This is a genomic window from Nocardioides sp. (assembly GCF_036267815.1).
GTDB lineage: Bacteria > Actinomycetota > Actinomycetes > Propionibacteriales > Nocardioidaceae > Nocardioides.
Genome location: NZ_DATAVI010000065.1, coordinates 56,123 through 113,793, shown reverse-complemented (window position 1 = coordinate 113,793; position 57,671 = coordinate 56,123). Strand labels below are relative to the sequence as shown.

Genomic DNA, 57,671 nt, shown 5'->3' with positions numbered 1-57,671 from the left:
GCGACCTGGGCGCCTGGACGGTGCGGCTCGCCGAGGGCCGCGTCGCCGGCACCTACACCGCCGCCGCCCCGGCCACGACGTTCGGCGCGCTGCTCGAGGAGACCGTCGGCGCGGTCGACAGCGACGCGCGGCTGGTCCAGGTCGACGGCGACTGGCTGGTGGAGCAGGGGGTGACCGGGCTCCAGCTCCCGCTCTGGACCGAGGGTGCCCCGGAGTTCTCGCTGGCCATGGGCACAGCCCGGGCCCGGGCGGCGGGGCTCACCTGCCGGCCGTTCGCCGAGACGGTGCGCGACACCCTGGCCTGGGCGCAGGCCAACCCCGACGACTCGACCAACGCCCAGTGGGGCATGGAGCCCGAGCGGGAGCGCGAGCTGCTCACCGCCTGGGCCGCCCAGTCCTGAGCCGGACGTGAGCCAGCCCGCATGAGCCTCGCGCACCGCCTCGACGGCATCCCGCCGACCATCTTCACCACCATGTCGGCGCTCGCCCTGCGCACCGGCGCGGTCAACCTGGGACAGGGCTTCCCCGACGCCGACGGTCCGGCGTCGGTCATAGCCGCCGCCGCGTCGGCGTTGCGCGACGGCGCCAACCAGTACGCCCCGGGGCCCGGGATCCCCGCCCTGCGGCAGGCGGTCGCACGGCACCAGCATCGCCACTACGGCATCGAGCTCGATCCCGACCGCCAGGTCGTGGTGACGACGGGCTGCACCGAGGGCATCGCGGCGGCGCTCCTGGGCCTGATGGACCCCGGCGACGAGGTCGTCGTCCTCGAGCCCTACTACGACTCCTACGTCGCGATGATCCAGATGGCAGGCGGCGTACGCCGTCCGGTCACTCTGCGCGCACCGGACTTCCGCCTGGACGTCGACGCGCTGGGAGCCGCCGTCGGGCCGCGCACCCGGTTCGTGCTGCTGAACTCACCGCACAACCCGACCGGCACGGTCCTGACGCGCGCCGAGCTGGAGGCCGTGGCCGAGGTGGCGATCGAGCACGACCTCGTGGTGATCACCGACGAGGTCTACGAGCACCTCACCTTCACCGACGCCGCCCCGCACGTGCCGATCGCGACGCTGCCCGGCATGGCCGAGCGCACCCTCACCCTCTCCAGCGCCGGCAAGTCCTACAGCGTCACCGGCTGGAAGGTCGGCTGGGCCACCGGACCGGCCGAGCTGGTTGCCGCGGTGCTGGCCGCCAAGCAGTGGCTGACCTTCACCTCCGGTGCTCCGCTGCAACCGGCCATCGCCCTCGCCCTCGACGACGAGCCGGACTGGCCACGCGCGATGGCGCGCGACCTCCAGGCGCGGCGCGACCTGCTGTGCGACGGGCTCGCTGCCCTGGGTCTGGACGTACGCCGCCCCGAGGGCACCTACTTCGCCCTCACCGACATCTCCTCGTTGGGCTGGAAGGACGGCATGGAGTTCTGCCTGGCCCTGCCCGAGCGGGCCGGGGTCGTCGCGATCCCCACCCAGCCGTTCCACGACGGCGACGCCGGCGACCAGCTGGTGCGCTGGGCGTTCTGCAAGGAGGCGGGCGTGATCGAGGAGGCACTCTCGCGGCTGGCCACCGCGCGGCTCAGCGCCTGAGCAGCCAGGCCCGCACCTCGGGGCGTACGAGGCAGGCGATGGTCGCGACGCAGGCGCCGAGCATGACGATGGCGACCGGCGACCCGAAGGACCCGATCACGAACAGCATGGTCGCGCCCGACGCGCAGACGACCAGGGCGTACCACGCCCATCGCCGACGCAGGAACACCAGCACCGCGAAGGCGGCCGCGGCCAGGGCCGCCACGAGCACGACCGCCGACAGGGAGATCAGCATCGCCAGAACGGCGTGTCTGCTCAGGCCCTGCTCGGCGAACTGCGGGTTCTTCCGGTAGAGGTCGTCCAGCATCGACTGGGAGTTGTGGCTCAGCACCACCAGCGACAGCACGAGCCCGGTCGCGGCGATGCCGGTGCAGACCCACGTCAGTGCGCAGGCCCAGAGCAGCGCGCGCGGTCGCGCACCCGTCGGCCGGCGTACGTCGTACGCCGAGGTCGACGGCGGCGACCAGCCGGGCGGCGGGCCGTAGGGCAGCCCGGACGACGTCGGTGGCGCCGCGGTCGTCTGCGTGGGACCGGTCTGCGGGGGCGTCCCGAACGGGACGGACGACGACGGCGGCACGCGCTGGTCGGGCTCGCTCCAGGTGCGCAGATGCGGTGGCGGCGGACCGGCGGGCCGCGGGGCGGGAGGCGAGTCGCCGAACCACACCCGGTTGGGTCCCAGCCACATGGTCATCACCGCCGCGGCGACCGCCGTGCACCAGAAGGTCGCCGCCGCCGACCCGACGATGCCGTCGCTGACCAGGCCGGTCACGAACAACGGGACCGCCAGGACGCTGAGCGCGACCCGGGCACTGCGGCTGCGCCGGCTGGCGTGCCACGCCTGCACGCCCATCGCCACCGCACACGCGGCGCAGACCATCGAGAGGACCTTCACCGTCGTGGTCAGACCGGCGAGGCCGACACCGTCGTCGCGCAGCTTCGACCGGCCCAGGAACGACTGGAGGGCCTGACGGGTCGCCATCGCGTGCAGGTCGGCGATCCGGTCCCACATCAGCAGGACGGCGAAGACCGAGCCGAGCAGGACCACCGCACATGCCACCGTCACCTGCGGAGGCCGCGGCGGTGCCTTCTGCTCGCTCACGGCACCCATTGCATCATGCGGGCGAAGGGCCGTGCCCATCGTCGGCGCCGTGCGGACGCCGGTGCAGGATGGGGTCATGAGCTACGAGGCAGCGCCGACCCGCTATGACGACACCGTCTACCGCCGCACCGGTCACAGCGGGCTGAAGCTGCCGCCGCTCTCGCTCGGTCTGTGGCAGAACTTCGGCGACGACCGGCCCGAGGAGACGCAACGCGCCATCCTGCGCAGGGCCTTCGACCGCGGCGTGACGCACCTCGACCTGGCCAACAACTACGGGCCGCCCTACGGGCGAGCCGAGGAGAACTTCGGCCGCTGGATGCGCGAGGACCTCGCGCCGTACCGCGACGAGCTGGTGATCTCCACCAAGGCGGGCTACGACATGTGGCCGGGCCCCTACGGTCAGGGCGGCGGCTCGAGGAAGTACCTGCTCGCCTCGCTGGACCAGTCGCTGGCGCGGATGGGGCTGGAGTACGTCGACATCTTCTACAGCCACGTCTTCGACCCCGAGAGCCCGCTGGAGGAGACGATGGGCGCTCTCGACACCGCGGTGCGGTCGGGCCGGGCGGTCTACGCCGGGATCTCGTCGTACTCCGCGGCGAAGACGAACGAGGCGGCCACCATCGCCCGCCAGCTCGGCACTCCGCTGCTGATCCACCAGCCGTCGTACTCCATGCTCAACCGGTGGATCGAGGGCGGCCTTCTCGACGAGCTCGAGGAGCAGGGCATGGGGTGCATCGTCTTCACGGCGCTGGCCCAAGGGCTGCTCACCGACCGCTACCTGCACGGCGTCCCCGACGACTCGCGGGCCGCGCGTGAGGACACGACGCTCACCGGGCTCGACGAGAGCGTGCTGGAGCGGGTGCGCGCGCTGGACGAGATCGCGCGCGGGCGTGGGCAGAAGCTGGCCCAGCTCGCCCTCCAGTGGGCGCTGCGCGATCCCCGCGTCACCTCGGCCGTGATCGGGGCCTCCAGCGTGGCGCAGCTCGACACCAACCTCGACGCCCTGGACTTCCCCACCCTCGCCGACGACGAGCTGGCCGAGATCGACCGCTACGCCGTCGAGTCGGGCGTCAACCTCTGGGCCGACTCCACCGACGGCTAGCCCGTCTCGTCGAGCTGCGCCTTCCGACCCGGTGGCCGACGCCACGGAGTCCGGCGGGTGTGTGCGCGGCGGCGGGCACGGCCCAGGCCTGCGGATCACTGCAGGCTGAGCTCGCCGTCCACGGCGTCGACCCGCACCCTCCCGCCGTCGGTGACCTCACCGCCGATGAGCAGGCGGGCGAGGCGGTCGCCGATCGCGCTCTGGATGAGCCGGCGCAGCGGGCGCGCGCCGTACGCCGGGTCGTAGCCGGTCTCGGCCAGCCACGCGCGGGCGGCGTCGCTGACGTCGATCGTGATCCGGCGCGCGGCCAGCCGCCGCTCCAGCAGCGAGAGCTGGAGGTCGACGATGCGGGCCAGCTCGTCTCGGGTCAGGGCGTCGAACACCACGATCTCGTCGAGGCGGTTGAGGAACTCCGGCTTGAACGACGCGCGCACCATCGACATCACCGACTGCCGCTTGGCGTCGGGGGCCAGGGTCGGGTCGACCAGGAACTGCGAGCCGAGGTTGGAGGTCAAGATGAGCAGCGTGTTGCGGAAGTCGACGGTCCGACCCTGGCCGTCGGTCAGCCGGCCGTCGTCGAGCACCTGGAGCAAGATGTCGAAGACCTCGGGGTGGGCCTTCTCGACCTCGTCGAGGAGCACCACGGAGTACGGCCGTCGCCGGACGGCCTCGGTCAGCTGCCCGCCCTCGTCGTAGCCGACGTAGCCCGGAGGCGCGCCGACGAGCCGCGCGACGGAGTGCTTCTCGGAGTACTCGCTCATGTCGATGCGGACGATCGCCCGCTCGTCGTCGAAGAGGAAGTCGGCCAGCGACTTGGCCAGCTCGGTCTTGCCGGTGCCGGTCGGACCCAGGAACAGGAAGGAGCCGGTGGGCCGGTTGGGGTCGGAGATCCCCGCCCGCGAGCGACGTACGGCGTCGCTGACCGCCCGGACGGCGTCGCGCTGGCCGATCAGGCGACGTCCGATCACGTCCTCCATCTCCAGCAGCTTCGCGGTCTCGCCCTGGAGCAGCCTGCCGGTCGGGATGCCGGTCCACGCCTCGACGACCTCCGCGATCTGCTCGGCCCCGACCTCCTCGCCCACCATCGGCTCGACGTCGGCGGCCTCGACCTTCTCGATGGTCTCGAGCTTCTTCTCCAGCTCGGGGATCGACTCGTAGCGGATCTTCGACGCGCCTTCGAGGTTGCCCTCGCGCAGCATCTTGTCGGCCTCGATCCGCAGCTGGTCGAGCGCGCGCCGCAGCTCGCCCTCGCCCTCCAGCGACGCCTTCTCCCGCTCCCACCGCGCCTCGAGCCCGCGCAGCTCCTCGTCGGCGTCGGCGAGGTCGGCGCGCAGCCGCTCGAGCCGGTCCTTCGAGGCCGGGTCGGTCTCCTTCTCGAGGGCGAACTCCTCCATCTTCAGCCGGTCGACGGTGCGCCGGAGCTGGTCGATCTCCTCGGGTGAGGACTCGATCTCCATCCGCAGCCGGGACGCCGACTCGTCGATCAGGTCGATCGCCTTGTCGGGCAGCTGCCGCCCGGTGATGTAGCGGTCGCTGAGGGTTGCGGCCGCGACGAGCGCGGCGTCGGTGATCCGGACGCCGTGGTGGGCCTCGTACTTCTCCTGGATGCCGCGCAGGATCTGGATGGTGTCCTCGACCGAGGGCTCACCGACGAACACCTGCTGGAAGCGGCGCTCCAGCGCGGGGTCCTTCTCGATCCGCTCGCGGTACTCGTCGAGTGTCGTCGCCCCGATCATCCGCAGCTCGCCGCGGGCCAGCATCGGCTTGAGCATGTTGCCGGCGTCCATGGCGGAGTCCCCGCCCGCGCCCGCGCCGACCACGGTGTGCAGCTCGTCGATGAAGGTGACCACCTGGCCGCCGGAGTCCTTGATCTCCTCCAGCACGGCCTTGAGCCGCTCCTCGAACTCACCGCGGTACTTCGCCCCCGCGACCATCGCCGCGAGGTCCAGCGAGAGCAGGCGGCGGCCCTTCAGCGAGTCGGGCACGTCGCCGGCCACGATCCGCTGGGCAAGGCCCTCGACGACCGCCGTCTTGCCGACCCCGGGCTCGCCGATGAGCACCGGGTTGTTCTTGGTACGACGTGACAGGACCTGGATGACGCGACGAATCTCGGAGTCGCGGCCGATGACGGGGTCGAGCTTGCCGTCCTGGGCCGCCCGGGTCAGGTCGACGGAGAACTTCTCCAGGCTCTCGTACGTCGACTCCGCCTCGGGGCTGGTCACGCGGCGGTTGCCACGCAGCGCGGTCAGGCCCTCTCGGAGCCCGTCGGCGGTCAGGCCGACGTCGAAGAGGAGCTTCTGGGCGAGTGACTCCACCGTGGCGAGGCTGACCAGGAGGTGCTCGGTGGCGACGTAGTCGTCCTTCATCGAGGCCGCGAGGTCGAGCGCGCCGGCGAGCACCCGGGTCAGCGCCGGCGACGCGGCCGGCTGCTGGACGGTGGCGCCACTGGCCTTGGGCAGGCCCTGGAGCGCGCCCTCGACCTGGGCGGCCAGCGACGCGGCGTCGGCACCGGTCCTGCCCACCAGCTGGCGCGCCGTACCGTCGGCGTCGCGCAGCAGTGCCGCGAGCAGGTGGATCGGCTCGGTCTGGGTGTTGCCCGCCGTGGTCGCGGCGAGCTGGGCGGTCTCGATCGCCTCACGACTGCGGGTCGTGAACTTCTCGGCCCCGAACTGGCTCATCTGGCTCCTTGGACGCGTGCTGGTGAGAGCCACTGTGGCCCTCACCCGGCACAACGAGCGAGGAGTTGAGTCGATTCCCCTCAACTCTGAGAACTTGCTCTGCCCCCATCGTGCCGTGCGCCTCGAGGGAGACGTGGTGAAGCCGGCATGGCCGACGACCAGCGGGCCGGCTTCACATGTGGGACAGGATCGTCGCGCTGTCGCGGCTGCCGTCGGAGCCGACGTAGTGCAGGGTCCTGGCCTGCTGGCAGATGCCGGAGTCGAGACAGATCTGCGGGTCCATCCTCAGGCCGTCGGCCAGCGAGACCACGATCCACTCGTTGCCGGGTCCGACCTCGGCCCACGCCTTGGCGCCGTCCCAGTCCTGGTAGGCGAACGACGTGCTGGCGGTCTCGGCGGCGCCGTCGCCGGCCGTCACGCCCAGGGAGTGCAGGGCGAGCGAGCCGTCGACCGTCTGGTGACTGGCCCGGATCTGGGTCCCGCTCGTGGGGCCGCCCGGCGCGGAGATCTCGAGGTCCCACTCCGGGTCGGCGGCCGAGGAGTCCTTGGCGACCTCGAAGACCGGGTCCTGCGCGGTGACGGCGGGCAGGTAGACCTCGGGGGCCGTTCGCTCGATGCTCTGTCCCGCGGGGTAGGTCCAGCAGGTGCTGGCGCGCAGGACCTGGGCGGGGTCCGTGCCCGGGGCGACCGCGATCCCGAGCAGCCGACCTGCCGCCGGCGTGGGGCAGGCGTTGAGGAGCTCACCGCAGTACCACACCTGCGCGTCGTCGCCGTTGCCGTGGGTGAGGGTCTTCAGCTGGGGGTTGGCGTCGCACACGCTGCCCGCGTCGTACTGGCCGTCGCTCCACTCCGGGTCCACACCGGCAGCGGCGGAGTCGCGGGCGTCGAGGAAGACGTACGCCGGCTGGTCGGCTCCCGAGCCCTGGTAGATCGAGGTGCCATCGGCGGCGTCGGCACCGGCGTGGCCGGCGAAGGTGAAGACCGCGGCGCCGACCGCGACAAGGGCGGCGGCCGGGCCGATGCGTCGGATGGTGGTGAACATCGTGGCTCCTGGGGGATCGCGTGGGGGTTCGCCAGGGTGGGCGACACGGAGATGCTCGCGCGGTCCGCAGGAATGTTCTGTCACTCACCTGACAGAACGCATCACCCCGCGGCGGTCAGTCGCGGGAGCGGCGCCAGACGACGACGGAGGACGGCGTCTGCGGCTGGCGGAGCACCGGCAGCCTGCTGCGGTCGGTACGGCGCGTGGTCGCCGAGGCGGCGGCGTGGAGCGCGTCGCGGGCGGCGGCGAGCTCGGCCTGGAGCTCGTCGTTGCGCGCCCGGAGGGCGGCGACCTGGTGCTCGAGCTCGAGGATGCGGCGTACCCCCTCGATGCCGACGCCGCCTGCGGTCAGGTTGGCGATCTCGCGGAGCAGCTCGATGTCGCGGTAGCTGTAGCGGCGGCCACCACCGCCGGTGCGACCCGGCATGATCAGCCCCATCCGCTCATAGGAGCGCAGGGTCTGCGGGTGGAGACCGGACAGCTCGGCGGCGACGCTGATGACGTAGACCGCCGCGTCCGGGCCCGGCAGCCGCGGCTCGCGGGAGGTCACGACTCGGCCTGGTCGAAGAGGTTGGCGCGCAGGGTCGCGTCCACGCCCGCGGCGCGGTAGGCCGCGACCGCCTCCCGGGCGGCGTCGTTGAGCCTGGCCGGCACCTGGATCTGGACGGTCGCGAGCAGGTCGCCCTTGGTCCCGTCCTTCTTCGGCGCCCCGCGGCCGCGCACCCGGAAGGTGCGCCCGTTGGGGGTGCCGGCGGGGATCTTGAGGGTGACCGGGGCGCCGCCGAGGGTCGGGATCGTGACGTCGGCTCCCAGCACGACCTCGTCGAACGACACCGGGACGTCGAGGGTGAGGTTGTCGCCCTTGCGCCCGAACAACCGGTCGGGGGTCACCTTCACGGTGACGAACAGGTCACCGCCGGGGCCGCCGTTCTCGCCGGCCCCGCCCTTGCCGCGCAGGCGGATGCGCTGGCCGTCCTTCACGCCCGCCGGGATGCGGGCCTGGATCGTGCGCGCCGAGGTGCCACGCCCGGAGCCGTGACAGGTCGGGCACGCCTCGTCGTAGATCAGCTGGCGCCCACCGCAGCGCGGGCACGTCTGGTTGATCGAGAAGCCGCCGCCGGCGGAGTCCACGATGAACCCCGCCCCCTCGCACTCGGGGCAGATCCTGGGCTGGGTGCCCGGCTTGCCGCCGGTGCCGCGACAGTCGGGGCACGCCGAGTCCGACGTCAGCCGGAGGCTGATCGTGACGCCGCCCAGGGCGTCGGAGAAGCCGATCGTGGCGGTGCTCTCGACGTCGGCGCCCCGCGCCGGCCGGGGGCGTGCGCGGGTGGTGCCGCCGCCGGAGCGGCCGTTGCCGAACAGGTCGCCGAAGAGGTCGCCGAACCCGCCCGCGCGGTCGCGCAGCAGGTCGCCGAGGTCGAAGCCGGCGCCGCCGCCGGGCGAGCCGCCGGGGAAGCCGCCGCCCATGCCGCGACCGCCGTAGAGACGCCGCACCTCGTCGTACTTCGGACGCTTCTCCTCGTCACCGACGACGTCGTAGGCCTCGGCCACGGCCTTGAACTTCTCGTGCTTGGCGGTGTCGCCGGGGTTGGAGTCGGGGTGGTTGGCCCGCGCGAGCTTGCGGTAGGCCTTCTTGATGTCGGCCTGGCTGGCCTGCTTGTCGACGCCGAGCTCGGCGTAGTAGTCCTTGGTGGCCCAGTCGGCCCGGACTCCGTCGGTGGTGCTCACGGGTTCACCCCCTCTCCGTCAGTGTGCCCGTCGTGGTGCCCGTCGTGGTGCCGGTCGTGGACGGCTTCGTCAGTCGCCTGGTCCGGGGTCGACGACCAGCACCTGCGCCGCGCGCACGACGCGGTCGCCGATCCGGTAGCCGGCCTTCGCCACGATCTTGCAGGTCGTGACCTTCACGTCGGGATCCTCCCCGATGTGGCTCAGTGCCTCGTGGAGGCGCGGGTCGAACGGGTCGCCCGGCTCGCCGTACTTCACGAGTCCGGCGCCCGCCACCACGCGGCCGAGCTGGTCGGCCACGGCCTGGAAGCCCTCGTCGAGCTCGCTTCCCAGCGATCGAGCGGACTCGCGCGCCCGGTCGATCGTGTCGAGCACGTCGACGATGGGCGCGAGCGCGGCGTACGTCGCGTTCTCCCGCACCAGCTCGCGGTCACGGTCGACGCGGCGCTTGTAGTTGACGTACTCGGCCTGGAGACGCTGGAGGTCGGCCGTGCGCTCGGCGAGCGCGCGCTCCAGCCGGACCTCGTCGGTCGGGCCCGCGTCGACCCCGGGATCCACCACGTCACCGGCGTCACCGGCGTCATCGAGGTCGGCGAGATCGCTCGGCTCGAGCGGGGCCCCCTCCTCGATGAACTGGTCGACGCCGCTGATGTCGTCGATCATCCGCGCCAGGTCGTCCGGCGCCGCGGCCACGGGCTCCTCCTCGGACGAGGTGGTCGTAGGGGGAGCCGCGTCCTGCGGCTCCCCCGTCGGCCGATCGGTCATGGGGTCTCGCCCTCGCCGGACTGGGCCTCGCCGGTCTGGGCCTCGCCGGTCTGGGGCTCGGACTCGTCGACGATCTCGGCGTCGACGACGTCGTCGTCCCCGCCGCCGGTCGACGTGTCCGCGCCACCGGCCGCGGCCTGGTCGGCATCGGCGGCGGCGTACATCGCCGCGCCCATCTTCTGGCTCGACTCACCCAGCTTGGTCACGCCCGCCCGGATCTCGTCCGAGTCCGCGTCGTCGTTGGCCAGCGTCGCCTTGAGCGCGTCGAGGTCGGCCTGGACCTCGGTCTTGACCTCGTCCGGGATCTTCTCGGCGTTGTCGCCCAGGAACTTCTCGGTGGAGTAGACCAGGGACTCGGCCTGGTTGCGCGTCTCGACGGCGTCGCGACGAGCGGCATCCTCGGCGGCGTACTGCTCGGCCTCCTTGACCATCCGGTCGATCTCGTCCTTGCCCAGGGCGCTTCCTCCGGAGATGGTCATCGACTGCTCGCGGCCCGACGCCTGGTCCTTGGCGGACACGTGGACGATGCCGTTGGCGTCGATGTCGAAGGTGACCTCGATCTTCGGCACGTTGCGTGGCGCCGGCGGCAGTCCGGTCAGCTCGAAGTTGCCCAGGCCCTGGTTCTGCGCCCACATCTGGCGCTCGCCCTGGGCGACCTTGATCTCCACGCTCGGCTGGTTGTCGTCGGCGGTGGTGAAGATCTCCGAGCGCTTCGCCGGGATCGTCGTGTTGCGCTCGATCAGGGTCGTGAACACCCCGCCCTTGGTCTCGATGCCGAGGCTGAGTGGCGTCACGTCGAGCAGCAGGACGTCCTTGACCTCGCCCTTGAGGACGCCGGCCTGGAGCGCGGCGCCGACCGCGACGACCTCGTCGGGGTTGACGCCCTTGTTGGGCTCCTTGCCGCCGAGCAGCTCCTTGACGACCTCGGTCACCGCCGGCATCCGGGTGGAGCCCCCGACCAGCACGACGTGGTCGATCTTGGCCACGTCGACGCCGCCGTCCTTGAGCACCGACTGGAACGGCGCCTTCGTGCGGTCGAGGAGGTCGGAGGTCAGCTTCTGGAACTCCGAGCGGGTCAGCCGCTCCTCGAAGTGCAGCGGGCCCGACTCGCCGTGGGTGATGTAGGGCAGGTGGATCGTGGTCTCGCTCGAGGCCGAGAGCTCGATCTTGGCCTTCTCGGCGGCCTCCTGGAGGCGCTGCATCGCGATCTTGTCCTGCGCGAGGTCGACGCCGTTGTTGTCCTTGAACTTCTTGACCATCCACTCGACGACCCGGCCGTCCCAGTCGTCGCCACCGAGGTGGTTGTCGCCGGAGGTGGCCTTCACCTCGATGGTGGAGAAGCCGTCGTCGTCCTTGCCGACCTCCAGCAGGGACACGTCGAACGTGCCGCCACCGAGGTCGAAGACCAGGATCGTCTGGTCGCTGTCGCCCTTGTCGAGCCCGTAGGCCAGCGCGGCCGCGGTGGGCTCGTTGACGATCCGCGAGACGGTCAGCCCGGCGATCTCGCCGGCCTCCTTGGTCGCCTGGCGCTGCGCGTCGGAGAAGTACGCCGGGACGGTGATCACGGCGTCGGTCACGGTCTCGCCGAGGTAGGACTCGGCGTCCCGCTTGAGCTTCTGGAGCACGAACGCGCTGATCTGCTGCGGCGTGAACTCCTTGTCGTCGACCTTCACCTTCCAGTCGGTGCCCATGTGGCGCTTGACCGAGCGGATGGTGCGGTCGACGTTGGTGACGGCCTGGCGCTTCGCGACCTCGCCGACGAGAACCTCGCCGGACTTCGCGAACGCGACCACCGAGGGGGTGGTGCGAGCACCCTCCGCGTTGGCGATGACGGTGGGTTCGCCACCCTCGAGGACGGCGACGACGCTGTTCGTCGTACCGAGGTCGATGCCGACGGCACGGGCCATGTCTGGATACCTCCGAGTACTCCGGCCGGGCGACCCGGCCACTGGTCTGTGGTGGCTCCATCCTTGCGGGTGGGCACCCTGCTGACAAAATTCCTGAGTCGACTGCGCTCAAGTCTGTCACAGGCCTCAACGGCCGCCGGACGTCGGCTTGTTCCCGCTCGCGGGCACTATTTTCCGGCTCCGGCGCTAGCGTCGGGCCGTGGAGCGACACCGGGTGCTGGTCTCGGCACACCGCTGCGGGTACGCCGAGCTGGGCGCGGTCGGCGGCCACGAGGACCCGGTGGCGGGCATCGCCCACTCCGCGGCCGTGGGCGCCGACTACTGCGAGTTCGACGTGCGCCGGTGTGCCGACGGCACGTTCGTGGTCTCCCACGATGCCGACGGCGGGACCGGGGACCCCTCGGTCGTCATCTCCCGGATGACCTGGCCGCAGCTGCAGGAGAAGGCGCAGGACACGGTCCCGATCGACACCCTCCTCGACGCGCTGGTGGCCCAGCGGATGGGGGCGCACGTCGACATGAAGTTCCGGACGCCGGCCCGGGTCCGGGAGAAGGGTGGCGCTTGGGAGGTCGACCTGGCCGAGGCCATCGTCGACCGTGTCGACCCCGCCCGGGTGGTCTTCACCGCCGGCGTCCGCGAGACGACCACGTCACTGCGCACCTGGGCCGATGCCCACGCCCCCGGGCTGGTGGTGGCCCTGAGCATCGGCGGCAGCGTGCGCGGCATGACCTGGCGCGACGCCGTACGCCGCCGCTGGGGCGAGCTCTTCCCCCGGCAGCGGTTCGCCCTCTCGGGCGCGGACGCGGTCGCGGCGCAGTTCGCCCTGGCCATGATCCGGCTGGCACGGTGGACCACCCGCAAGGGAGTCCCGCTGCTGGTCTGGACCGTCGACTCGCCGCGGCTCCAGAGGCGCTTCATGCACGACCGGCGGATCTGGATGGTCACCACGAACAACCCGGCCCGGGCGGTCGCAGTGCGCGACCGCCCGGGCCGGTGAGACAGGACGTGCCTGGCGTTACTTGATCGTGGTCCGGACCAGAGCCAGGTTGTTCGACAGCCTCGGGTCCGGCGTCTTCAACGACGCGGCCCCCGTCGTCAGCAGCTTGGTCCCCTTGCTCGAGAACCTCACCGTGACCGTGTTCGACACCGAGCCGTTCACCGCCAGGTCCGGCGTGGACGTCCACACCACCAGCTGACCGAACTTGGTATAGCGGCCACTGGCCGAGACCAACGTCGTCCCCGACGGCAGCAAGAGCGTGGACCCCACCCGAGCCGCCACACCAGGACCGGCATCCCTGGCCGTCACCGTGTACGTGTAGGCGGTACCGGTCCTGCCCGAGGCCGGACCCGTGAGCTTCGCCTGCACATCTGCCGTCCTTGCCGGCGGCGGGGTCGGCGCGATCGTGCCGATCCTGATCTGGGCGACGTCACGCCCGAGGGCGACGGTCGAGATGGGGCTCAGCGTGGTCGGGTCGACACTGGACACAGCGCCTGACGCGCTGTCGTTGGCGTAGGCGTAGACCCGTCCGTCCGGCCCGACCGCGACCCCGTCGAAGAACTTGTCGTCGAGCCCGAGCTGTGAGGGGACGGCCTTGTTCAGGAGGGCGCCGGTCGTGCTGTCGAAGACCGAGAGCACGTCGTAGGTCGTGACATAGAGCTTGCTGCCGTCCGGCGAGGCCGCCAGCTTGAGGTTGCCGGCGCCGTCGGCACTGCCGTCGGTGACATCGTCGACGGTCCTGACCACGGTGTCCGTCGAGGTGTCGATCGCGGCCAGGCCGTTGTCCTCGCCACCCACCCAGAGCAGGTTGGAGCTCGGGACCAGCGCCAGGGCATAGGCATCGAGCAGTGACACGGGGATGGTGGTGCTCACCTGGTCGGTCGCGGCATCCACCACATCGACCAGGCTGTGACCGTCCGAGTCCCCCTCGTTCGCGACGTAGACGTGCGTCGCAGTGGCCACGACCGCCTCCGGGACACCAGGGATCTGCACCGTGTCGACCACGGCGTCGGTCGACGTGTCGACCACGTAGAGCAGACCGCTCTCGTCGACGAGGTAGAGCTTGCTGCCGTCGGGCGAGAGCGTCGCGTCGACCGGCCTGGCTTGAGCCGGGAGCTGGATCGTGGCGACGACGGACTCCTGCGCGGCATCGACGACATCGACGGTCCCGGAGTACTCGGCGACGTAGGCACGTTGGCCGTTCGGCGAGATCGCGACCGACGACGCGGTGTCCGAGATGGGCACGCTCGCCGCCGTCGACAGGGTCGCGGTGTCGATGACCGACACCACGTTGGCGTCCTGGTCGGGCGCGAAGATGTAGGTGCCGGCGCCGACGGCGTTCGCCGGCGACGCGGGCAGCGCGAGTGCCGCTGCCGCCAGGCCGAGGGCGACGACGCCGACCGTGCGTCGTACGCCCCGCCCCCGAGTGATGGATGTGATGGATGTGCTGGACAGGCTCACTGAAGTTCCCCGCTTTCGGATGTGAAGGTGGCGTTCGAGACGAGCGCCGATGGTGGTGTCCGCCGTCGACCGGGAGCGGATTGGGCGTCCACCCGGGTCGACCCGAGAAGCAGAGAATGGGAACGTACGGCCGGCCGGCCGCGTCCGTCTGTTCGTCTTCTGACAGAACGCGGAACTCGTCGCAAAGCCCTCCGAGGCCGCGGGCGCGCGCTCTCAGCTGATCCTGGTCGAGACCACGGCGAGGTTGTTGCGCAGGTTGGGGTCGGGCGTGTTGAGCGAGCCCGCCACGGCGAGGAGGCTCTCGGTGCCCCGGCTGGAGAGCCGCACCTTCGCGGAGTACGTCCGCGAGGCGCCCGCCGCCAGGCTCGGCACGCTCCTCCAGATCACGAGATCCCGGTATCTGGTGAAGGCGCCGCTCGCCGAGACCAGGGTGGCACCGCGCGGCAGGGCCAGGCTGGCCAGGACTCGCGAGGCCCTACCGGGTCCGGCGTTGCGCACCGTCTCGGTGTAGGCGTACGTCGTCCGCGCGGAGCCGCGCGACGGTCCGCTGATCCGGACCTGGACGTCGGCCTTCTTCGCCGGCGGCGGCGGCGGCGCGATGGTGCCGATCGTCACCGAGTTGAGGATGCCCGACAGCGTCGTCGTCGAGACCTGCTGGAACGTCACCGGGTCGAAGACGTCGAGGGATCCGGTGTTGTTGGTGCCGTCGGCGTCGTAGATCCGGCCATCCGGCCCCACGGTCACGTCGGCGAACCTGGCGGTGCCGGTGTCGATGGTGGTCAGGACCGTGCTGGAGGCGCTGTCGAGCACCAGGATCCCGTTGTCGACGGAGGCATAGACGCGGCCTCCGTCCGGCGAGACGGCCAGCTGGTAGGCGCCCGGGGCAGCCACCGTGGTGATCAGGCTGTTCGTCGAGGTGTCGAACACCGACACGACGTCACCCACGTTGTCGGCGACGTAGAGGCGGCCTGCCGCCGGGACCAGCGCCAGGCCGGTCGGCTCCCCGCCGGCGTCGAAGGTGCTGGTGACGGTGTTCGACGCGGGGTCGACCACCGAGACGGTGTCGTCGCCGGAGTTCGCGACGTAGACCTGGGTGGACGTGGCGACCACGGACGTGGGATCGCTGCCCACCGTGATGGTCGCGGTGACCTGGTCGGTGGCCGTGTCGAGGACGAACAGCTCCCCTTGACCGAGGTCGACGACGTAGAGACGGGTGCCGTCGGGCGAGAGGGCGACATCGACAGCCTCGGAGATCGACCCGTTGCCCGGCAGGGCGATCGTGTCGACCACGGCCTCCTGGGTCGCGTCGATCACCTGCACCCCGGAGTCCTCCGCGACGTAGGCCTTGAGCCCGTCGGCCGAGACGGCCACAGCCGACGGGTAGCTGGCGACGGGCACGTTGGCGACCGTGGAGCCGGTCGCGGTGTCGACGACGAACACCGAGTCCTGGCCGGTGGCCGAGTTCGTGACATAGGCATACGTGCCGGCCCCGAGGGCCTGAGCGGACGGCGCCGGGAGCCAGAGCAGACCGGTCAGGATCCCGGCGATGGCGAGCGGAGCGGCGGCCGGGCGGCGAAAGGTACGGCGTGCTGATGACAAGGCGATCTCTCCCCGGGTGCTTGGGCTGCTCGTGTGCCGCCCGAGCAGCAGAACACGCGCAACGTACTTCGCGGGACTTTGCTTGTCTGTTCGCTTGCTGACACAAGCCCGAAGTTCGCCTGGCGTTAGCGTGGCGTCCATGCCGAGCGACGAGGAGATCACCCGTCACCACGACGCGCCTCCGGGTCGGAGCCCCTGGGTCGGCGAGCCGGCGCCACCGTACGAGATCGAGGTCGTCGACTACGACGCGGGCTGGCCGGCCGACTTCGCCTCCGTCGCGGCGCGGATCGAGGCCGCGCTCGCAGACGTCGTGCTGGAGCTGAACCACGTCGGCTCGACCTCGGTCCCCGGCCTGCCCGCGAAGCCGGTCATCGACGTCGACCTGGTCGTGGCCGACCCGGGTGACGAGGCGTCGTACATCCCCGCGCTGGAGGCGGCCGGCTTCGTGCACACGGTCCGCGAGCCCTGGTGGCACGGTCACCGGATGCTCAAGCACGCCGACCCGATGACCCACCTGCACGTCTTCGGCCCGGACTGCCCCGAGATCGTCCGGCACCAGCTGTTCCGCCAGTGGCTGCTGGACCATCCCGACGACCTCGCGCTGTATGCCGACACCAAGCGCGGGGCGGCGGCCGTGGTCAACGCCCGTGCCGGAGGCGGGACGGTCATGGACTACAACGCGGTCAAGGAGCCGGTCGTGCGTGCGATCTACGACCGGATGTTCCGGGCGCACGGACTGCTCGCGTGACGAGCTGATGGCCCGCCCCAGGAGGGACGGGCCATCAGTGCTGGCTCCTCGGTGCTACTTCACCTTCGTCGTCGCCAGCGCCAGGTTGTTGACGAGCTTCGGGTCGGGAGTGGAGAGCGACCCCGCGACGCCGGTCAGCACCTTGGTTCCCTTGCCGGTGAACTTCAGGGTGACCGTGTACGTCGACGACGCGCTCGCCGCCATGCTCGGCACCGTCCTCCACACGACCAGCCGGCCGATCGGGGTGTCGATCTTGGTGTAGCTCCCGCTGGCCGAGACCAGCGAGGCCCCCGGCGGGACGAGGAACGTCGCTCCCACCTTGGACGCGACGCCGGGACCGGCGTTCTTCACGGTCTCGGTGTAGGTGTACGCCTTGCCGGTGGATCCCGACGTAGGACCGGTGATCTTGGTCTGGACGTCCGCCTTGCCGGCGGGCGCCGGGGCGATCGTGCCCGTGCTGAGGTCCACCATCGACGCGAGCGTGGTGGAGGTCGTGCTCGCGGTGAGCGTGGTCGGGGCCACACCGACCACGAGCGAGCCGCCGCTGATGTTCACGCCCAGCTCGATGGCGCCGGTCGAGGCCACGCTCATGTCGACCACGCCGCCGGCACCGGCTCCGACCTGCCCGGCGTCGGCGCTCAGGATGAGCGTGCCAGACACGCTGTCCAGCGCGTAGATGCCGTTGTGGAGCGTCGCGACGTAGGTCCGACTGCCGTCCGGGGAGACCGCGAGGGCGGTGATGCCGGAGATGTCGGTCTGCGTGCGGAGCATGGTGTTGGTCGACAGGTCGAGGACCATGAGGTTGCTGTCGTCGTATCCCGCGGCGTACATCAGGTTGGTTCCCGGGACCACGGCGAAGGTCGCCACGGCGTCCGGGGTCGCGATGGTGGAGGTGACCGCGTTCGTCGCCACGTCGACGACGCTGATGTTGTCGGTGCTGCCGTCGGTGCCGAAGTCCGCGACGTACAGATGCGTCGCCGTGGCCGCGATCGCGTCCGGGTACTGACCGGTCGCGATCGTCGCCGACACGCTGCCGGTGGCCGTGTCGAGCACGAACACCCGGCTGTCGTAGTAGTCCGCGACGTACAGCTTGCTCCCGTCAGGCGACAGCGCCTCGGCGTCCGGCGCGGAGCCGTCCGGCAGGGCCACCGTGTCGACGACGGCCTCCTGGGCCGTGTCGATGACCGCCACGGTGCCGGCGGAGTAGTCGATCGAGTAGGCACGAAGACCGTTCGGCGACACGACGGTCTGGGCGGCGTTCGCGGTCGTGATGCTCGCGGCCACCGTGCCGGTCGCGGTGTCGACCACGCTGACGCCCGAGGCACTGGTCGCGTAGGCGTAGGTGCCGGCGCCGACGGCGTTCGCCGGTGACGGAAGGGCGAGCGCCCCGAGGGCGACGCCGAGAAGGGCCGGGATGCCCAGTACCGCGGAACGCGTCCGCCTCCGGGCGCGCGCGTCTTCTGGTCGGTTCATGCGTGTGTGTCCCCTTGTGTGGTGGCCGGAGGAGCGGTTCCGAGGCCTCCGGCGCTGGTCCTTCGAACGTAGGCGCGGGCCTGGCAGCTGTCTGTTCGCAATCTGACAGAAGAGCGGAGCTCGATGACCGGTCCGGTCGTGAGCGCACTAGCGTGAGAGCGTGCCGAGCCCGGAGTCCATCAGGCCGGGGCTGGCCGCGGATCTCGCCGATGCCTCGGCGATCTACGACGAGCAGGTGCGCACGGGCCACGCGACGTTCGACGTCGAGCCGGCCCCGGCCTCCACGTGGCGCAAGCTCCTCGGTCGCACCGAGCCCGGGGACCACTTCCTGGTGGCCGACGACGACGGGGACGTGGTCGGGTTCGCCTACTCCTCGGCGTACCGGCCGCGGCCCGCCTACCGCTTCACCCGGGAGTCGACCGTCTACCTCGCCGAGCGAGCACGCGGGCGCGGGCTCGGGCGAGTGCTGTACGACGAGCTGCTCGACCGGGTCCGGGCCGACGGGATCCACGTCGTGCTCGCCGTGGTCGCCCTTCCCAACCCGGCGAGCGTGGCGCTGCACGAGGCCTGCGGCTTCGAGCACGCAGGCACCCTGCGCGAGGCCGGGCGCAAGTTCGACCGATGGATCGACACGGCGTTCTACCAGCTCCTCCTCTGACCGACGCCTCCGATACTTCGCGCTGGCGGCGTGGGGGCGAGATGCTCGGACGGGTTCGCGGCGTTGGGGTGCGTGCATCGCCAGGCGGCGTCGCGGAGGGCTACCGGGGTATCGCCAGCGACGCCAAGGCGGCGAGGCGCGCGCGACGCTAGCGTCGGGGCATGCACGAGCGGCAGCACGAGGTCGAGGCTCGGCTCCGGCGCACGCTCGACGAGCGGCTGCGTCCGGCGATCCACCCCACCGTGGCCGCGTTGACCGTCGAGGTGTGGCGTGTCCCGCCGGCCGACGACGGCCTGGTCGGCGATCCGGTCGGGTACGACGTGGCGAGAGCCGCGCCGTACGAGCCGGCCCAGGTCGGGCTGGCCTGGGGGCCGCCGTGGAGCACGACGTGGTTCCGCGTCAGCGGCGAGGTGCCGGCGGGGCTCGACGACGCCGAGGCGGTGCTGGACCTGGGGTTCACCCAGGCCCAGCCGGGCTTCCAGGCCGAGGGCCTGGTCCACGACCCGGAGGGCCGGGTCGTGAAGGGGCTCAACCCGCTCAACGACTGGGTCCCGGTCCCGAACAGCCCGCCCGGGGGGCACGTCGAGTGGTACGTCGAGGCAGCGGCCAACCCGACCGTGCTCACCGGCTTCCGCCCCACGCTGCTGGGCGACCGCGCGACGTCCGGCGACGTTCCCCTCTACCGCCTGGCGCGCGCTGACCTGTGCCGGAGGGAGACCGCGGTGGCCGACCTCGTCGCGGACCTCGAGGTCGCCGACGGCGTACGACGCTCGCTCCCCGACGACCACCGTGCCCGCGAGCTGCTCGACGCCGTCGAGCGGGCTCTCGATGCGCTCGACCTCGCCGACGTGACCGGTACCGCGGCTCGCGCGCGGGCCGAGCTGGCCGGCGTGCTCGGCTCCCGGGCTGCACCCGGCGGCCACGTCGTCTCGGCGGTCGGCCACGCGCACATCGACTCGGCGTGGCTGTGGCCCCTGCGCGAGACGGTTCGCAAGGTGGCGCGCACGGTCGCCAACGTCGTCCAGCTCATGGACTCAGACGACTCGCTGGTCTACGCGATGTCGAGCGCCCAGCAGTGGGCGTGGCTGGAGGCGTCGTACCCCGAGCTGTTCGCCCGGGTGCGGACCTACGTCGACCAGGGCCGCTTCGTGCCGGTCGGTGGCATGTGGGTCGAGTCGGACACCAACCTGGTCGGCGGCGAGGCGATGGCGAGGCAGCTCGTGCTCGGGAAGCGCTGGTTCGCCGAGCACCTCGGCGTCGAGCCGCGCGAGGTGTGGCTGCCCGACTCGTTCGGGTACACCGCGGCGCTGCCGCAGATCGTCGACCTCGCGGGCATGCGGTGGTTCCTGACCCAGAAGATCTCGTGGAACACCACCAACCCCTTCCCCCACCACACTTTCTGGTGGGAGGGCATCGACGGCACGCGCGTCTTCACCCACTTCCCGCCGGTCGACACCTACAACGCCGAGCTCAGCGGCGAGGAGCTCGCGCACTCCGCGGCCAACTTCCGGGACAGGGGCAGCGCGTCGCGCGCGCTGGTCCCGTTCGGGTACGGCGACGGTGGCGGTGGCCCCACCCGCGAGATGCTCGCCCGGGCCCGTCGCACCGCCGACCTCGACGGCTCGCCGCGGGTCCGGATCGAGTCGCCTGCGGACTTCTTCGCCGCGGCCGAGGAGGAGTACGCCGACCGCGCCCCGGTCTGGGCCGGAGAGCTGTACCTGGAGATCCACCGCGGCACCTACACCTCCCAGGCCGCCATGAAGGCCGGCAACCGGCGTTGCGAGCACCTGCTCCGCGAGGCGGAGCTGTGGAGTGCGACCGCGGCGGTTCGGGGGCTCCTGGAGTACCCCTACGAGGCCCTGCGCGCCGCGTGGGAGACGGTGCTTCTGCACCAGTTCCACGACATCCTGCCGGGCTCGTCGATCGCCTGGGTGCACCGCGAGGCGCGCGCCACCTACGACCGGGTGTCCGCCGACCTCGAGGCCGTCATCGGGCGCGCGCTGGACGCCTTGGCCGGCCCGGGCGAGGAGACGGTCGCGTTCAACGCGGCGCCGCTGGCGCGGCTCGGCGTCCCGGCACTGGGCGCGGGCACGGCCGAGGACGAGCGGCTGGTCTCCACGGCGTGGCCGAGCGCGGAGGGCGGGGCCGGGCTCGAGAGCGACTACTTCCGGGTGCGCGTCGACGCGGACGGCGTGATCCGCTCGATCGTGGACCTGCGCCACGACCGCGAGGCGCTGCCGCCGGGTGGTGCCGCCAACCTGCTCGAGCTCCACCCCGACCACCCCAACCGTTGGGACGCCTGGGACCTCGACGAGCACTACCGGCACACGGTCGTGCCCCTGACTGCGGCCGAGGAGGTGCGCGTCGACGGCGACGCGGTCGTCGTACGCCGCAGCTTCGGCGACTCCTCGGTGGCGCAGCGGATCTCGCTGCATCTCGGGCGGATCGAGGTCGACACCGAGGTCGACTGGCACGAGTCGGACAGGGTGCTCAAGCTGGCCGTCGACTGCGACGTGCACGCCGACGAGGCGCGCTACGAGACCCAGTTCGGGCACGTCGTCCGCCCGACCCACGTCAACACCAGCTGGGACGCCGCACGGTTCGAGGTCTGCGCGCACCGGTGGGCGATGGTCGCCGAGCCGGGGTACGGCGTCGCGCTGGCCAACCACACGACGTACGGGCACGACGTCAGCCGGCACCCGCGCAAGGGTGGCGGGACGTACTCACGGATCCGGGCGAGCCTGCTGCGCGCGCCGCGCTTCCCGGACCCGGTGACCGACCAGGGCCGGCACAGGTTCCGGCACGCGATCGTCCCCGGGGCCGACGTGGCCGGCGCCGCCCGGGCGGGCTACGGGCTGAACCTGCCCCTGCGGCGCCGTCCCGGTCGGGCCGTCGAGCCGCTGGTCGCGGTCACCGGCGCTCCGGCGTACGTCGAGGCGGTGAAGCTCGCCGAGGACGGCTCGGACGACGTCGTCGTACGTCTCTACGAGCCGCTGGGTGCTCGGGCGCGGGTGCGGGTCACGCCGTCGTTCCAGACCTCCGGAGCCGACGTCGTGGACCTGCTCGAGCGGCCGCGCGCCGGCCTCGCGGTGTGGGACGGCGAGGAGCTCGAGCTGCGCCCGTTCCAGATCGTCACCCTGCGCTTCCGCCGCTGAGCCTGCCCGGGGCGCTGGGTGAGCGGGGTCCCGAGGGTGCCCCACCCTGCGCTGACCCGTGCGGTCCCCTCGCTCGACGGCGTACTTCCTGGCCTCTGTTGTCACTTCTTGGGGGTTGCAACGGCCAGGAAGTGCCGAATCCCCCGCTTCAGCGGGGGATTTGACGACGGCCGCCCCCAAGGCAAGGGAGCGCGAAGGACTCCCGCGAACTGCCAACGTTTGCGAGGATGGCGGCATGACCGCCTCCCCCGACGGTCCGGCCGGCCCGCCCCTCGAGTCTGCCGGCAGCGAGCGCGCAGCCGCGCTGCTCCGGCATGCCCAACGGGTGGCCGAGGAGCTCGAGGCGCGCGCGCAGGAGGAGGCCGACGCCCACGCCGAGCAGGCCCGCTCACTCCACGAGGACGCCGCCGAGCTGCACGTCGAGGCGACCCGGGCGCGAGACCGGGCCCAGCGCCTGCTCGACGACACCTCGACCGACGCCCAGCAGATCGTCAGCGACGCCGGCCAGCAGGCCCAGCTGCTCATGCACTCGGCCCAGACCCACCACGACCAGATCGTCGCCGAGGCCGAGCGGGCCGCCGCCGCCCACGCCTCAGCGGGTCAGGCGGCCCACGACGAGGCTCGCGCCGCCGCCCGGCAGGCCCTCGACGAGGCTCAGCAGCAGGCCGACGCCGTGCTCGCGAGTGCGCGGGCGCGCGCCGACCAGCACGACTCCGAGACCCGAGACCTGGTCGAGTCGCGCACCGCCGAGGCGGCGGCCGCGGCCGAGCGGCTCGTCGCCGACGCGCACGACGAGGTCGCCAGCCTGCGCGCGCAGGCCGACCACGACGCCAAGGCCATCCGCGACGACGCCGCGGCCGACGCCGACGCGACCCGCGGTGAGGCCGAGCGCACGCTGACCGAGGCCCAGACCCGAGCCGCCGACCGGATCGCCGGGGCCGAGGCCGAGGCACAGCGCCAGCTCGCCGCCGCGGCCGAGCAGACGGTCTGGACGCAGCAGACGGTCCAGTCCCTGCTGGCCGCGGCCGACCTCGAGTCCGACCGCCTCCGCGCGGTCGGCAGCCGCGACGCCGCCGACGTCGTACGCCGGGCCCGCCGGGCACTCGCGGAGGTGTCCGGCCGCGTCCGCGAGCGCCTGGCCGGCGAGGCCGAGACCTCGCGGCTCGAGGCCGAGCAGCGTCGCCGGTCGGGTGCGGACGCCTTGGCCAGTGCGGCCGGCGAAGCCCAGCAGACCCGGGCTGCCGGCGAGCTGGACGCCCGTCGTACCCGCGAGGACGCCGAGGCCGTGCTGGCCGCGGCCGAGGAGCGGGCGTCCCACCGCCTCGCCGAGGCCGAGCGGGGAGCGCGGGCGCTGCGCGAGCAGGTGGCCGACCATGTCCTCCAGCAGCAACGCTCGGCCGACGACGAGCTACGGCGCGCGCGCGACCAAGGCGCGGCGCTGGTGGCCTCGGCCCGGCAGGAAGCCGACGACCTCCGAGCTCAGGCACGGCGTATCGTCGAGGACGCGCGGGCCGAGGTGGCCCTGCTCGTCCGCCAGCGCGACGGCATCACCCAGGAGCTGGGACAGCTCTCGGGGGTCATCCAGGCCCTTGCAGTTCCGACCCCGACCCATCCCCCCACACCACAGGAACCCGACCAGTGAGCGATCTGAGCAACCCCTTCAAGACCGTCATGCGCGGCTACGACCCGGCCGAGGTCGAGCGCCGCCTCGAGGAGCTCGCCGCGGCCAACAGCACCCTGACCCAACAGCGCGACGGACTCGCCGCTCGGGTCCAGGAGCTGCACGACGCGGCGTCCACGTCGTCGGAGCCGCCGTCCTTCGAGCACCTCGGCGACCGCGTGGGGCAGATCCTGTCGCTGGCCGACACCGAGGCCGCCGAGCTGCGGCAGCGCGCCCACGACGACGCCGAGGCACACTCCACCTCGGTCCACCAGACGGCGGCCAAGGCCCGCGACGAGGCCGACCAGTACGCCGCGCGCACGCGCAGCGAGGCGGGCGCCGCGGCCGCGCGGATCGAGGAGGACGCCCGCAAGGCGGCTGACGAGCACCGCGACAGCGCCGAGCGCGACGCCTCGGTCCGGCTCCAGGAGGCGGAGGCCGTCTACGAGGAGCAGCGTGCGCGCGCCGCCAAGGCTGCCGCCGACTTCGAGACGACCCTGGCCGGGCGCCGGCAGGCCGCCGAGGACGAGTTCACCCAGAAGATGGCCGAGACGCAGTCGCGGCTCGACGAGGCCCACCAGCTGGCCGAGCGCACCCGGACCGACGCCGAGCAGGCGCGCGTCGAGGCCGGGCGAGAGGCCGCCCGCCTGGTCGAGGATGCGCGGGCCGAGGCGACGCGGATCGTCAACGACGCCAAGGCGACCGCGGAGCGGGTCCGCGGAGACTCCGACCGTGAGCTCGCCGCCGCGAGCCAGCGCCGCGACAGCATCAACGCCCAGCTTTCCAACGTCCGGCAGATGCTGGCCACCCTGACCGGGACCGCGCAGATGCCGCTGAGCGCCTTCGGGGCCGACGAGGACGACGACGCCGGCCGGGTCCAGACCCCGACCGACGAGCACGCCGCCGACGCCCAGACCGACGATGCCCCCGGCGACGAGGCCCCCAGCCACGAGGCCGCCAGCGACGAGGCCACCGACGGCGAGGGCGCCGAGTCCGACGAGGCTGCCGCCGACCAGGCGGCCGACGAGCACGACGTACCGGACGAGGGCGAGGCGGCCGACCGCGAGGAGTCCCTGGCCGAGAGCCGCGGCTGACCTCTACCGGCTGGCCGCCCAGCGGGGGGCGTGAGCCGCGGGCGGCAGTGTCGACTCCGTGAACCTTGGCGAGCCCGGTTGTCGCCTCCGAGTCGGAGGGGCAGGCTGTAGGCATGTCGATCAAGCCCACGACCGTCGTCCTCTTCGGGGCGACCGGCGACCTCAGCCGTCGCAAGCTGCTGCCCGGCCTCCTCCACCTGTTCCAGACCGGCTTGATGCGCGACATCCTGGTCGTCGGGACCTCCCTGGACGAGCACGACCGCGAGTCGTTCCTGGACTTCGCCCACCAGGCGGTCGAGGAGTTCGGCGGCGACGACCACGACACCGACGGCTGGCCGGAGTTCTCCAAGCTGCTGCACTGGGCTCCCGGCGACGGCGGGGCCGAAGGGCTGCGGCGCAGCATCGAGGAGGCCGAGGGCAGCCGGCTCGGCGAGTTCGACCGCCTGCACTACCTCAGCGTGCCCCCCAAGGCGGCGCTGTCGGTCGTCAAGGAGCTGGCCGAGGCGGGGCTCGTCGAGAACAGCCGGATCGTGATGGAGAAGCCGTTCGGCACCGACCTGGCGAGTGCCCGCAAGCTCAACTCCGAGCTGCACCAGGTCTTCCGCGAGGAGCAGATCTTCCGCATCGACCACTTCCTGGGCAAGGAGGCGGCCCAGAACATCCTCGCCTTCCGCTTCGCCAACGGCCTCTTCGAGCCGATCTGGCACCGCAACCACATCGACCACATCCAGATCGACGTTCCCGAGGAGCTCGGGCTCGACCAGCGGGCGAACTTCTACGAGAGCACCGGCGCCTACCGCGACATGGTGGTCACCCACCTGTTCCAGGTGATGGCGTTCGCGGCTATGGAGCCGCCGACCGCCCTGGAGCCGGACGCCATCGGCGAGGAGAAGAACAAGGTCTTCCGCTCCATGCTGCCGATCGAGCCGAGCGACGTCGTTCGCGGACAGTACGTCGGGTACCGCGACATCGACGGCGTCGCCCCCGACTCCGAGACCGAGACCTTCGTCGCGCTCAAGTGCTACGTCGACAACTGGCGCTGGGCCGGCGTTCCCTTCTACCTGCGCACCGGCAAGCGGATGGGCGAGGGCGCTCGGATCATCTCCATCGCCTTCCGCGAGCCGCCGCGGTCGATGTTCCCCACCGGCTCCGGGGTCGGCGACCACGGACCCGACCACCTGACCTTCGACCTGGCCGACGAGGCCAAGATGTCGCTGTCGTTCTACGGCAAGCGTCCGGGCGCGGGGATGAAGCTGGACAAGCTGTCCATGCAGTTCGCCATGCACGACACCGGCTGGGCCGGCGCGGTGCTCGAGGCCTACGAGCGACTGATCTACGACGCCGCCCGCGGTGACCGCACGCTGTTCACGACCGCGGAGGGCATCGAGCGGCTCTGGGAGATCTCGACGCCGCTGCTGGAGAACCCGCCCGTCGTACGCCCGTACGCGCAGGGGTCGTGGGGTCCCAACCAGATCCACCAGCTGGTCGCGCCGTTCACCTGGCGACTGCCGTTCGAGCGGCAGTGGCGCAGGCCGAACGAGTCGGGCGGCTAGGTCGTGGGCGCGAGCGTGCCGCGACGTGCGTCCCGGTCGTCCGCCCCGGCTCCGCCGGATCGGACGACCCTCACTTGAGCTGCGAGGCGAGCTTGGTCGCCGACGACTGGTCGTAGTCGCCGGTGATCGCGAAGTGCGTGGGATGGAACGAGCTGTCGATCGCGATCGACGTCAGCACCGTGCCGCCGTAGGTGAAGGCCAGCTGCTCGCCGGTCATCGACGGCACCTCGGCGGCGAGCTTCGAGGCGGTGCTCGAGTCGAGCCCCACCTCGACGTACCAGATGTTCTTGTGGCCGATCTGCATGGCGGTGGCCGACTCGACGCTGCCGCTGACGATGGGGTTCTGGAGCGCGTAGACGGTCTTCCCGGCGTCGCACTCCATGAGATAGCCGTCGATGATCTGGGCCGTCATCGGGCAGGCCTGGTTCTGCATGACCTGGACCAGCGCCTGCGGCACCTCGGGCCCGAAGGGAACTCCGGGGGCGTAGCGCGCGAAGACCGGTCGGACCTCGAAGCCGGACGACGCGCCGTGGATGGTCGAGTCGTCCGTCGACCCGCCCGAGCTGGACCCGCCGCCACAGGCTGCCGTCAGCGCCGCGACGAGCGCGAGCGGAGCGAGGGTCGGGATGATGCGCACGGCCCCCATCTAACAGGGTTGGGCCAACGTGGCGAGCCTCACCTGCGCTGGGCACGGAATAAGTCGCCCCACCGTGTTGTCACGCCTGGCATGACTGCATCGCCGCTCCCTGTCCCCGACATCGCCCTCAACGACGGCACGTCGATCCCCCAGCTCGGCTTCGGGGTCTTCCTGGTCGAGCCCGGGCAGACCCAGGAGACCGTCGAGATCGCCCTCGAGACGGGCTACCGGCACCTCGACACCGCCCAGATGTACGGCAACGAGCGCGAGGTCGGGGCCGCGATCGCGGCGAGCGGCATCCCACGCGACGAGCTCTACGTGACCACCAAGCTCAACAACGACAACCACCTCCCCGACGACGCCCGTCGGTCGCTGACCGAGTCGCTGGACAAGCTCGGCCTGGGCCGGGTCGACCTGTTCCTCATCCACTGGCCGCTGCCGACGAGGTACGACGGCGACTTCGCCAGCACCTGGCGGACCATGGTCGAGCTGCGCGAGTCGGGCGGGACGACGTCGGTCGGGGTCTCCAACTTCGAGCCCGAGCACCTGGACCGGATCCTCGACGAGGTCGGCGTGGTCCCGGCGGTCAACCAGATCGAGGTCAACCCCTACTTCACCAACGAGGCGGCCCGGGCGGCCGACGCGCGTCACGGCATCGCCACCGAGGCGTGGTCGCCGATCGCGCGCGGCCGGATCGCCGGCGACGCGACCATCGAAGGCATCGCCCGGCGGGTCGAGCGCACTCCCGCCCAGGTCGTCCTGCGCTGGCACCTCCAGCGCGGCGACATCATCTTCCCCAAGTCGACCCACCGCGAGCGGATCGAGGAGAACGCCGCACTGTTCGACTTCGAGCTCTCCGACGACGACCTGGCCGGCATCGCCGCCCTCGACCGAGGCGCCACCGGCCGCACCGGCCCCAACCCCACCACCTTCACAGGCCGCTGACCCGGCCCCCTGACCCGGCACCCTGACCCGGCACGAGGTGCCGGGTCAGCGGTCGAGGGCCTGGCCCCAGCGGCGGAGAAGGGCAGCGAGCTGGGTGCGGTCGCGCTCGCTGAGCCCGTCGACGAGGCGGCGCTCGTTCGCGACGTGCTCCCCCATCAGCCGGTCGACGAGCTCGAAGCCGGGACCGGTCAGCCGGATCCGTCGCGACCGCGCGTCGTCGGGTGAGACCGTGCGAGTCACCAGGCCCGCCCGCTCCAGGCGGTCGATCCGCTTGGTCACGGCCGAGGAGGTGACCATGGTCGAGGCGCCGAGCTCCCCCGGCGTCAGCTCGTACGGCGTGCCGTTGCGGCGCAGCGTGACCAGGACGTCGAAGTCCCCGTCGCCCAGCCCGGCCTCGGCGAAGAACCGGCGGAGCTCGACGTTCAGCACGTCGCCGAGCCGGTGCAGCCGTCCGATCAGGCCGATCGGCGACGCGTCGAGATCGGGGCGCTCCCGCGCCCACTGCTCGAGAATCCGGTCCACGTGGTCGGGCTCCATGTCTTCACTATATCTTCCCGGGAAGGTATAATAGTTTCCATGGAAACTACCGGTTGGCGCGCAGCCGCCCTCACCGCCTTCGCCCCCGCCGCCTGGGGTACGACGTACCTGGTCACCGAGCGCCTGCTGCCGCCCGACCGGCCGCTGCTGTCGGCCACCCTCCGGGCGCTGCCCACCGGCCTGGTGCTGCTGGCGTTCACCCGACGGCTGCCCCAGCGCGACTGGTGGTGGCGGGCCGCGCTGCTCGGCGTGTGCAACATCGGGATGTTCTTCCCGCTGCTCTTCCTCGCCGCCTACCGCCTGCCCGGCGGGCTCGCCGCCACGCTCCAGGCGACCTCCCCGCTGGCGGTGATGGCCCTGGCGGCCGTGCTGATCGGCGAGCGCGCGGGGCTCGCCCGGATCGCCGCGGCCGGCATCGGGCTCGCTGGCGTCGGCCTCCTGGTGCTCCGCTCACCCGGACACCTGGACACCCTCGGCCTGCTCGCGGCCTTCGGGTCCGTCGTCGTCTCGGCCCTCGGCTTCGTGCTGATCAAGCGCTGGACGCCGCCGGTCGACATGCTGACCCTGGTCTCCTGGCAGCTCGTCGCGGGCGGGATCGCCCTGCTCCCGGTCGCCCTGCTCGTCGAGGGCCCGCCGCCGCACCTCGGGGCGCACGCCGTGGCCGGGTACCTCTGGCTGATGGTCGCCGGCACCGGCGTCGCGTACTGGTGCTGGTTCACCGGGCTGCGCGCGATGCCCGCCGGGGCCGTCTCCCTGATCGGACTGGTCAACCCCGTGGTCGGGACCGCCCTGGGGGTCGCCGTCGCCGGCGAGGCCTTCGGCTGGGTACAGGCCGCCGGCATGCTGCTCGTGCTGGGTGGGGTCGTCGCGGGTCAGCCGGGCACGATCGGCTGGGTACGCCGCCACCTCGCCGCGCGGCGTACCCCGCGCGCCGCGACGTCGACCTGCCCCACCACCTGACCCGCCGTCCCGATAGTACGGATCACCAGGCTTGTCGCAGGTCGCCCAAGACCAGTCTCCTGATCCGTACTATCGGTGGCGGCGCTAGCGAATCTGGACGCGGACCTCGTTGGAGGCGAGCTTGGTGTCGCTGTCGATGACCCGGAGGCGGTTCATCCCCGGCGTGCCGGTCTGGATGTACGTCGAGAAGGTGCCGTTGGTGACCGCGGTGGAGATGGAGTAGAAGTCCTGCCAGGAGCCGTTGCTGAACTTCTGGACGTTGAGGACCTCGCCCTCGCCGCCCGGGTAGGTGCCGCTCAGATCGATGCGGCCCATCGGCGCCACCGACGTCTCGCCCGCCTGGAGCGAGATCTGCTTCTTCGGCTTCTTGATCGTCGGCGCCTTGCCGCCATCGGTGGTCGACGTCGTCGGGCTGGAGCCGAGGGTGATCGACGGGCCGTCGGCGGACTGGGTCTTGCCCGGCCTGGGGACGATCATCGTCGCCCCGTCGTTGGCACCGACCGCGGCCGCGTGACCGCCGCCGAGCCCGAGCACGTGCGCCCCCGCCACGACCGCGACGGACGCGATCAGGCCCACGGCCAGCGCGACTCCGACCAGCGCGGCGAGCCCGGCGAGCACGGGGCGGTTCTCATCAGCCGACACGGTGCCGCCACCTCCTTCGAGGTCGCCATTGTCTCGGACTGCGCGCCCAGACCCAAACGCCGGGGTGCCGGGGGCTTGCGAGCAGGTTCGCTGCCCCGCTCGCCGCGGTGTCCGGGCAGCGCTCCGCGGCCCGTGAACGTCGCCGCTCAGGGGCCGGCGGTCTCCGCCACCGCCACCCGGGCCGCACGCTGCGCCTGGGCGAACTCGTCGGTGCGCTCGTCGTACCGCCAGAAGTCGTGCAGCCAGACGGCGGTGAGCGCCACGCCGGCCACGCAGGAGACGCCGCCGCTGACGATCGAGCCGCGGACGGTCCAGCGGTCGGCCACGACGCCGGCGCGGACCTGGCCGCCGAGCGGGCCGACGGAGTAGCTCAGCATCTCGATGCCGGCCAGGCGTCCCCGCAGCGTGTCGGGGATGGTCTGGGCCCAGATGGTGCCGCGGAAGACAGCGGAGATCATGTCGGCCGCACCGGCCAGGGTGAAGAACAGCACCGCCAGCCAGATGGACGGCGCCCAGCCGGCCAGGGCGATGAAGGCGCCGTAGGTCACCGCGGCCAGCACGATGGCGCGGCCGTGGTGGTGCACGCGGCGGGTCCAGCCCGACGACGCCGTCGCGAGCAGCGCCCCGACGGTCTCGGCGGAGTAGAGCAGCCCGAGCAGGTGCGGGTCGCCGAAGACCTTCTGCGCCAGCGCCGGGAAGAGCACCACCGGCATCGCCAGCAGCATCGCGGCGAGGTCGACGACGTAGGTGCCGAGGAGGTCACGCCGGCTCAGCGCGTACCGCAGGCCCTCGCCGATGCCGGCCAGGCTGGGCGCCTCGGTCTCGCCGACATGGGGGTAGCGGCGCATCGCGGCGTACATCATCGAGGCGGCGAAGAGCCCCACGATGTCGACCAGGAAGCACCAGCCGGGCCCGGCCGAGGCGACGATGAGTCCGCCGATCGTGGGCCCGACCAGCACTCCGGCCTGCATGCCGAAGCTCGAGAGCGCGTTGGCGGCGGTGAGCTCGTCGTGGCGCACCGTGCGCGGCAGCAGCGCCTCGCGCGAGGGCCGCTGAAGGGCCGAGGCGGAGGACAGCAGGCCCGAGACCACGAAGATCTCCCACAGCGCGGGGTGCGACGAGAAGGCGTTGATGCAGAGCCAGGCCGTGAACGCCGCCTGCGCGATGCCGGTCCAGATCAGCAGCAGCCGGCGGTCGACGTGATCGGCCAGGGCGCCGCCGTACAGGCCGAAGACGACCAGGGGCACGAGCTCGACCAGGCCGACCGCGCCGACCGCGAAGTTGGAGTGCGTGAGCTGGTAGATCTGGAACGGGATCGCGACGTAGGTCATCATCCCGCCGAGATAGAAGACCGTCCCGGCGGTCAGGAGCAGGCGGAAGTCCCGGTGCTCTCGGAACGGCCCGAGATCCATCCGGAGCGCACGAAGACGAGCCCCCCATGCCATAACACCTGATTGTGACGGTCCTGACGGGGACATGAGTCGGAAATGGGGCAACCCGTGACCACTTTCATGCCCTCGTGATCCGGACCCGCGAGCCTCGGTGGGGGACGCTGGTGATGTTGCGGACCCGTGGCCGGTCGGTCCCCACGGCTGTCACGGCGTACGTCGCAAGAACCTGGCGCAGCACCTCCACGCCCTCCATCAGCGAGAACCCGGCGCCGATGCACCGGCGTACGCCGCCTCCGAAGGGGATCCAGGTGTTGACCGGCGGGTTGGCGCCGAGGAACCGGTCGGGCGCGAACCGCCCGGGGTCGGGGTGGTTGTCGGCACGGGCGTGGGCGACCAGGATCGAGGGTCCGACCGTGGCACCAGCGGGCAGGTCCCAGCCGCCCACGGTCGCCGGCCGCATCAGGGTTCGCACGACCATGGGGATGACCGGGTGGAGCCGCATCGCCTCCTTCAGGACGGCCTCGAGGTGGGCGTCGTCGCCCGACCGGGCGGCCGCGCGCGCCCGGGCGAGCTCTCCGGCGTCGCGGCCGAGCTCGTACAGGGCCCACGACAGCGCCGAGGCGGTGGTCTCGTGCCCGGCGAGCAGCAGGGTGACCAGCTGGTCGCGCAGCTCCTCGTCGGTGAGCCGCTCCGTCTGCGCGCCGTCCTCGTGACCCGAGCCGGCCAGGATCAGCCGCGAGAGGACGTCGCCGCGCCGCGGCAGGTCCGGCGCCGAGCGCCGTTCGCGGATCTCGGCGTAGATGAGCTCGTCGAGGCGGTAGGCGTTCTGGACCGTCCTGCGCCAGGGCCCGAACCGCTGGAGGACCGGGTAGCCCCAGCCCAGCAGCACGGCCGGCCTGATGGCGACCGTGCGGGTGACGCAGGGTCGCAGCGGCGCGAGCCGCGCCTCCTCGGTGACCCCGAAGACGACGCGCAGGATCACCTCCAGGGTCAGCGCGTTCATCCGGTCGAGGCTGCGGAACTCCTCGCCGGAGTGCCACCGCGCCACCTCGGCGCGCGCGACCTCCTCCACCAGGCCGCGGTACCCCCGCAGCGCGTGTCCGTTGAACGCCGGCATCAGCAGCGCGCGGGCACGCTGGTGCTCGCGACCGTCCTGGAGCAGTAGGGAGTGCTCACCCATGATCGGCCCGAGGATGGCGTTGCCCTTCCCCGCGTGGAACACCTCGGGATCGCCGGCGAAGATCTCCTTGGCATGCTCGGGCCGCGTGAAGAGCACCAGCGGCCGCCCGCCCGGGATCACCCGGACGGTGAAGACGTCGCCGTACCGCCGCCACATGCGGGGCACGAACTGGTGGCGGAAGCGCAGCAGGGCCACGCTCTGAAGCCAGACCGGCCACCGAGGACCTGGCGGCAGCCCGCGGGTCGCGAACCGCGGTGCCTCCTGCCCGCCGAACGGGCGCATCCGCTCGAACCGGCGCGCGGTCAGGGCCGCGGTGCTGGGCTGGCCAGGGGTGTTGTCGAGCGTGGTCATGGCGACTCCGATCCGTCGCCATACTAGGAGTATGTGTGCGGCTCAGCCCGCGGGTGTGGTGACCGACATGATCTCGTGACGCGGCACCGGGTTGGTGCCGGCGGCCCGGCAGGTCAGGGTCGCGGGCGGGCCGGGGACGGTGCGCACCGACACGTCGTACGTCGTGCCCTCGCGCTCGAACGCCACCCGCATGAGTCCGTCGACCCGTCGTAGGGAGGTGCAGCGCAGCGCATCGTCGCGGACCTCGGCGAGCTCGCGGCGCAGCTGCACCTCGGCGTACTGCGCTGCCATCGGCAGGGTGCACCGACCACGCAGCAGGTCGAGGTCGAGCTCGCCCCGGTCGAGGTCGGCGAGCAGGCGGGCGGCCGCGGCGACGTCGACGCGCCCGAAGCCGAGGCCCTCGGGAAGGACCAGGACGTTGCCGGCGAACCGGTCACCGCCCAGGTGGGAGCACTCCCAGACCCGGCCCGGCTCGATCTGACCCAGCTCGGCCGCCAGCGGCCGACCGCGTTCGGCACAGCAGGCATCGTGGCGACCGTGCGTGCACACCAGGACCAGCGGCTCGCCCCAAGGTTCCAGGCCCACCGACCTCCCGGCCGCGAGCGCCGCGACGTCGAGGGTCGTCACGTCGTCGATCCGGTCGAGCTCGGCGCGCTCGCACCACTGCCCTGAGCGAACGGCGAACACCCGCGGCCGGGTGCGGGTGGTGCGTCCCGGGCGACGTATCAACAGGATCCGCACCCGGGTGGCCTCCGCCTGGGCACGGAGCCAGGCGGCCACGTCGTCGGGCAGCCGCGAGTCCCGCAGCGCGACCTCGCCCCACGGGCCGGCGTCCTCGACCAGCAGGAACGAGCTCACCCGGGTGGCCGTCCCGGCCAGCTCGTCACCGCGCGCGCGAGCCGCGACGCTGCACCGCTCGCTCATGCCGGCTCGAGCAGCCCTTCGCGCAGCAGGCGTCTGCACAGCACGACCGCGCTCTCTTCGGTGAGGGGCAGGTCGCGCGGGCGGAGGACGGCTCCGGGCCGGAGCTCGGAGACGGCTGGACCCAGCCAGGCCGGGACGTCGAGGCTCCGGTCGCCGAGGAGGAGGAGCAGGCGATCTCCCCGCTGCCGTACGACGCACGGCACGCCCGGTCGGCGGCGCAGCGCACTCTCGGGAGTCAGCTCGCGAGCCGCGGAGCGGGCCAGCAGGCCCCCGGACGAGCGCGGGTTGCGGCTGCACAGGAACCGCTCGGCGTCGCGGGCGACCGCGTCGTGGGTGTCGACCCGGCGTACGGCGTCGGCGAAGGCCTCGAGCCGCTCGGCGAGACCGGCGGCCAGCTCGTCGGGGCTGCCCAGGACTCCGGCCGGCAGGTGCACCGTAGCCAGCTCCTCGACCAGCGGCTCGACCACCTGCCGCAGAAGGTCGGACCAGGTGCGCTGGTTGATCCCGACGGTGACGTGGAGGCTGGCGGTGTCTTGGGCCCTGGCGGCGTGCGGGGTGCCGGTCGGCAGGTACATCGAGACCCCGGGACGCATCAAGACGTCGTCGACCCGGCAGCCGGCATGCTGATCGCAGAGGCGGTCGCCGTCGGCGTGGTGGATCTCCCACAGCTTGGTGCCGTGGGTCTGGAACACGAACACGTCGTGGGGGTCCTCGTGCACCGCGAACCCCTGCGACCCGGGCGGGGTGAGGTAGGCATTGGCCTGGCAGGGGTGTCCGAGCTCGAGCTCGAGCCGGGACACGAGGCCGGTCAACGGCGGCCAGTACCGCTGGAGGGCCTGGAGCACCACGGTCGCCCCGGCGTCGTAGAGCGCCAGCACCTTGCGCGGGTCGACCAGGCCGGTCAGCGGCTTGCCGGCCACCGTGACGCCGCTGCGGACGAACGCGGACTCGGCGAGGACGCTCCCGTCACGGGCGACGCGGACGGCCGGGACCCGAATGGCGGTCTCGGTCAGGAGGTGGTCGACGTCGGCCAGTGCGAGCAGGGCGGTCAGCAGCTCGGGCTCGGTCTGGTGGATGAGCACCCGCGACGCCCAGACCTTCGTGGCGAAGGTCTGGGCGTCGCCGCTGAGCAGGTCGAGCGAGGAGCTCAGGACCCGCTCCCGTCGGTGCCGTCGGTGCCGTCACCGTCGGTCCCGTCGCCGTCAGTGCCGTCCGTGCCGTCGGTGTCCGTTCCGTCGGTGCCGTCGGTGCCGTCACCGTCCGTGCCGTCGCCATCGGTGCCGTCGGTGCCGTCCGCGTCGCCGGTGGTCGGCTCGTCGACGCCGGTGCCACCGGCCGTGATGTCGTCGTCGCTGAGCCCGCCTGCGGGCTCCTCAGGGGTGGTCGTCATGGGTGGTCTCCTTCGAGGGGTAGGGCGAGGACGAACGCGCCCTCGAGGAGGTCGTACCCCAACCCTCGCGCTGTCACGCCTGACCATCCTGGCCGATGAGGCTCAGCCGAGCAGCCCGTCGCGTCGGGCGATCGCCGCCGCCTCGGTGCGACCGGAGGCACCGAGCTTGCCGAGGATGTTGGAGACGTGGACCGAGACCGTCTTGGTGCTGATGAAGAGCTGTCTGCCGATCTCGCCGTTGCTGCGGCCCTGGGCGACCAGGGCGAGGATCTCCGACTCACGCGGCGTGAGGCTGACGCCGTGCCCGGCGACCGGTCTCGGCGCCGCACCCGGCCTGCCGAGCCGGGCGAGCAACGGCTTGGCCCCGAGCGACTCGGCCGCCGCGACCGCAGCCTCGGCGACGACGTCGGCCCCGGCGGTGTCGCCGGTCGCGGCCAGGACCTCGGCGAGGGTGGCTCGGACCGAGGCCAGCTCGTAGGGCGAGCCGAACGTCTCGAACCGGGCCTCGACGCCGCGCCAGGCCGCCACGAGCTCGCGCTGGGACGGCGGCTCGACGTCGGCCACCCAGCGCCAGCGCAGCAGCTCGGCGTCGACCCTGGCGACCCAGGCCATGCTCTCGGGCCCCCACGAGCTCCCGGCGTGGGTCTGGCGGCGGTCGTAGACGGCGTGCGCGTCGTCGGCGACCCCCGCGACGAACGGTGCGTCGGCGAGCCGCTCGCCGGCGCTGCGACGAGCCGCTCCCTGGGCGAACGCCGAGAGCGTGACCGAGGCAAGTCGCACCCGGGCCTGGAAGAGCGGGTGCCAGATCTTGGTGAGCATCTCGCAGATCAGCTGGTACAGCTCGGCGGCGGTGTCCTGGTCTCCGGCGAGCTCGGCGGCCTCGAGCTCCGCGGTGCCGCCGGTGGTCGCGACGATCCCCTCCTCGCGCCAGAACGGGCGCAGCTCGCGCGCCAGCGCCACACCCGCGGGATCTCCCCGTCCCACGAGGATCTGCGCCCTGGTCGCGCCCAGCACGGCCTCGTAGATCGGCGGGACGACCTCCATGGAGGTGTCGAGCACGCGCAGCGCGTCGTCCCACCGGCCCTGCATCCGCAGCGAGACGGCGTGCAGCCACCGCGCCTCCGCGGCGTAGGGCACCCAGGGCGTGCCCTCGGCCTTCGCGCGGGTCACGGCCCGGCTCAGGGTCTCCTCGGCCTCGGCGAACTCGCCGCTGTCGAGGAGATGGTTGCCGAGCAGGAGGAGCGCGCGCAGCTCGGTGTTGGACGCACCCGCCTCGACGGCTCCGGCGATCGCGGACCGGAAGGCCTCGACCAGCGACTCGGTGGAGCCGTCCATGCGCTGGAGACTCACCAGGGTGGTCTGGATGTCGCTGGCCAGGCGGGGCAGGTCGAGCCGCTCGGCCAGGGCCGCGGCGGTCATCGCGACCTCGCGGCCCTCCGCGTAGCGGCTCGCGCGGCCCAGCATCAGTGCGTGGATCGCCAGCACCTTCACCCGGGCACGGGTGGGCTCGTCGGGGACCAAGGACAGCGCCTCGGTGGTCAGCGCGAGCGGATCCTCCAGCGTCTCGGTCATGTAGAGCGAGCTAGCGACGACGCCCAGGATCTGCCCCCGCACCGACGGCTCGGTGTCGGCCGGGAGGTGCTCGAGCTGCTCACGGGCCACGCCGAGGGCTCGGGCCGGGTGACCGGCCGCGATCAGCGCCTCGGAGACCAGGCCGACCAGGCGGGGGTAGTCGAGGCCGGCCTCCTGCGCCGGGTCCAGGAGCCGCGCGTCGGACCACAGATCGAGCGCCTGGAGGTAGTGCTGGGCCGCCTCCTCCGCGCCGCCGACACCGCGCGCGTCGTCACCGGCGCGGAGGCTGGCGGTCAGCGCCGTCGGGAAGTCCTTGGCCAAGCGCGCATGGCGGGCCAGCTCGGCCGCCGTGCCGGCGGCTCGACCGTCGAGCAGCACGCGGACGTACGCCGCGTGGAGAGAGGCCCGCTCTCCGGGCAGGAGGTCGTCGTAGACCGCCTCGGCCAGCAGGGCGTGACGGAAGCGGTAGAAGTCGTCACTGGTCGGCACGAGCACGTGCGCGTCCACGGCGTCGCGGAGGGCCCGGTCGAGGTCGCCGGACTCGAGGCCGACCACCGAGGTCAGCGCGGCGTGCGAGACCCGGCGGCCGGCCACGGCGGCGGCGCGGACCGCCGTCACCGCGGCGTCGTCGAGGGTCTCGAGCCGGACCAGGAGCAGCTCGGCGAGGTCTTCGGGGATCCGGCCGGTGCGCACGTGCGTGGCACCGACCAGCTCCTCGGCGAAGAACGCGTTGCCCTCGGCGCGGCCGACGATGTCGCGGAGCCGCTCCTGCGACAGCGGCTCGGGGCTGAGCTGCTCGACGAGCCGACGTACGTCGGCGCGACGCAGGGGCTCGAGCTGGACCCGCTCGACTCCGGTCATCCGGACCCAGGTGGACACCTGGCGCCGGAGTGGATGGCGGCGGTGGAGGTCGTCGGTGCGGTAGGAGCCGACCAGGGCGACCTGGGACTCGAAGCCCCGGGCGAACAGGAAGCTCATCAGGTCGCGCGTCGAGTGGTCGGCCCAGTGGAGGTCCTCGACCACGAGCAGCAGGCGCTGGCGCTCGCCCACGCACTCGGCCAGGGCGTGGACGGCGTCGAAGAGGGCCGCCTGGTCGGCGGGGACCGACTCGGGGTCGGTGGCCTTGCTCAACATCCGCTGGCCGGGCAGCAGACGGAGCAGGGCGGGGTGGCGCTCGGCAACCTCGTCGAAGAGGTCGGGCAGCACACGGGAGATACGGCCGGTGATCTCGGAGAAGGGGAGGTAGGGAAGGGCGCTGTCGGCGAAGTCGAGGCAGTGACCGGCCAGCACCAGCCAGCCCTGCTCGACCGCACGGTCGCGGAGCTCGGTCAGCAGGCGGGTCTTGCCGACACCGGCGTCGCCCGCGAGCAGGACAGCGGCCCGCTCGGCCGGGACGGTGGACGCAGAGATGCCGAGCGTGGAGCACAGCTGCTCCAGCTCGGCATCTCGTCCGACCAACTCCGATGTCATGTGGTCCATCTTGGCGGGGACCACGGACACCGGCATCTCAGTTGATCCAGTTCTTCTCGTCGGTGGCCCCACTGGGGCCGTCCCACTTCAGCCGACGGCGCCACTTGCGGTGTCGCACCGGCTGGAGCTCACCGCGCGTGCGGTCGGCGTGGTAGTGGTACTCCGGCTCGAGGAGGAAAAGGTCGTTCATCCCACTCATCCCTTCTGGTCGTGCTGGCTGATGAGTAGAGACTCCCTCCCTGAGGTAGGGCCACACATCGGCACCGTTCCCTATCTCCGGCGACGGCCTACCTCAGACGATCCGGGGACCATGGATCGAGCTACCTCAGACGGGCTCCGCGAGCCTCAGACGGGGCGACCTGCCACCCAGACACCGCTGACCAGCGGGACCCCCGGACGGTAGGCGAGGTGGACGTACGTCGGAGCGTCCAGGAGGACCAGGTCGGCCCGCCGGCCGGGGACCAGCGCGCCGACGTCGCGCCGGTCCAGCGCGAGGGCGCCGCCGGCCGTCGCGGCGTGGACCGCCTCCGCCGGGGTCATGCCCATCTCCCGCACCGCCAGCGCGACGCACAGCGGCACCGAGCTGGTGAAGCATGACCCGGGGTTGCAGTCCGAGGCGATCGCGACCCTGGCTCCGGCGTCGAGCAGACGCCTGGCGTCCGGGTAGGGCTGGCGCGTCGAGAACTCCACGCCCGGCAGCAACGTCGCGACCGTGCCCGTCTCGGCCAGCGCCGCGACGTCGTCGTCGGTCAGGTAGGTGCAGTGGTCGACGGCGGTCAGCCCCAGCTCGCAGGCCAGGCGCACGCCGGGGCCGGGCCCGAGCTGGTTGGCGTGCAGGCGTCCGCGCAGCCCCGCCGCCGCACCGGCCTGGAGGACGGCCCGGGACTGGTCGGCGTCGAAGGCGCCCCGCTCGCAGAACGCGTCGACCCACCGGGCGTGGGGGGCGCAGGCCTCCAGCATCGGGCCGGTGACCAGCGCGACGTACTCCTCCGGCGTGGTGTCTGCCGGGACGACGTGCGCCCCGAGGAACGTCGTCTCCTCGGTGAACTGCCGGGCCACCGCGAGGCTGCGTGCCTCGTCGGAGACGGTCAGGCCGTAGCCGCTCTTGATCTCGACGGTCGTGGTGCCTTGCCGGAGCATCTCCTGGACGAGGCGGGCGACATGGCTGGTGAGCTGATCGTCGCTGGCCGCGCGGGTCGCGGCCACCGTCGTGCGGATCCCACCCGCCGCGTAGGACTCACCCGCCATCCGGGCCGCGAACTCTGCGGAGCGGTCTCCGGCGAAGACCAGGTGGGAGTGGGAGTCGACGAAGCCGGGGAGCACCGCCCGCCCGCCGGCGTCCACCTGCGCATCGGCGGACGGCGCACCGGACGCGCGGCCCACCCAGGCGACCGTCGCTCCGTCGACGACGACCGCCGCGTCGTTGACGACGCCGAGCAGGTCGTCGGCGTCGGGGTCGTTGGTGACCAGCTCGCCGATGTTGGTGATGAGCGTCGCGGTCATGCCCAGATCCTGCCGACGACCCGGTCGAGGTCGCGACCGAGGCGCTCGCGGTCATCCTCGACGAAGACCACCCGGCCGTCGGCGATCACGTGGGTGACGTCCTCGGCGGTCGCGGCGAACACCAAGGTCTGTTCGTCGGCCCCGGTGCCGGCGGTCCGCACGCGATCGGTCGCGACGGTGACCAGGTCCGCCCGGCGTCCGACCGCGATCTCGCCGGCGTCGTCCCAGCCGAGGGAGTCGTGGCGGGTCGCCGCGGCGAGCAGCTCCGACGCCGTCCAGTGGCCGCGCCGCTGACTGGCCAGACGCTCGTCGAGCTCGACCGCGCGCATCTCCTCGAACGGGTCGATCACCGCCTGGCTGTCGCTGCCCAGCGTCAGCGGGCTGCCGGCGTCATGGAGGGCGCGGCTGGGACCGATCCCGTCGCCGAGGTCGCGCTCGGTGGTCGGGCAGAAGCAGGAGAAGGTGGCGCTGTCGCCCAGGAGCCGGACGTCGTCGGGAGTCAGGTGGGTCGCGTGCACGGCCGTGGTGAGCGCACCCAGGGCTCCCGCCTCGGCGAGGACGCGCGTCGGCGAGGCGCCGTACTCCCTGACACACGCGTCGTTCTCGGCGACCTGCTCGGAGAGGTGGACGTGCAGCGGGCGACCCGACGCCGCCTCGACGACCTTGGGGAGCTGGTCACGGGGTACGGCGCGCACCGAGTGGACCGCCGCGCCGATCCGGCTGCCGTCGTCCTCGCTCAGACCGCGCACGCGCTCGGCCCAGCCCTCCGCGCTCCCGTCGTCGTAGCGCACCTGCGCGCCCTCGGGCGGGGCCCCGAAGCCGGAGCTGAGATAGCAGGTGTCGAGCAGGGTGATCCGCAGGCCCGCCGCCCCGGCCGCCTCGACGAGAGCCAGCCCCATCGCGTTCGGCTCGGCGTACGGCGTGCCGTCGGGCTGGTGGTGCAGGTAGTGGAACTCGCCGACCGACGTGATGCCGGCGGCCACCATCTCGCGATAGGTGACGGTCGCCAGCGCGTGGTAGGAGTCCGGGTCGAGCCGCGCCGCGACGTCGTACATCTGCTGGCGCCAGGTCCAGAAGGTCCCCCGGTCGCGCTGCGTCCTCCCCCGCAGTGCGCGGTGGAACGCGTGGCTGTGACAGTTCGCCAGCCCGGGCACCGTGAGCCCCCCGAGCCGCGTGGGCGCGTCTCCCCTCTCGCCGCCGCTGCCGCCGCCGTCAAATCCCCCGCTGAAGCGGGGGATTTGGCGCTTACTGGCCGCTGCAACCCCCGGGAAGTGCGAGGAGAGGCCAGGAACTGTGACAGAAGTGAAACGTCCGTCCGCGATCTCCACCAGTACGTCGTCCCGGACGGCCCCGCCCACCCACGCCCGCTCCAGGAGGTACGACGCGCGGTCACCGTGGCGGGTCACGACGCCAGCCTCGCGAGGGTCTCGGCAAGGGCGTCGACCCCCGCCAGGCAGTCCGGCACCTCGGCATGCTCGGCCGGCGAGTGGGAGATCCCGCTCGGGTTGCGGACGAACAGCATCGCGCTGGGGATCCCGCGCGCGGACAGGATGCCGGCATCGTGGCCGGCCTGGGTGGGCAGCACCGGCCAGTCTCCGGACTCGTGGTCGACGGCGATCCGCCTCGCGAGGTCGGGGTCGAAGTCCACGGCCCCCGACACCGACTCCGCCGTTACCGTCAGCGTCGTCCCGTCCCGCGCCGCGCGCTCGGCGCCCTGCCGCGTGATCGTCCCGACCAGCGCCGCCAGCGCCTCGTCCGACTCGCATCGGGCATCGAGCCACGCCGTCACCTGCGACGGCACGGAGTTGGTGGAGTTCGGCGTCGTCTCGACTCGTCCGAACGTCGCGCGCTGCCCCGCGAGCCGCGCGTGCTTGTTCGCCGCGAGGGCGGTCATCGCGTAGGTGAGCATGGGGTCGCGGCGGTCCTCCATCCGCGTCGTTCCCGCGTGGTTGGGCTCCCCGGAGATCTCGACGCGGTACCTCCCGTGCGGCCAGATCCGGCTCGCGACGCCGATCGCCGCGCCCCGGTCGACCAGGTCGCGCCCCTGCTCGACGTGGAGCTCCACGAACCACCCGATAGCCCCAGATCCCAGCCAGGGCTGGGGATTCTCCAGGTCGAGCCCGGCTGCCGCCATCGCATCGTCCAGTCGTACGCCGTCCCGGTCGCTGAGGTCGCGGGCGTTCTCCCAGGCGATCGTGCCGGTCGCCAGCCGAGACCCGAGGCAGGCCAGACCGAAGCGGGAGCCCTCCTCCTCGACGAACACCGAGACGCCGATCGGCCGCGCCGGACGGAACCCGCGCTCGCGCAGCACCTCGACGGCCGCCAGTGCCGTCACGACACCCAGCGGTCCGTCGTAGGCCCCACCGTCGAGGACGGAGTCGAGGTGCGAGCCGGTGACGACGCCAGGCCCGGAGCCGCTGTCCCACCAGGCGATCCGGTTGCCGAACGGGTCGGACTCCAGGCGCAGGCCACGCGCCCCGGCCTGCTCGACGAACCAGCTGTCGAGCTCCCGTTCCGCGTCAGTCAAGGGCTGCCGGAAGTAGCCGCCGCTGCGCTGGGACCGGCCGACCGGCGCGATCGCGCGCCACATCTCCTCGAAGTGATCAGGCACACTCGCCCCCATGGAGTTCCAGGACGTCGTCCGCCGCCGCCGCATGATCCGTGAGTACGCCGACCAGCCGGTCGACCCGGCGTTCGTCGAGCGAGCGCTGGCCAACGCCGTCCGCGCACCGAGCGCGGGCTTCAGCCAGGGCTGGGCGTTCCTGGTCCTCGACCAGCCGGCTGACATCGAGACGTTCTGGGACGTGACCACGACGCCCGGCGAGCTGCCCGACAGCTGGCTGAGCGGCATGCGGACGGCGCCGGTCGTGATCATCCCGTGCTCCAGCAAGGCGGCGTACCTCGACCGCTACGCCGAGCCCGACAAGGGCTGGACCGACCTCGACGAGGCTCGCTGGCCGGTGCCCTTCTGGCACATGGACGCCGCGATGGCCAGCCTGCTCGTCCTGCTGACGGCCGTCGACGAGGGACTCGGCGCGTGCTTCTTCGGCATCCCGCCGGAGTACGACGCGGCGACGCGCTCGGCGTTCGGCGTCCCCGACGACTTCGACCCCGTCGGCGCGATCACCCTGGGGCACCGCCGGCCCGAGGAGGCGGCCTCCGGCTCCCCCACCAAGCGTGTGCGCAAGCCTCAGGTGGACGTCGTACACCGGGGCCGCTGGACGTCCTGACACAGCTGCCAGTCCACCGGTACGACGGCGCCGGGTCAACGCGACGCACCCGGTGACCTGTCTTGGATCCGAGACGCAAGGCGCCAGGTCGTCGTTCGCCGGTCGCCAAGCTCCGCGCCGACGTGAATGCCGCTGGTCGCCCATCGACGGGGAGACACGCCCTAGGTTGCAGTCATGACCGACCGGGCCGTCGCGAGGCTCCAAGCGCTGGTCCGCATCCCCACCCTGTCCGACCGCGACCCGGTCCGGGGTCACGCGCCGCTCCACGGCTGTCTCGTCGTCTGGTCGGTGTGCGCGGTGGCTGCCGCCTGGCCGCCCTGGCGCTGCTGGTGTCGCCCGGCCCCGCCCGTCGGGCCTAGCCCGCGATCGTGGGAGAATCCTGCATGGGCACCTCGCAGACGCCCGGCCGGGATCGGGACGCCAACGACCACAGAGCTGACCGCGGAGCTGACCGCGGATCTGGCCGCAGTGCTGACGGCCGGCCGGCAAGGGAGCCTGACGCAGACCCCGGGCCCGACCGGGCAGCTCCGAGCCCGACCGAGCGGGACGAGCGCACCGGCCGCGCCGCCGCCTCCCAGCGGATCCAGCGCCAGCACCAGTGGGTCGACCTCCAGATCAAGGAGGCGATGGCGCGCGGCGACTTCGACGACCTGCCGGGCGCGGGCAAGCCCATCAAGAGCCTCGGCACCCAGCACGACCCCGACTGGTGGGTCAAGCAGCTGATCGAGCGCGAGAAGATCACCGGCGTCCTCCCGCCCGCGCTCCAGCTCCGCAAGGACGACGCGGAGCTCGACGACCGGCTCGACCACCACACCGCGGAGTCGGAGGTGCGCCGGATCGTCGAGGAGTTCAACGACCGCGTCATCAGGGCGCGGTACACCCCCGTCGACGGTCCGCCTCTGGTCACCATGCCGCGCGACGTCGAGTCCGAGGTCGACGCCTGGCGCGAGCGCCGGATGGCCCGACGCCGCGAGGCGGCCACCCGCCGTGCCGCCGCCCAGCGCACGCCGCCGACGTCGTCGGGGTCGTCGGGGTCGCCACGTCGCCGGCGCTGGTGGCACCGCCGCCGCGGCTGACACCGCCAACCCGAACGGGTTGTGCGCCTGAGCCGGCGCCATGGCGCGGGCTCAGGCACCCGCCGAAGCCACCCGTGCCTACGATGAGTCGCATGTACGCCGTCCTCCTGAGCTTCTCCGCCGACCCCGCCCGACTCGAGCTACGGCCCGGACACCGCGACCGGCTGGCCGCCCACGTCACCGAGGGGCGCCTGCTGGCGGCCGGGCCGTGGAGCGACGACACCGGAGCGCTCCTGGTCTTCCTGACCGCCACGCGTGACGAGCTCGACGACATCATGTCCGCGGACCCGTACTACTCCGCCCCCGGCGTCACGGTGGCGATCCACGAGTGGAGCCCCGTGACGCGCCACGACGCACTCGCCGGCCTCTGAGCGTCGCGAGGCGTGCCCGAGTGGAGTTCGTCATACCGGCCCCCGGCGTACGGCGGTAGCGTCCGCGCATGCGCCCGCCGAAGGACTTCTTCCGGCCGCTCGCCGTCGGTGCACCGGAGCCGCTCCGCGAGATACCGGCCCGCCCGAGCCGTGCCATCCACTTCTTCGATCCCTCGAACGAGAAGATGGCCGCCAAGGTGCCCCAGCTGGCCGGCACCGTCGACGTGCTGCTCGGCAACCTCGAGGACGGCGTCAGGGCCGACCGCAAGGAGGCCGCGCGTGCCGGGCTCGTGCGGATCGCCCGCGAGACCGAGGGTCTGGGCGGTCCCGATGCCGGCTCCCAGCTGTGGGTGCGGGTCAACGCCCTCGACAGCCCCTGGGTCCTCGACGACCTGACGACCCTGGTCAGCGAGATCGGCGACCGGCTCGACGTGGTGATGGTGCCCAAGGTCCAGGGCGCGGAGGACATCGCCTACGTCGACAGGCTCCTGGCCCAGCTCGAGGCCAGGGCCGGGCTCACCCGCCCGCTGCTGGTGCACGCGATCCTCGAGACCGCGCGCGGGGTCGCCGGCGTCGAGGAGATCTGTGCCGCGAGCCCCCGGATGCAGGGCCTCAGCCTCGGCCCCGCCGACCTCGCCGCGGATCGCCGGATGAAGACCACCCGCGTCGGTGGGGGCCACCCCGGGTACGTCGTACGCCGAGACCCGCGCAAGACCTCTGACGGCGTCGATGTCGAGGGAGAGCGTCCGACGTACCAGCAGGACCTCTGGCACTACACGATCTCGCGGATGGTCGACGCCTGCGTGGCGTACGGCGTCTACCCCTACTACGGACCCTTCGGCGACATCGCCGATGTCGTCGCGTGCGAGGACCAGTTCCGCAACGCCTACCTGCTCGGCTGCGTCGGCGCGTGGAGCCTGCACCCGGTCCAGATCGAGATCGCCCAGCGGGTCTTCTCGCCCAGCGTCGAGGACATCGCCCACGCCCGCCGGGTCGTCGCCGCCATGAGCCGGCACAGCGGCGACGGGACCGGCGCGGTGCTGCTCGAGGGGAAGATGGAGGACGACGCCTCTCTCAAGCAGTGCCTCGTGCTGGTCGAGCTCGCCGAGCAGCTTGCCGCCCGCGACCCCGAGCTGCGGAAGGCCTACGACGCCATCGCCGGCGCCGAGGACGCCCGGTGAGCGAGACCTTCCGCCCACGACGCTCGGTCCTCTACCTCCCGGCGTCCAACCAGCGAGCGCTCGAGAAGGCCCGGGGCATCCCCTGCGACGGGCTCATCCTCGACCTCGAGGACGCCGTCGCCCCGGATGCCAAGCCGGCGGCCCGCGAGTCGGCGTGCGCTGCCGCGGCCGGTGGCGAGTACGGCGCGCGCGAGGTGGCCGTCCGCGTCAACGGCGCCGGCACCGAGTGGCACCTCGACGACCTCGCGGCCGTCTGTGCCGCGGGGCCGGACGCGATCCTGGTCCCCAAGGTGAACAGCGCGGACGCCGTGCTCGCGCTGGCCGAGGCGATGGCCGGGTTCGACGCGCCCGACCACACCCAGCTGTGGGCGATGGTCGAGTCCCCGGTCGCGATGCTGCACTGCGAGGAGATCGCGGCCGCCAGCGAACGCCTGACCGTGCTGGTGCTGGGCACCAACGACCTGGCCAAGGAGCTCCACGCCGCCCACGTCCCGGATCGTCATCCCCTGCTGCCCGGACTCGGGCTGGCGCTCCTCGCGGCCCGCGCCACGGGCAAGGTCATCCTCGACGGCGTCTACAACGACGTGCGCGACGCGACGGGCTTCGAGGCGGAGTGCCGGCAGGGGCGCGAGATGGGCTTCGACGGCAAGACGCTGATCCATCCCGGACAGGTGGACGGCGCCAACGCGGCGTACTCCCCCAGCGACCGCGACATCGAGGATGCCCAAGGTCTGGTCCAGGCCTGGGAGGACGGTCGCGGAGCCGGCGTCGTGACCTACCAGGGCCGGATGGTCGAGAGCCTGCACGTGGAGTCGGCGCGCCGGACCCTGGCCATGCACGAGGCGATCACCGCGCGCTGAGGCCGGCCCGGTCAGCCGCGAGCCGGCTTCGGTGGCGTTACGACGCGTCTTCCTCGCCGCCGCGCCGCCACTGCTCGTCCCACCAGGTCTTGGCGCTGCCCATCCAGCCGGCGGTGTCGTGCACCAGGCGGCCCAGGGTGTCCTGCGTCTCCCGGAAGGCCTCGGAGTAGCTGCGGGCGGCGTCCTGGGCGGCCTCGCTGACCTTCGCCTCGTCGTCGGTGTCGCGGGTGGGGTAGTCACCGGCCAGGATCGTCGTGTAGGCACCGCTGTCGACCCACCCCCGCAGCTCGCTGGCGCGCGAGACCGGCATGGGGTGGGAGCGCCGCTCGATCAGCAGCATCTTCAGGACGGAGTCGCGCAGGTCGGTCGCCTCGTACTCCGAGCCCTGGCCGAAGAACGAGGTCTGGTCGAGGTCGGCGAGGTGTCCGCCGCTGGCGATCTTCATCAGCGCGCGGTAGGCCACCGCGGGGTCCTGGGTGGCGAGCAGCCCCGCACGGTCGGCCGAGAGCTCGGACTTGCGCTGCCACTCCATCAGCCCCGCCTCGATCATCCGCACCCCGAGCCCGCCGACGGGGATGGCACCGAAGGCCCCGCTCATCCGGCGTAGCCGGTCGAGGATCGTGCGGTAGACGGCATGGCCGCTGAGGGCGTGGCCGAGCTCGTGGGCCAGCACCCATCGCAGCTCGTCCTCGTCGAGCAGGTCGACCAGGCCGGAGTTGATCACGATCACCGGACGGTCCATGCCGACGCAGTAGGAGTTGAAGCCCGGCTCGGCCTGGACGTACAGCTCGGGGACCACCTCGGCGTCGAGGATGCCTGCGGCGTCATTGAGCGCGCGGTGGAGCACGGGGAACTGACGCTCGTCGACGCGGACCATCGAGCCGAGGAAGAACAGCCGGTACGTGCGCTCCCGGAACAGGCTGTTCAGCAGCTTGACGACGGTGTCGAACCCCTTGAGCCGGCGCAGCGCCACCAGGGCGCCGCGGTCGGCCGGATGCTCCCAGGTGCGGGAGCTGATGTTGCGCAGAACCACCCGCGAGCGCGCGGGGCGAGACTCGTTGGACTCCGACATGGCTCGAAGCGTACGCCGCAAGAACCACGTCGTGGCACGCCTCAGTCGGTCACGGTGTACGGCGTGCGCTCGCGGCGCAGGGTCAGCACCAGGGCGACGACGGTGAGGATGATCGCCAGTGCGCCCACGATCTTGATCCAGGCGTCGATGTCGACGAAGAAGCCCGGCATCGTCAGCAGCGCCTCGATGATCAGCGCCGCGGCGTTGAGGCGGACCGCGAGCCGGTTGGCCGAGCTCCAGGCGGCGACCGCGCACACGATCGACAGCAGGCCCAGCCCCGCGCTGACGACGACGACGGCGACGGGCGGGCCGTCCTGCCCAGACGGTGTCGGGACGAGGGTGAACAGCATGTTGGCCACACCGACGAGTGCCGAGCTGGCCAGACCCGCGCGGAAGGCGCTGGTGGCGACGGGGTGTGGAGCGGTGGTGACGGTGGTCATGGTGACTCCTCTGGGAGGCATTCTGGACTGGATGTGCGCCAGCGTCACCCCGTCGGCGCTCCCACTCCCAGGGCGTGCCTTCCTCGCCGCACTCCCGTGCGGGTCCCGGTGATCGGGACGTTCTTCCCGGGTCAAACCCGGCCCCGCGCGGCCATCATGGGCGCATGGAGCCCAGCGCGACGATCCGGATCGTCGTGGCCGACGACCACCCCGTTGTGCGGGGCGGGCTCGTCGCCCTGCTGCGCACCATCGACGGGCTCGAGGTCGTCGGCGAGGCGGCCGACGGGGAGGCCGCCGTGCGCGAGGCCCAGCTCACCCGACCCGACGTCGTCCTGATGGACGTGCGGATGCCCGGGCTCGACGGGGTCGAGGCGACTCGGCGCATCCGGGCGGCGGCGCCGTCCACACGGGTCCTGATGCTCACGATGTACGACGACGACGCGACGGTCTTCACCGCGATGCAGGCCGGCGCCCAGGGGTACCTGCTCAAGGAGGCGGAGCAGGCGGACATCGTCCGCGCCATCCGCGGGGTCGTCGCCGGCGAGGCCATCTTCGGTCCCGGCGTCGCCGAGCGCGTCCTCGGCCACTTCGCCGGGCCGCCCCGGCCGGCCGCCGCGGCCTACCCGTTCCCCGAGCTCACTGCGCGCGAGCGCGAGATCCTGGAGCGGCTGGCGCGGGGACGACGTACCTCCGAGATCGGCACCGACCTCTTCCTCTCGCCCAAGACCGTGGCCAACAACCTGACCACGATCTTCGCCAAGCTCCAGGTCTCCGGACGCGCCGAGGCCATCGTGCGCGCCCACCAGGGTGGCGTCGGGGGCGCCGGGTGAACGACGGACTGCCGCTCGCCGCCGCGGTGCTGCCGGTGGCGACGCTGGTCGCCGGAGGCGTGTCCCTGTGGCCGACCCGGGCGCGGGTCGCCGGTGTCTGGGCCGTCGTCTGCGGGGTCGGCACCCTTGCGGCGCTGACGGCGTGGGGGACCGGCCATCCGCACGTGGGTGCCGTCGCCCTCACCGCGTCGCTGATGCTGCCAGGAGCCCTGGCCCTGCTGACCTATCCCTCACCGCGCGGCTGGCACGGCGTGGACTTCTGCGCCTACGTCGTCGTCCTCGGGGCCGGGGTGATCGCGACCACCCGGCCTGACTGGTCGGTGCTCTCGACCATGGGCCTGATGAGCCTCCTCGGCCTCTTCGGGCACCTGTGGTGGCGCTTCGAGGCGGCCGACGAGGACGACCGGCTCGCGGTGCTGTGGGTGAGCCTGGTCAGTGTCACGTCCGGGCTCGTCACCGGGCAGCTGGTGTTCCTGACCACGACCCGGGTCGCCCTCGTGGTCGGCTCAGTGCTGATCGCCACGGTGGGGCCGGGCCTGGCCGTGGGTGTCCTCCGGCCGCGCCTGGTCGACGTCCGTGGGCTCATCGTCTCGGTGGTCGTCGTCGTGATCGTGGTGTCGGTGTACCTGTCCCTGTTCATCGGGGCGGTGTCGGTCCTCGACCTCGCCGGGCAGCACGAGCCCTCCGTCGGCGTCCTGGCCGCGATCGGCGCGCTGGCCGCCACGACGTTCCATCCGCTGCGGGTGATGCTGCGCGGTGTCATCGACGAGCTGTTGTTCGGGGACCGCCCCGACCCGCTCGACGCGGCGGCCCGCGTCGTCGACCGGATCGGCGACGACCCGGTGCTGGCGCTGCGGGCGATCCGCGAGGCGCTGGTGCTGCCCTATGCCAGCGTCTGGTCCGGTGGGGTCGAGCTGGCCTCCTCAGGCACCGCCGTCACCCATCTGCGCCGGCTCGCCCTCCAGCTGGGTAGCGACGACCTGGGCGAGATCGTCGTCGGGCTGCGTCAGGGCGACCTGAGCCTGTCGGCCGGTGACGAGCACGTGCTGCGGATCGTGGCGCCGCTGCTGGCCCAGACCCTGCGCGCCCGCGCGCTCGCCGCGGACCTCCAGACCTCGCGCGGCCAGGCGATCGCGGCCATCGAGGAGGAACGCCGCCGCCTGCGACGCGACCTGCACGACGGACTCGGGCCCACCCTGTCCGGGATCGCCTTCACCGCGGACGCGGCGCGCAACACGCTGCGCGACCAGCCCGACTCGGCCGACGAGCTGCTGCGAGGACTCCGTGCCGACGCGGTGACCGCGGTCGGGGAGATCCGGCGGCTCGTCTACGACATGCGACCGCCGGCCCTCGACGAGCTCGGCCTCGTGCCGGCGCTTCGCCAGCGGGCCGCCTCGATGCGCACCGACGACGGGCGCTCGATGCGGGTCTCGGTCGAGGTGCCCGATGCCCTGCCCGAGCTGCCGGCGGCGGTCGAGACCGCGGCGTACCGGATCGCGACGGAGGCGCTCGCCAACGCGGCTCGGCACAGTGGCGCCGACGAGGCCGACCTGTGCATCGGCGTGGACGACGGGCGGCTGTCGGTCGCGGTCCGCGACCCGGGCCTGCACGGTCAGCCATGGACGCCGGGCGTCGGCATCAGCTCGATGCGCGAACGCGCCGCCGAGGTCGGCGGCGCGGTCACGGTCCTCGGTGGCGAGCAGGGCTTCGCCGTCCACGCCCTGCTGCCACTGGCCTGAGTCGGGCCTCGCGCCACCGGTCGGCGCCGAACCCCCTGCCTGGCAGGGTCAACGGGCTTGTGGCAGGAGGCCCCACGAGACAGTCGGCGAGGCCACAGCCCCGGGCTCGGGGCCGGTCTCAGGCGTAGGTGCTGCACCGGTAGGTCAGGTCGGCGTACACGTCGATCTGGACCCGATCGTTGCTCCTCTTGGCCACGCAGTCCTTCATGAACCCGACGCACATCCCCAGGTCGAGGCCGGTGGCGTACCCCTTGTCGAACCGCTTGGCGTTGACCACGCCGTCGATCTGGTTGCACAGGTCGTCGACGCCAGGCTGGCCGACGACGTTGTACCAGGCGACGGCGTCCACGGCCTCCGGGTTCAGCTGGATGATCGCGAAGTCCGGGCCGTCCTGCCAGGCGAGCGACGCGGTGGCCGCGGCCTGCGCGGGTGCCCCGAACGCCACGAGCGCGGCAACGGCGGCGACGACGGGGACGACGGTGCCGGCGATGCGGCGGGCGATGCGGCTCATGGCTCCTCCTCGGGTTCTGTGTCGGCGCCGCAGGTACGGCGTCGGTAGGAGCCTGCCCGGCACCCGGGGTCTGCCGCTGTCCTCCGCCTGACAGTCACCACGAACCTGGCCGCGGGGCGATCCCCCCGAGGCCCTGGTGCTGCCCCTCTGCGTCTGGGCGGGAGAGCGCGAGTGGACGGGCGCGGACGCTAGGGAAGTGCTGATCAACGGCGCCGTCGCGAGCGCCGCGACGGGTGTGCGACGGCAAGGCGCGGTCGCGACGCCATGCCGGGCGCACGTCGAGCGGCTGCAACGCAGCCAGCGTGCCCGCATCGCGGCGCGCAGCAGACGGGACTGATCAGCGCTTCCCTAGTTGCGCGACCGTCTCGGCGCCGTAGCGAGCGGGACTTCGCGCCGATCTGGCAAGGCGGCGGCGCGAAGGCGGGCTGGAGGCCGACGAGCGCTGACACCGCAGCCAGCTCCGATGGGAGATCCCGGGCAGCAGGCGCGCGCGATCGGGAGACGCACTAGTACTGGCCGCACCGGTAGGTGAGGTCGGCGAACACGCTGAACTGCACGCGGTTGTTCGAACGGATCGCCACGCAGTGGCGCCAGATCGCGATGCAGTCGCTCGTCGCGAGTCCGACCGTGTAGCCCCTGGACTGACGATGCCCGTTGAGGACGTCGGTGATCTGGCCACAGAGGTCGTCGACGGCCCATCCGAGGCCGGCGTCGTAGTCGGTGGCCGACCTCACGGCCTCCTCGTTCAGCTGGACGACGGCGTAGTCGGCGCCGTCTCCCATCCAGGTGAAGGTGGCAGTTGCCGTCGGGTCAGCGTGGGCCGGCGACCCGAAGGCCAGCACGGCGGCCAGGGCAGAGACCGCGGTGACCGTGATGGTGGCGATCCGGCAGGCGATGCGGTTCATGGACTCTCCTCGGCTCTACGGGCCACTCTCTGCGGCACGAGCACGAGCCTGCCCCGCCGGCAGTCGGGTCGCCGTCGCGCTCCTGACACAGCGGGTCGACCGTCTCCGTTTGCTGGGCAGCACCAGCCAGCGGTTCCGCGGCCGCAGGCGAGGTCGGCGCACACCCTGGGGTGCGCGGGAGTGCACGGGCGACCCCGGCATCCAGGCGATGTCGACGCAGCGACGTGCGCGGCTCGGCGTCGCGCAACCGTTCGATGACTCGGTGCCCGCGGCACCAGGGGAGCCCTGACCAGTCCGGCCTGCTGCGCGCCGCGATGCGCGGACGCCGGCTGCGTGGCAGCCGCTCGACGTGCACCCAGCCTGCCGTCGCGACCGCGGCTTGCCATCGCACAGGCGTCGCGACGCTCGCGACGGCGATATTGATCAGCACTTCCCTAGACCTCGGGCCCGTAGGTGCCGCAGCCGTAGCTGAGGTCGGCGTACACCATGATCTGGACGGGATTGCGCGTGCGGTGGTGCACGCAGTCGATCTCGAACCGGAGGAAGTCGCCGTGCGCGAGGCCGGTGTCGTAGTGGCGGTCCAGGCGCTTCCCGTTGATGTAGTCGGTGATCTGGTTGGCGAGGTCGTCGACGCCGTACTCCAGGCCGTCGGAGTAGTTGAGGACCCCTTCGAGCGCAGCCTGGTCCAGTTGGATGACCGCGTAGTCGGGACCGTCGTACCACGCGATCGATGCCGACACGTCGGCCTGGGCCGGCGCCCCGAGCGCCACCGTCCCGGCGACGACGGCGACAACGGCGACAACGGCGACAACGGTTCCGACGATGCGGCGGGCGATGCGGCTCATGGCTACTCCTCGGCTCGGTGGACGCCGCGGCGCGGCGAGAGCAGGAGCCTGCCCCGCATCGAGCGCTCCTGGCTGTCTGGCACCTGACAGTCGCCCGCGAACCGGCGGGTCCGCCTGGACCTGGACCGGCTCAGGCGTCGGCCATCGGGATGCGAACGCCGCGCTGCTCGGCGACCTCGACCGCCCGGTCGTAGCCGGCGTCGACGTGCCGGATGACGCCCATCCCGGGGTCGTTGGTCAGGACCCGCTCGATCTTCGCCGCCGCCAGGTCGGTGCCGTCGGCGACGCAGACCTGGCCGGCGTGCAGCGAGCGGCCCATCCCGACCCCGCCGCCGTGGTGGAACGAGACCCACGACGCTCCGGAGGCGGTGTTGACCAGGGCGTTGAGGACCGCCCAGTCGGCGATCGCGTCCGAGCCGTCGAGCATCGCCTCGGTCTCGCGGTACGGCGAGGCGACCGACCCGCAGTCGAGATGGTCGCGACCGATCACGATCGGCGCCCTCAGCTCACCGGAGCGGACCATCTCGTTGAACTTCAGACCCGCGAGGTGGCGCTCGCCGTAGCCCAGCCAGCAGATCCGCGCGGGCAGGCCCTGGTAGTGGACCCGCTCCCCGGCCATGGTGATCCACTTCCGGAGCCGGTCGTTGTCGGGGAAGAGCTCGAGGATCGCGCGGTCCGTGGCCGCGATGTCGGCGGGGTCGCCCGAGAGGGCCGCCCAGCGGAACGGGCCCTTGCCCTCGCAGAAGAGCGGCCGGATGTAGGCCGGCACGAAGCCGGGGAACTCGAAGGCCCGGTCGTAGCCGCCCTTGCGGGCCTCGTCGCGGATCGAGTTGCCGTAGTCGAAGACCTCGGCGCCGGCGTCCTGGAGCTCCACCATCGCCCGCACGTGGGCGGCCATCGAGGCCTGGGCGTCCTTGGTGAACCCCTTCGGGTCCTTGTCGGCGGCGTCGTGCCAGTCCTCGAAGGGAACGCCGACCGGCAGGTACGACAGCGGGTCGTGGGCGGAGGTCTGGTCGGTGGCGATGTCGATCGGCGCCTTCATCTCCAGCAGCGCGGGCAGCAGCTCCGCGGCGTTGCCGAGCACGCCGATCGAGAGTGGCCGCCTGGCGTCGCGGGCCTCGACCGCGCGGCGTACCGCGTCCGCCAGCGAGTCGGCCTGCTCGTCGAGGTAGCGGTGCTCGATGCGCCGGGTGATCCGCGACTGGTCGACGTCGATGCAGATCGCGACGCCGTCGTTCATGGTGACCGCGAGCGGCTGCGCCCCGCCCATGCCGCCGAGCCCCGCGGTGACCGTGATCGTGCCGGCCAGCGTGCCGCCGAAGCGCTTGTCGGCCACGGCGGCGAACGTCTCGAACGTGCCCTGGAGGATCCCCTGGGTGCCGATGTAGATCCACGACCCGGCCGTCATCTGGCCGTACATGATCAGGCCCATCTCGTCGAGCTTGCGGAACTCCTCCCAGTTGGCCCAGTCGCCGACCAGGTTGGAGTTCGCGATCAGCACCCGGGGCGCCCACTCGTTGGTCCGCATGATCCCGACCGGCTTGCCAGACTGCACGAGCAGCGTCTCGTCGTCCTCCAGGTCGCGCAGGCTGGCCAGGATCGCGTCGTACGCCGGCCAGGTGCGGGCGGCCTTCCCGGTGCCGCCGTAGACCACGAGGTCCTCCGGCCGCTCGGCCACCTCGGGGTCGAGGTTGTTCATCAGCATCCGCAGCGGCGCCTCGGTCTGCCAGGACTTGGCGGACAGCTCGGTGCCATGCGGGGCATGGATGGGCAGTCTGTCGTTGGTCGAGCTTGTCGAGACCATCAGCTCAGCTCTCCGATCACATCGTCGACGGCGGTCAGGACGGCGCCCGAGTCGACCAGCGCGACGGCTGTCTCGATCTCGGGCGAGAGGAAGCGGTCGGGGCCGGGCGCTCCGACGCCGTGCTCACGAAGCAGGCGTACGACGGCCCCCGTGGCGGGTGCGGGACTGGTGCCCGCGGTGTCGCCGGCCGTCGTGCGCAGCTGGAGGCCGCGGGCCGCCGTCATCAGCTCGATGGCCACCACCCGGGTGAGCCCGTCGACCGAGCGGCGCAGCTTGCGGGCGGCGCTCCACCCCATGGAGACGTGGTCCTCCTGCATCGCACTGGAGGGGATCGAGTCGACGCTCGCCGGCACGGCCAGCCGTTTGAGCTCGGAGACGATCGCCGCCTGGGTGTACTGGGCGATCATCAGGCCGCTGTCGACGCCGGGGTCGTCGGCGAGGAACGGCGGGAGGTCGTGGTTGCGCGAGCGGTCGAGGAACCGGTCGCTGCGTCGTTCGGAGATCGAGGCGACGTCCGCGGCCACGATCGCCAGGAAGTCCAGGACATAGGCCACCGGTGCGCCGTGGAAGTTGCCGTTGGACTCGACGCGGCCCTCCTCGGCCAGGACGACCGGGTTGTCGACCGCGGCCCGGAGCTCGCGACCGGCGACGACGGCGGCATGCTCCACCGTGTCGCGAGCCGCGCCGTGGACCTGCGGCGTACAGCGCAGCGAGTAGGCGTCCTGCACCCGATGGAACCTGTCGTCGCGATGATGTGCCATCACGCCCGAGCCCGCGAGCACGCGGGTGAGGTTGGCCGCCGAGAGCCCTTGCCCCACCTGGGGTCTCAGCGCCTGGAGCTCGGCGGCGAACACCCGGTCGGTGCCCAGCTGGGCCTCGACGCTGATCGCCGCCGCGATGTCGGCCGTGCGCAGGAGCCTGCGGAGGTCGGTGATCGCGAGCACCAACATCGCCAGCATCCCGTCGGTCCCGTTGATCAGGGCGAGCCCCTCCTTGGCGCCGAGCCGCACCGGCGCGAGGCCGGCCGCGGCCAGCGCGTCGGCCGTGGGCATGAGCCGTGCTGACCCGTCGCGGACCTCGCCCTCGCCCATCAACGCCAGCGCGCAGTGCGCGAGCGGTGCGAGGTCGCCGGAGCAGCCGAGCGAGCCGTACTCGCGGACCACCGGCGTGATCTGGGCCGTGAGCAGCGCCGCCATCAGCTGCGCCGTCTCCCGGCGCACGCCGGTGTGGCCGGTCGCGAGTGTCGAGAGCCGCAGCAGCATCAGCCCGCGCACGACCTCGCGCTCGACCTCGGGGCCCGAGCCCGCGGCGTGCGACCGGATCAGCGAGCGCTGGAGCTGCTCGCGCAGCTCTGCCGGGATGTGCCGGGTGGCGAGCGCGCCGAACCCGGTCGAGATGCCGTACGCCGGCACGGGCGCCGCGGCCAGCTCCTCGACCACCGCCCGGGCCCGGTCGATGGCGACCAGAGCGTCGAGCCCCACCTCGACGCCTGCCCCGCCTCTGGCCACCGCCACGACGTCCTCGAAGGACACCGGGCCCACGCCCACGGTCACGGTCTGCATGTCGTCATCCAACTCCCGGCGCGGACGACACCGCCAGAGCGCGGACCACAGATGACGTCTCGGATACCAGACACCTCGGCGACGGCGGCCGCACCTGCGACGTTCCAGGGACGTGGCCCGGACGCTGCGGCAGTATTAAGGAAGCAATAAGTCAACCTCTTGACGATGCATCGTCAATATTAAGTAAAACCTGGCGCCGGACGCGTGACAGACCCGCCCCCACCCCGTTAACCGCATATCAAGCAACAGGGAAGGAGTACGTCATGAAACCCCCCAGAACCCTCGTCATGGCGGTCGTCCCGGCCCTCGTGGGACTCACGCTCGCGAGCGCGCCCACCTACGCCGGCACCCACCACGGAGGCCAGTCCCGGAGCACCAGCTTCGCGTTCAAGAGCTCGGGCTACGGCACCCACCTGAACGGTGGCCAGCTCCCGGGCGGGTCGTCCACCTCCGGCTGGCGGGCGATCGGCTGCACGAACCAGGCGGGACGCGACCGTACGAACGACGTCGGCACGGCGACCCTCCCGGGTCTCGGCACCGCGTCGGACATCAAGACGCATCTCTGGACGTCCGCGCGGAACGGCGTCGTCGCGGCGCACTCGCTGCACCGGATCGGCCGGATCGACCTGGTGCAGACCGGGCTCGGCTCGCTGGCGTTGACCGCGATCACCTCCCGCGCGACCGCCTCCCACGACGCGTCAGGCTTCCACGCCGCCACCACCACCCACGTCGGTGGCCTGTCCTTCACCCCGCCCATCGGTCCCGCCGAGAGCTTCCCCCTGCCGACGCCCGACCAGCCCCTCACGATCCCGGGCGTGGCGACGATCTACGCCGGCCAGCACACGACTCGGCAGTCGGCCACCGGGTCCTTGGCCGATGCGTACGCACTGCGCATCGACGTCATCCCGACCGGCTCGCGTCTGAAGGTCGCGCACTCCCACGCCGAGCTGAACTCGGGGATGACGGGCGGACTCTTCGGCGGACATGCCGCGGCGACCCACGTCGTCTCGGCTCTCGACGGGACCCTGGAGAGCGGTCCGAACCCGCTCACCCACATGCCGTGCCAGGGCACCAACGGGAAGCTCAAGAAGAAGTCCCTGGCGAACGGCTCCCTTGCCGACCAGCTGCTCTTCCAGAACGCGAACTCCAGCGAGCGCGGCAACCAGGGCACGGACTCTGCCCACGGCATGTCCCGGGCGTCGGTCGGGCGGGTGAGCCTGGGTGGCCAGGTGGTGATCAAGGGCGTTGTCGGCAAGGTCTCCGTCACCCGGCACGGCAAGAAGGTCACCAAGTCGACCACGGGCACGCAGCTGGGCACCGTCACCGTGGCGGGCCAGAAGCAGACCTTCCCGAAGACCGGAGTGCTGGAGATCCCGGGCGTGGCCAAGTTCGAACGCTCGGTGGTGACCCGGACCCACAACGGCATCGCGGTGATCGGGCTGCG

At 72.3% G+C, this 57,671-nt stretch carries 50 protein-coding genes (2 of these 50 running past the window's edge); 20 read left to right on the top strand and 30 right to left on the bottom strand.

All coding sequences use genetic code 11. From position 1 onward, the window contains the following. Positions 1-401: the 3' end of an NAD-dependent epimerase/dehydratase family protein gene (locus tag VHW64_RS15155; RefSeq protein WP_329651408.1), read on the top strand. It extends 580 nt beyond the left edge of the window; the window shows 401 of its 981 coding nt (coding positions 581-981); its start codon lies off the left edge, out of view; the stop codon is at positions 399-401. A gap of 21 nt (positions 402-422) precedes the next feature. After that, the gene (locus tag VHW64_RS15150; RefSeq protein WP_329651407.1) at positions 423-1,583 is read left to right on the top strand and encodes a pyridoxal phosphate-dependent aminotransferase; all 1,161 of its coding nucleotides are present in this window, start codon (positions 423-425) and stop codon (positions 1,581-1,583) included. Here VHW64_RS15150 and VHW64_RS15145 read toward each other — a convergent pair. Then, the gene (locus VHW64_RS15145) at positions 1,573-2,682 is read right to left on the bottom strand and encodes a hypothetical protein (RefSeq protein ID WP_329651406.1); all 1,110 of its coding nucleotides are present in this window, start codon (positions 2,680-2,682) and stop codon (positions 1,573-1,575) included. The genes VHW64_RS15150 and VHW64_RS15145 overlap by 11 nt on opposite strands. Before the next feature lie 76 nt (positions 2,683-2,758). Between VHW64_RS15145 and mgrA the strand changes: the two genes are divergently transcribed. Next, the gene (gene mgrA, locus VHW64_RS15140) at positions 2,759-3,784 is read left to right on the top strand and encodes an L-glyceraldehyde 3-phosphate reductase (RefSeq protein WP_329651405.1); all 1,026 of its coding nucleotides are present in this window, start codon (positions 2,759-2,761) and stop codon (positions 3,782-3,784) included. Positions 3,785-3,879: 95 nt separating this feature from the next. Here mgrA and clpB read toward each other — a convergent pair whose 3' ends face one another. The 6 genes from clpB to dnaK form a co-directional block, all read right to left on the bottom strand. Further along, positions 3,880-6,462 (bottom strand): ATP-dependent chaperone ClpB, encoded by a 2,583-nt coding sequence (clpB, locus tag VHW64_RS15135; RefSeq protein WP_329651404.1) that lies wholly within the window; start codon positions 6,460-6,462, stop codon positions 3,880-3,882. A 172-nt stretch (positions 6,463-6,634) separates the two neighbouring features. Then, the gene (locus VHW64_RS15130) at positions 6,635-7,504 is read right to left on the bottom strand and encodes a hypothetical protein (RefSeq protein WP_329651403.1); all 870 of its coding nucleotides are present in this window, start codon (positions 7,502-7,504) and stop codon (positions 6,635-6,637) included. 115 nt (positions 7,505-7,619) lie between these two features. Continuing rightward, the gene (locus VHW64_RS15125; RefSeq protein ID WP_329651402.1) at positions 7,620-8,054 is read right to left on the bottom strand and encodes a heat shock protein transcriptional repressor HspR; all 435 of its coding nucleotides are present in this window, start codon (positions 8,052-8,054) and stop codon (positions 7,620-7,622) included. Beyond that, positions 8,051-9,232: a molecular chaperone DnaJ gene (dnaJ, locus tag VHW64_RS15120; protein WP_329651401.1), complete on the bottom strand. Its 1,182-nt coding sequence runs from the start codon at positions 9,230-9,232 to the stop codon at positions 8,051-8,053. The genes VHW64_RS15125 and dnaJ overlap by 4 nt, the downstream gene beginning before the upstream one ends. A gap of 69 nt (positions 9,233-9,301) precedes the next feature. Beyond that, a complete protein-coding gene (gene grpE, locus VHW64_RS15115) occupies positions 9,302-9,994 on the bottom strand; it encodes a nucleotide exchange factor GrpE (protein WP_329651400.1) in 693 nt (230 codons plus the stop codon). After that, positions 9,991-11,901 (bottom strand): molecular chaperone DnaK, encoded by a 1,911-nt coding sequence (gene dnaK / locus VHW64_RS15110; protein WP_329651399.1) that lies wholly within the window; start codon positions 11,899-11,901, stop codon positions 9,991-9,993. The genes grpE and dnaK overlap by 4 nt, the downstream gene beginning before the upstream one ends. A 199-nt stretch (positions 11,902-12,100) precedes the next feature. Here dnaK and VHW64_RS15105 point away from each other — a divergent pair, with 199 nt between their 5' ends. Further along, positions 12,101-12,898, top strand: coding sequence for a glycerophosphodiester phosphodiesterase (locus tag VHW64_RS15105; protein WP_329651398.1), 798 nt, complete (start codon positions 12,101-12,103; stop codon positions 12,896-12,898). A gap of 18 nt (positions 12,899-12,916) precedes the next feature. On the opposite strand, the gene VHW64_RS15100 is transcribed toward VHW64_RS15105, so the two are convergent. Both VHW64_RS15100 and VHW64_RS15095 read right to left on the bottom strand, forming a co-directional pair. Further along, positions 12,917-14,359 (bottom strand): hypothetical protein, encoded by a 1,443-nt coding sequence (locus VHW64_RS15100; protein WP_329651397.1) that lies wholly within the window; start codon positions 14,357-14,359, stop codon positions 12,917-12,919. 213 nt (positions 14,360-14,572) lie between these two features. Next, complete coding sequence (locus VHW64_RS15095; protein WP_329651396.1) at positions 14,573-15,958, bottom strand: hypothetical protein; 1,386 nt, start codon at positions 15,956-15,958, stop codon at positions 14,573-14,575. Positions 15,959-16,097: 139 nt separating this feature from the next. Between VHW64_RS15095 and VHW64_RS15090 the strand changes: the two genes are divergently transcribed. Continuing rightward, positions 16,098-16,706: a GrpB family protein gene (locus VHW64_RS15090; protein WP_329651395.1), complete on the top strand. Its 609-nt coding sequence runs from the start codon at positions 16,098-16,100 to the stop codon at positions 16,704-16,706. A 54-nt stretch (positions 16,707-16,760) separates the two neighbouring features. Here the strand turns inward: VHW64_RS15090 and VHW64_RS15085 are convergent, their stop codons facing one another. Then, positions 16,761-18,179, bottom strand: a complete 1,419-nt coding sequence (locus tag VHW64_RS15085; protein ID WP_329651394.1) for a hypothetical protein — start codon at positions 18,177-18,179, stop codon at positions 16,761-16,763. Positions 18,180-18,339: 160 nt separating this feature from the next. Between VHW64_RS15085 and VHW64_RS15080 the strand changes: the two genes are divergently transcribed. The 5 genes from VHW64_RS15080 to zwf all read left to right on the top strand — a co-directional run bounded on the left by VHW64_RS15080 (position 18,340) and on the right by zwf (position 26,299). Next, entirely contained in the window at positions 18,340-18,837 is a 498-nt protein-coding gene (locus tag VHW64_RS15080) for an N-acetyltransferase family protein (protein WP_329651393.1), read from the top strand. A 161-nt stretch (positions 18,838-18,998) separates the two neighbouring features. Then, the gene (locus tag VHW64_RS15075) at positions 18,999-21,992 is read left to right on the top strand and encodes an alpha-mannosidase (protein ID WP_329651392.1); all 2,994 of its coding nucleotides are present in this window, start codon (positions 18,999-19,001) and stop codon (positions 21,990-21,992) included. Between the two features lie 235 nt (positions 21,993-22,227). Then, positions 22,228-23,634 carry a hypothetical protein gene (locus VHW64_RS15070; RefSeq protein ID WP_329651391.1) on the top strand — a complete coding sequence of 469 codons (1,407 nt, stop codon included), beginning with the start codon at positions 22,228-22,230 and terminating at the stop codon, positions 23,632-23,634. Then, positions 23,631-24,746, top strand: coding sequence for a DivIVA domain-containing protein (locus VHW64_RS15065; RefSeq protein ID WP_329651390.1), 1,116 nt, complete (start codon positions 23,631-23,633; stop codon positions 24,744-24,746). Before VHW64_RS15070 ends, VHW64_RS15065 begins: the two co-directional genes overlap by 4 nt. A 113-nt stretch (positions 24,747-24,859) precedes the next feature. Continuing rightward, positions 24,860-26,299: a glucose-6-phosphate dehydrogenase gene (gene zwf / locus VHW64_RS15060; RefSeq protein WP_329651389.1), complete on the top strand. Its 1,440-nt coding sequence runs from the start codon at positions 24,860-24,862 to the stop codon at positions 26,297-26,299. A 70-nt stretch (positions 26,300-26,369) separates the two neighbouring features. Here the strand turns inward: zwf and VHW64_RS15055 are convergent, their stop codons facing one another. Then, entirely contained in the window at positions 26,370-26,936 is a 567-nt protein-coding gene (locus VHW64_RS15055) for a SecDF P1 head subdomain-containing protein (protein ID WP_329651388.1), read from the bottom strand. Between the two features lie 90 nt (positions 26,937-27,026). On the opposite strand from VHW64_RS15055, the gene VHW64_RS15050 reads away from it, so the two are divergent. Continuing rightward, positions 27,027-27,881 carry an aldo/keto reductase gene (locus VHW64_RS15050; protein WP_329651387.1) on the top strand — a complete coding sequence of 285 codons (855 nt, stop codon included), beginning with the start codon at positions 27,027-27,029 and terminating at the stop codon, positions 27,879-27,881. A 45-nt stretch (positions 27,882-27,926) separates the two neighbouring features. Here VHW64_RS15050 and VHW64_RS15045 read toward each other — a convergent pair whose 3' ends face one another. Further along, the gene (locus VHW64_RS15045) at positions 27,927-28,418 is read right to left on the bottom strand and encodes a MarR family transcriptional regulator (RefSeq protein WP_329651386.1); all 492 of its coding nucleotides are present in this window, start codon (positions 28,416-28,418) and stop codon (positions 27,927-27,929) included. A gap of 39 nt (positions 28,419-28,457) precedes the next feature. Here VHW64_RS15045 and VHW64_RS15040 point away from each other — a divergent pair, with 39 nt between their 5' ends. Continuing rightward, positions 28,458-29,378: an EamA family transporter gene (locus VHW64_RS15040; protein ID WP_329651385.1), complete on the top strand. Its 921-nt coding sequence runs from the start codon at positions 28,458-28,460 to the stop codon at positions 29,376-29,378. Between the two features lie 84 nt (positions 29,379-29,462). On the opposite strand, the gene VHW64_RS15035 is transcribed toward VHW64_RS15040, so the two are convergent. The 11 genes from VHW64_RS15035 to VHW64_RS14985 all read right to left on the bottom strand — a co-directional run bounded on the left by VHW64_RS15035 (position 29,463) and on the right by VHW64_RS14985 (position 42,412). Continuing rightward, positions 29,463-30,020 carry a hypothetical protein gene (locus tag VHW64_RS15035; RefSeq protein ID WP_329651384.1) on the bottom strand — a complete coding sequence of 186 codons (558 nt, stop codon included), beginning with the start codon at positions 30,018-30,020 and terminating at the stop codon, positions 29,463-29,465. Positions 30,021-30,166: 146 nt separating this feature from the next. Further along, entirely contained in the window at positions 30,167-31,465 is a 1,299-nt protein-coding gene (locus tag VHW64_RS15030; RefSeq protein WP_329651383.1) for an MFS transporter, read from the bottom strand. Positions 31,466-31,529: 64 nt separating this feature from the next. Further along, entirely contained in the window at positions 31,530-32,942 is a 1,413-nt protein-coding gene (locus VHW64_RS15025) for a cytochrome P450 (protein ID WP_329651382.1), read from the bottom strand. Between the two features lie 42 nt (positions 32,943-32,984). Continuing rightward, complete coding sequence (locus VHW64_RS15020; RefSeq protein ID WP_329651381.1) at positions 32,985-33,866, bottom strand: sucrase ferredoxin; 882 nt, start codon at positions 33,864-33,866, stop codon at positions 32,985-32,987. After that, complete coding sequence (locus VHW64_RS15015; RefSeq protein ID WP_329651380.1) at positions 33,863-34,948, bottom strand: cupin domain-containing protein; 1,086 nt, start codon at positions 34,946-34,948, stop codon at positions 33,863-33,865. Before VHW64_RS15015 ends, VHW64_RS15020 begins: the two co-directional genes overlap by 4 nt. Before the next feature lie 65 nt (positions 34,949-35,013). Further along, complete coding sequence (locus VHW64_RS15010) at positions 35,014-35,256, bottom strand: hypothetical protein (protein ID WP_329651379.1); 243 nt, start codon at positions 35,254-35,256, stop codon at positions 35,014-35,016. A gap of 102 nt (positions 35,257-35,358) precedes the next feature. Further along, entirely contained in the window at positions 35,359-38,298 is a 2,940-nt protein-coding gene (locus VHW64_RS15005; protein WP_329651378.1) for a helix-turn-helix transcriptional regulator, read from the bottom strand. Between the two features lie 37 nt (positions 38,299-38,335). After that, positions 38,336-38,488 (bottom strand): hypothetical protein, encoded by a 153-nt coding sequence (locus VHW64_RS15000; protein WP_329651377.1) that lies wholly within the window; start codon positions 38,486-38,488, stop codon positions 38,336-38,338. 155 nt (positions 38,489-38,643) lie between these two features. Next, positions 38,644-39,801: an imidazolonepropionase gene (hutI, locus tag VHW64_RS14995; protein WP_329651376.1), complete on the bottom strand. Its 1,158-nt coding sequence runs from the start codon at positions 39,799-39,801 to the stop codon at positions 38,644-38,646. Continuing rightward, positions 39,798-41,207 (bottom strand): formimidoylglutamate deiminase, encoded by a 1,410-nt coding sequence (locus VHW64_RS14990; RefSeq protein ID WP_329651375.1) that lies wholly within the window; start codon positions 41,205-41,207, stop codon positions 39,798-39,800. Before VHW64_RS14990 ends, hutI begins: the two co-directional genes overlap by 4 nt. Beyond that, positions 41,204-42,412 carry an allantoate amidohydrolase gene (locus VHW64_RS14985; protein ID WP_329651374.1) on the bottom strand — a complete coding sequence of 403 codons (1,209 nt, stop codon included), beginning with the start codon at positions 42,410-42,412 and terminating at the stop codon, positions 41,204-41,206. The genes VHW64_RS14990 and VHW64_RS14985 overlap by 4 nt, the downstream gene beginning before the upstream one ends. Before the next feature lie 10 nt (positions 42,413-42,422). On the opposite strand from VHW64_RS14985, the gene VHW64_RS14980 reads away from it, so the two are divergent. From VHW64_RS14980 to VHW64_RS14960, 5 genes are all read left to right on the top strand, one after another. Next, positions 42,423-43,031, top strand: coding sequence for a nitroreductase family protein (locus tag VHW64_RS14980; RefSeq protein WP_329651373.1), 609 nt, complete (start codon positions 42,423-42,425; stop codon positions 43,029-43,031). A 383-nt stretch (positions 43,032-43,414) separates the two neighbouring features. After that, positions 43,415-44,107: a DUF1992 domain-containing protein gene (locus tag VHW64_RS14975; RefSeq protein WP_329651372.1), complete on the top strand. Its 693-nt coding sequence runs from the start codon at positions 43,415-43,417 to the stop codon at positions 44,105-44,107. Positions 44,108-44,199: 92 nt separating this feature from the next. Beyond that, complete coding sequence (locus tag VHW64_RS14970) at positions 44,200-44,478, top strand: YciI family protein (RefSeq protein WP_329651371.1); 279 nt, start codon at positions 44,200-44,202, stop codon at positions 44,476-44,478. Between the two features lie 68 nt (positions 44,479-44,546). Then, positions 44,547-45,659 carry a CoA ester lyase gene (locus VHW64_RS14965; RefSeq protein ID WP_329651370.1) on the top strand — a complete coding sequence of 371 codons (1,113 nt, stop codon included), beginning with the start codon at positions 44,547-44,549 and terminating at the stop codon, positions 45,657-45,659. Beyond that, positions 45,656-46,519: a CoA ester lyase gene (locus tag VHW64_RS14960; protein ID WP_329651369.1), complete on the top strand. Its 864-nt coding sequence runs from the start codon at positions 45,656-45,658 to the stop codon at positions 46,517-46,519. The genes VHW64_RS14965 and VHW64_RS14960 overlap by 4 nt, the downstream gene beginning before the upstream one ends. Positions 46,520-46,556: 37 nt before the next feature. Here the strand turns inward: VHW64_RS14960 and VHW64_RS14955 are convergent, their stop codons facing one another. Continuing rightward, on the bottom strand, positions 46,557-47,591 hold the full coding sequence (locus VHW64_RS14955) for a M48 family metallopeptidase (RefSeq protein WP_329651368.1): 1,035 nt from the start codon (positions 47,589-47,591) through the stop codon (positions 46,557-46,559). Positions 47,592-47,632: 41 nt separating this feature from the next. Then, positions 47,633-48,031: a hypothetical protein gene (locus tag VHW64_RS14950; RefSeq protein WP_329651367.1), complete on the bottom strand. Its 399-nt coding sequence runs from the start codon at positions 48,029-48,031 to the stop codon at positions 47,633-47,635. A 164-nt stretch (positions 48,032-48,195) separates the two neighbouring features. Here VHW64_RS14950 and VHW64_RS14945 point away from each other — a divergent pair, with 164 nt between their 5' ends. Both VHW64_RS14945 and VHW64_RS14940 read left to right on the top strand, forming a co-directional pair. After that, entirely contained in the window at positions 48,196-48,861 is a 666-nt protein-coding gene (locus VHW64_RS14945; RefSeq protein ID WP_329651366.1) for a response regulator transcription factor, read from the top strand. Next, complete coding sequence (locus VHW64_RS14940) at positions 48,858-50,600, top strand: sensor histidine kinase (RefSeq protein ID WP_329651365.1); 1,743 nt, start codon at positions 48,858-48,860, stop codon at positions 50,598-50,600. The genes VHW64_RS14945 and VHW64_RS14940 overlap by 4 nt, the downstream gene beginning before the upstream one ends. Before the next feature lie 118 nt (positions 50,601-50,718). On the opposite strand, the gene VHW64_RS14935 is transcribed toward VHW64_RS14940, so the two are convergent. The 5 genes from VHW64_RS14935 to hutH all read right to left on the bottom strand — a co-directional run bounded on the left by VHW64_RS14935 (position 50,719) and on the right by hutH (position 56,227). After that, the gene (locus VHW64_RS14935) at positions 50,719-51,111 is read right to left on the bottom strand and encodes a hypothetical protein (RefSeq protein WP_329651364.1); all 393 of its coding nucleotides are present in this window, start codon (positions 51,109-51,111) and stop codon (positions 50,719-50,721) included. Positions 51,112-51,617: 506 nt separating this feature from the next. After that, positions 51,618-52,016: a hypothetical protein gene (locus tag VHW64_RS14930; protein WP_329651363.1), complete on the bottom strand. Its 399-nt coding sequence runs from the start codon at positions 52,014-52,016 to the stop codon at positions 51,618-51,620. Between the two features lie 434 nt (positions 52,017-52,450). Further along, complete coding sequence (locus VHW64_RS14925) at positions 52,451-52,861, bottom strand: hypothetical protein (RefSeq protein ID WP_329651362.1); 411 nt, start codon at positions 52,859-52,861, stop codon at positions 52,451-52,453. A 130-nt stretch (positions 52,862-52,991) separates the two neighbouring features. Beyond that, positions 52,992-54,665, bottom strand: coding sequence for a urocanate hydratase (gene hutU / locus VHW64_RS14920; protein WP_329651361.1), 1,674 nt, complete (start codon positions 54,663-54,665; stop codon positions 52,992-52,994). After that, a complete protein-coding gene (gene hutH / locus VHW64_RS14915; RefSeq protein ID WP_329651360.1) occupies positions 54,665-56,227 on the bottom strand; it encodes a histidine ammonia-lyase in 1,563 nt (520 codons plus the stop codon). The genes hutU and hutH overlap by 1 nt, the downstream gene beginning before the upstream one ends. A 263-nt stretch (positions 56,228-56,490) precedes the next feature. Between hutH and VHW64_RS14910 the strand changes: the two genes are divergently transcribed. Next, a protein-coding gene (locus VHW64_RS14910; protein ID WP_329651359.1) for a choice-of-anchor P family protein crosses the window boundary here: on the top strand, positions 56,491-57,671 show its 5' portion. It continues 76 nt past the right edge of the window; only the first 1,181 of its 1,257 coding nucleotides appear in the window; the start codon lies at positions 56,491-56,493; its stop codon lies off the right edge, out of view.

Coding starts and splice junctions, on each gene's coding strand:
- VHW64_RS15025 (WP_329651382.1), bottom strand. CDS start 32,942: ATGACCACGCTCGACAACACCCCTGGCCAGCCCAGCACCGCGGCCCTG.
- VHW64_RS14945 (WP_329651366.1), top strand. CDS start 48,196: ATGGAGCCCAGCGCGACGATCCGGATCGTCGTGGCCGACGACCACCCC.
- dnaK (WP_329651399.1), bottom strand. CDS start 11,901: ATGGCCCGTGCCGTCGGCATCGACCTCGGTACGACGAACAGCGTCGTC.
- VHW64_RS14965 (WP_329651370.1), top strand. CDS start 44,547: ATGCGCCCGCCGAAGGACTTCTTCCGGCCGCTCGCCGTCGGTGCACCG.
- VHW64_RS14955 (WP_329651368.1), bottom strand. CDS start 47,591: ATGTCGGAGTCCAACGAGTCTCGCCCCGCGCGCTCGCGGGTGGTTCTG.
- VHW64_RS14980 (WP_329651373.1), top strand. CDS start 42,423: ATGGAGTTCCAGGACGTCGTCCGCCGCCGCCGCATGATCCGTGAGTAC.
- hutH (WP_329651360.1), bottom strand. CDS start 56,227: ATGCAGACCGTGACCGTGGGCGTGGGCCCGGTGTCCTTCGAGGACGTC.
- VHW64_RS15090 (WP_329651395.1), top strand. CDS start 16,098: ATGCCGAGCGACGAGGAGATCACCCGTCACCACGACGCGCCTCCGGGT.
- VHW64_RS15030 (WP_329651383.1), bottom strand. CDS start 31,465: ATGGCATGGGGGGCTCGTCTTCGTGCGCTCCGGATGGATCTCGGGCCG.
- grpE (WP_329651400.1), bottom strand. CDS start 9,994: ATGACCGATCGGCCGACGGGGGAGCCGCAGGACGCGGCTCCCCCTACG.
- VHW64_RS15045 (WP_329651386.1), bottom strand. CDS start 28,418: ATGGAGCCCGACCACGTGGACCGGATTCTCGAGCAGTGGGCGCGGGAG.
- VHW64_RS14970 (WP_329651371.1), top strand. CDS start 44,200: ATGTACGCCGTCCTCCTGAGCTTCTCCGCCGACCCCGCCCGACTCGAG.
- VHW64_RS14975 (WP_329651372.1), top strand. CDS start 43,415: ATGGGCACCTCGCAGACGCCCGGCCGGGATCGGGACGCCAACGACCAC.
- VHW64_RS14935 (WP_329651364.1), bottom strand. CDS start 51,111: ATGAGCCGCATCGCCCGCCGCATCGCCGGCACCGTCGTCCCCGTCGTC.
- VHW64_RS15075 (WP_329651392.1), top strand. CDS start 18,999: ATGCACGAGCGGCAGCACGAGGTCGAGGCTCGGCTCCGGCGCACGCTC.
- VHW64_RS14930 (WP_329651363.1), bottom strand. CDS start 52,016: ATGAACCGCATCGCCTGCCGGATCGCCACCATCACGGTCACCGCGGTC.
- VHW64_RS15150 (WP_329651407.1), top strand. CDS start 423: ATGAGCCTCGCGCACCGCCTCGACGGCATCCCGCCGACCATCTTCACC.
- VHW64_RS15040 (WP_329651385.1), top strand. CDS start 28,458: ATGGAAACTACCGGTTGGCGCGCAGCCGCCCTCACCGCCTTCGCCCCC.
- hutU (WP_329651361.1), bottom strand. CDS start 54,665: ATGGTCTCGACAAGCTCGACCAACGACAGACTGCCCATCCATGCCCCG.
- VHW64_RS15050 (WP_329651387.1), top strand. CDS start 27,027: ATGACTGCATCGCCGCTCCCTGTCCCCGACATCGCCCTCAACGACGGC.
- clpB (WP_329651404.1), bottom strand. CDS start 6,462: ATGAGCCAGTTCGGGGCCGAGAAGTTCACGACCCGCAGTCGTGAGGCG.
- VHW64_RS15010 (WP_329651379.1), bottom strand. CDS start 35,256: ATGACGACCACCCCTGAGGAGCCCGCAGGCGGGCTCAGCGACGACGAC.
- VHW64_RS15005 (WP_329651378.1), bottom strand. CDS start 38,298: ATGACATCGGAGTTGGTCGGACGAGATGCCGAGCTGGAGCAGCTGTGC.
- VHW64_RS14950 (WP_329651367.1), bottom strand. CDS start 48,031: ATGACCACCGTCACCACCGCTCCACACCCCGTCGCCACCAGCGCCTTC.
- VHW64_RS15020 (WP_329651381.1), bottom strand. CDS start 33,866: ATGAGCGAGCGGTGCAGCGTCGCGGCTCGCGCGCGCGGTGACGAGCTG.
- VHW64_RS14925 (WP_329651362.1), bottom strand. CDS start 52,861: ATGAGCCGCATCGCCCGCCGCATCGTCGGAACCGTTGTCGCCGTTGTC.
- VHW64_RS15130 (WP_329651403.1), bottom strand. CDS start 7,504: ATGTTCACCACCATCCGACGCATCGGCCCGGCCGCCGCCCTTGTCGCG.
- zwf (WP_329651389.1), top strand. CDS start 24,860: ATGTCGATCAAGCCCACGACCGTCGTCCTCTTCGGGGCGACCGGCGAC.
- mgrA (WP_329651405.1), top strand. CDS start 2,759: ATGAGCTACGAGGCAGCGCCGACCCGCTATGACGACACCGTCTACCGC.
- VHW64_RS15085 (WP_329651394.1), bottom strand. CDS start 18,179: ATGAACCGACCAGAAGACGCGCGCGCCCGGAGGCGGACGCGTTCCGCG.
- VHW64_RS15070 (WP_329651391.1), top strand. CDS start 22,228: ATGACCGCCTCCCCCGACGGTCCGGCCGGCCCGCCCCTCGAGTCTGCC.
- VHW64_RS15000 (WP_329651377.1), bottom strand. CDS start 38,488: ATGAACGACCTTTTCCTCCTCGAGCCGGAGTACCACTACCACGCCGAC.
- hutI (WP_329651376.1), bottom strand. CDS start 39,801: ATGACCGCGACGCTCATCACCAACATCGGCGAGCTGGTCACCAACGAC.